Origin of the sequence: Lachnospira multipara ATCC 19207, from assembly GCF_000424105.1 — a bacterium.
Lineage (GTDB): Bacteria > Bacillota > Clostridia > Lachnospirales > Lachnospiraceae > Lachnospira > Lachnospira multipara.
Map to the genome: position 1 here is coordinate 461371 of NZ_AUJG01000001.1, position 57671 is coordinate 519041.

47 protein-coding genes (2 of these 47 only partly in view) are annotated in these 57671 nt (G+C 35.8%); 42 read left to right on the forward strand and 5 right to left on the reverse strand.

What is annotated here, in order from left to right:
• On the reverse strand, nucleotides 1-536 hold the beginning of the coding sequence (locus G600_RS0101995; RefSeq protein WP_027430436.1) for an Ldh family oxidoreductase. 571 nt of this gene lie to the left of the window's left edge; the window shows 536 of its 1107 coding nt (coding positions 1-536); the start codon lies at nucleotides 534-536; its stop codon lies off the left edge, out of view.
• Between the two features lie 140 nt (nucleotides 537-676).
• Between G600_RS0101995 and G600_RS15940 the strand changes: the two genes are divergently transcribed.
• The 13 genes from G600_RS15940 to trpD all read left to right on the forward strand — a co-directional run bounded on the left by G600_RS15940 (nucleotide 677) and on the right by trpD (nucleotide 16250).
• A complete protein-coding gene (locus tag G600_RS15940) occupies nucleotides 677-1906 on the forward strand; it encodes a hypothetical protein (protein WP_027430437.1) in 1230 nt (409 codons plus the stop codon).
• A 423-nt stretch (nucleotides 1907-2329) separates the two neighbouring features.
• Nucleotides 2330-4972 carry a valine--tRNA ligase gene (locus tag G600_RS0102005; RefSeq protein WP_027430438.1) on the forward strand — a complete coding sequence of 881 codons (2643 nt, stop codon included), beginning with the start codon at nucleotides 2330-2332 and terminating at the stop codon, nucleotides 4970-4972.
• 133 nt (nucleotides 4973-5105) lie between these two features.
• Nucleotides 5106-5462, forward strand: coding sequence for a PAS domain-containing protein (locus G600_RS0102010; protein WP_027430439.1), 357 nt, complete (start codon nucleotides 5106-5108; stop codon nucleotides 5460-5462).
• Between the two features lie 12 nt (nucleotides 5463-5474).
• The gene (locus tag G600_RS0102015; RefSeq protein WP_027430440.1) at nucleotides 5475-7442 is read left to right on the forward strand and encodes an NAD(+) synthase; all 1968 of its coding nucleotides are present in this window, start codon (nucleotides 5475-5477) and stop codon (nucleotides 7440-7442) included.
• 19 nt (nucleotides 7443-7461) lie between these two features.
• Nucleotides 7462-8448, forward strand: coding sequence for a hypothetical protein (locus G600_RS0102020; protein WP_027430441.1), 987 nt, complete (start codon nucleotides 7462-7464; stop codon nucleotides 8446-8448).
• Nucleotides 8449-8524: 76 nt separating this feature from the next.
• Nucleotides 8525-9172, forward strand: coding sequence for an HAD family hydrolase (locus G600_RS0102025; protein WP_027430442.1), 648 nt, complete (start codon nucleotides 8525-8527; stop codon nucleotides 9170-9172).
• A 150-nt stretch (nucleotides 9173-9322) separates the two neighbouring features.
• Nucleotides 9323-9745: a large conductance mechanosensitive channel protein MscL gene (gene mscL, locus G600_RS0102030; RefSeq protein WP_027430443.1), complete on the forward strand. Its 423-nt coding sequence runs from the start codon at nucleotides 9323-9325 to the stop codon at nucleotides 9743-9745.
• Between the two features lie 436 nt (nucleotides 9746-10181).
• Nucleotides 10182-11996, forward strand: a complete 1815-nt coding sequence (locus G600_RS0102035) for a bifunctional homocysteine S-methyltransferase/methylenetetrahydrofolate reductase (RefSeq protein ID WP_027430444.1) — start codon at nucleotides 10182-10184, stop codon at nucleotides 11994-11996.
• Between the two features lie 439 nt (nucleotides 11997-12435).
• Complete coding sequence (locus G600_RS0102040) at nucleotides 12436-12615, forward strand: TBP-associated factor 9 domain-containing protein (RefSeq protein WP_027430445.1); 180 nt, start codon at nucleotides 12436-12438, stop codon at nucleotides 12613-12615.
• A 63-nt stretch (nucleotides 12616-12678) separates the two neighbouring features.
• Entirely contained in the window at nucleotides 12679-13074 is a 396-nt protein-coding gene (locus G600_RS0102045; RefSeq protein WP_027430446.1) for a hypothetical protein, read from the forward strand.
• Nucleotides 13075-13157: 83 nt separating this feature from the next.
• Nucleotides 13158-13949: a glutamate racemase gene (gene murI, locus G600_RS0102050; RefSeq protein WP_027430447.1), complete on the forward strand. Its 792-nt coding sequence runs from the start codon at nucleotides 13158-13160 to the stop codon at nucleotides 13947-13949.
• A gap of 22 nt (nucleotides 13950-13971) precedes the next feature.
• Complete coding sequence (gene fliB, locus G600_RS0102055; RefSeq protein ID WP_027430448.1) at nucleotides 13972-15159, forward strand: flagellin lysine-N-methylase; 1188 nt, start codon at nucleotides 13972-13974, stop codon at nucleotides 15157-15159.
• An 83-nt stretch (nucleotides 15160-15242) separates the two neighbouring features.
• Nucleotides 15243-16250, forward strand: coding sequence for an anthranilate phosphoribosyltransferase (gene trpD / locus G600_RS0102060; protein WP_027430449.1), 1008 nt, complete (start codon nucleotides 15243-15245; stop codon nucleotides 16248-16250).
• Nucleotides 16251-16390: 140 nt separating this feature from the next.
• Here trpD and asnB read toward each other — a convergent pair whose 3' ends face one another.
• On the reverse strand, nucleotides 16391-18232 hold the full coding sequence (gene asnB, locus G600_RS0102065) for an asparagine synthase (glutamine-hydrolyzing) (RefSeq protein ID WP_027430450.1): 1842 nt from the start codon (nucleotides 18230-18232) through the stop codon (nucleotides 16391-16393).
• A 107-nt stretch (nucleotides 18233-18339) separates the two neighbouring features.
• Entirely contained in the window at nucleotides 18340-19335 is a 996-nt protein-coding gene (locus tag G600_RS0102070) for a LacI family DNA-binding transcriptional regulator (RefSeq protein ID WP_027430451.1), read from the reverse strand.
• A 339-nt stretch (nucleotides 19336-19674) separates the two neighbouring features.
• Here G600_RS0102070 and G600_RS13480 point away from each other — a divergent pair, with 339 nt between their 5' ends.
• The 15 genes from G600_RS13480 (at nucleotide 19675) to clpB (ending at nucleotide 41108) form a co-directional block, all read left to right on the forward strand.
• Nucleotides 19675-21066 (forward strand): PTS transporter subunit EIIC, encoded by a 1392-nt coding sequence (locus tag G600_RS13480; RefSeq protein WP_034245171.1) that lies wholly within the window; start codon nucleotides 19675-19677, stop codon nucleotides 21064-21066.
• A 91-nt stretch (nucleotides 21067-21157) separates the two neighbouring features.
• Complete coding sequence (locus tag G600_RS13485) at nucleotides 21158-22537, forward strand: glycoside hydrolase family 32 protein (RefSeq protein WP_051195315.1); 1380 nt, start codon at nucleotides 21158-21160, stop codon at nucleotides 22535-22537.
• 57 nt (nucleotides 22538-22594) lie between these two features.
• Nucleotides 22595-23572 (forward strand): carbohydrate kinase family protein, encoded by a 978-nt coding sequence (locus G600_RS0102085; protein WP_027430452.1) that lies wholly within the window; start codon nucleotides 22595-22597, stop codon nucleotides 23570-23572.
• 113 nt (nucleotides 23573-23685) lie between these two features.
• On the forward strand, nucleotides 23686-24897 hold the full coding sequence (locus G600_RS0102090; protein WP_027430453.1) for an NADP-dependent isocitrate dehydrogenase: 1212 nt from the start codon (nucleotides 23686-23688) through the stop codon (nucleotides 24895-24897).
• Between the two features lie 179 nt (nucleotides 24898-25076).
• Nucleotides 25077-25685 carry a putative ABC transporter permease gene (locus G600_RS0102095; protein WP_051195316.1) on the forward strand — a complete coding sequence of 203 codons (609 nt, stop codon included), beginning with the start codon at nucleotides 25077-25079 and terminating at the stop codon, nucleotides 25683-25685.
• A 9-nt stretch (nucleotides 25686-25694) separates the two neighbouring features.
• Nucleotides 25695-27503: a glycerophosphodiester phosphodiesterase family protein gene (locus tag G600_RS0102100; protein WP_027430455.1), complete on the forward strand. Its 1809-nt coding sequence runs from the start codon at nucleotides 25695-25697 to the stop codon at nucleotides 27501-27503.
• A gap of 78 nt (nucleotides 27504-27581) precedes the next feature.
• Nucleotides 27582-28823 (forward strand): GTPase HflX, encoded by a 1242-nt coding sequence (gene hflX / locus G600_RS0102105; RefSeq protein ID WP_027430456.1) that lies wholly within the window; start codon nucleotides 27582-27584, stop codon nucleotides 28821-28823.
• A 2-nt stretch (nucleotides 28824-28825) separates the two neighbouring features.
• Entirely contained in the window at nucleotides 28826-29314 is a 489-nt protein-coding gene (locus G600_RS0102110; protein WP_027430457.1) for a dihydrofolate reductase, read from the forward strand.
• Nucleotides 29315-29524: 210 nt separating this feature from the next.
• Nucleotides 29525-31510, forward strand: a complete 1986-nt coding sequence (locus tag G600_RS13490; RefSeq protein WP_034245174.1) for a zinc ribbon domain-containing protein — start codon at nucleotides 29525-29527, stop codon at nucleotides 31508-31510.
• Between the two features lie 408 nt (nucleotides 31511-31918).
• Nucleotides 31919-32752, forward strand: coding sequence for a BglG family transcription antiterminator LicT (gene licT / locus G600_RS0102120; protein ID WP_027430458.1), 834 nt, complete (start codon nucleotides 31919-31921; stop codon nucleotides 32750-32752).
• A gap of 278 nt (nucleotides 32753-33030) precedes the next feature.
• A complete protein-coding gene (locus G600_RS0102125) occupies nucleotides 33031-34908 on the forward strand; it encodes a beta-glucoside-specific PTS transporter subunit IIABC (protein ID WP_027430459.1) in 1878 nt (625 codons plus the stop codon).
• Between the two features lie 161 nt (nucleotides 34909-35069).
• Nucleotides 35070-36509 (forward strand): glycoside hydrolase family 1 protein, encoded by a 1440-nt coding sequence (locus G600_RS0102130; RefSeq protein ID WP_027430460.1) that lies wholly within the window; start codon nucleotides 35070-35072, stop codon nucleotides 36507-36509.
• 214 nt (nucleotides 36510-36723) lie between these two features.
• On the forward strand, nucleotides 36724-37404 hold the full coding sequence (locus G600_RS0102135; protein ID WP_027430461.1) for an FAD-dependent thymidylate synthase: 681 nt from the start codon (nucleotides 36724-36726) through the stop codon (nucleotides 37402-37404).
• Between the two features lie 20 nt (nucleotides 37405-37424).
• Nucleotides 37425-38252, forward strand: a complete 828-nt coding sequence (locus tag G600_RS0102140) for a Cof-type HAD-IIB family hydrolase (protein WP_027430462.1) — start codon at nucleotides 37425-37427, stop codon at nucleotides 38250-38252.
• A 267-nt stretch (nucleotides 38253-38519) separates the two neighbouring features.
• Nucleotides 38520-41108 (forward strand): ATP-dependent chaperone ClpB, encoded by a 2589-nt coding sequence (gene clpB / locus G600_RS0102145; protein WP_027430463.1) that lies wholly within the window; start codon nucleotides 38520-38522, stop codon nucleotides 41106-41108.
• A gap of 257 nt (nucleotides 41109-41365) precedes the next feature.
• Here clpB and G600_RS0102150 read toward each other — a convergent pair whose 3' ends face one another.
• Complete coding sequence (locus tag G600_RS0102150; protein ID WP_031555340.1) at nucleotides 41366-41545, reverse strand: DUF4250 domain-containing protein; 180 nt, start codon at nucleotides 41543-41545, stop codon at nucleotides 41366-41368.
• A gap of 292 nt (nucleotides 41546-41837) precedes the next feature.
• On the opposite strand from G600_RS0102150, the gene ppdK reads away from it, so the two are divergent.
• The 9 genes from ppdK (at nucleotide 41838) to G600_RS0102195 (ending at nucleotide 51531) form a co-directional block, all read left to right on the forward strand.
• Nucleotides 41838-44471 carry a pyruvate, phosphate dikinase gene (ppdK, locus tag G600_RS0102155; protein ID WP_027430465.1) on the forward strand — a complete coding sequence of 878 codons (2634 nt, stop codon included), beginning with the start codon at nucleotides 41838-41840 and terminating at the stop codon, nucleotides 44469-44471.
• A gap of 1004 nt (nucleotides 44472-45475) precedes the next feature.
• Nucleotides 45476-45712, forward strand: a complete 237-nt coding sequence (locus G600_RS0102165; protein ID WP_027430466.1) for a hypothetical protein — start codon at nucleotides 45476-45478, stop codon at nucleotides 45710-45712.
• 293 nt (nucleotides 45713-46005) lie between these two features.
• A complete protein-coding gene (locus tag G600_RS0102170) occupies nucleotides 46006-47289 on the forward strand; it encodes an AAA family ATPase (protein WP_027430467.1) in 1284 nt (427 codons plus the stop codon).
• Nucleotides 47282-47947, forward strand: coding sequence for an RloB domain-containing protein (locus tag G600_RS0102175; RefSeq protein WP_027430468.1), 666 nt, complete (start codon nucleotides 47282-47284; stop codon nucleotides 47945-47947). Before G600_RS0102170 ends, G600_RS0102175 begins: the two co-directional genes overlap by 8 nt.
• Nucleotides 47948-48382: 435 nt before the next feature.
• Entirely contained in the window at nucleotides 48383-49153 is a 771-nt protein-coding gene (locus G600_RS0102180; protein WP_027430469.1) for a nuclear transport factor 2 family protein, read from the forward strand.
• A 109-nt stretch (nucleotides 49154-49262) separates the two neighbouring features.
• Nucleotides 49263-49703, forward strand: a complete 441-nt coding sequence (locus G600_RS0102185) for an Rrf2 family transcriptional regulator (protein ID WP_027430470.1) — start codon at nucleotides 49263-49265, stop codon at nucleotides 49701-49703.
• A gap of 55 nt (nucleotides 49704-49758) precedes the next feature.
• Complete coding sequence (locus G600_RS16125) at nucleotides 49759-49833, forward strand: 4Fe-4S binding protein (protein ID WP_242839150.1); 75 nt, start codon at nucleotides 49759-49761, stop codon at nucleotides 49831-49833.
• A 5-nt stretch (nucleotides 49834-49838) separates the two neighbouring features.
• Nucleotides 49839-50642 carry a protein-ADP-ribose hydrolase gene (locus G600_RS0102190; protein ID WP_027430471.1) on the forward strand — a complete coding sequence of 268 codons (804 nt, stop codon included), beginning with the start codon at nucleotides 49839-49841 and terminating at the stop codon, nucleotides 50640-50642.
• Nucleotides 50596-51531: an SIR2 family NAD-dependent protein deacylase gene (locus tag G600_RS0102195; protein WP_034245177.1), complete on the forward strand. Its 936-nt coding sequence runs from the start codon at nucleotides 50596-50598 to the stop codon at nucleotides 51529-51531. Before G600_RS0102190 ends, G600_RS0102195 begins: the two co-directional genes overlap by 47 nt.
• 106 nt (nucleotides 51532-51637) lie before the next feature.
• Here G600_RS0102195 and G600_RS0102200 read toward each other — a convergent pair whose 3' ends face one another.
• Nucleotides 51638-52243, reverse strand: coding sequence for a TetR/AcrR family transcriptional regulator (locus G600_RS0102200; RefSeq protein WP_027430473.1), 606 nt, complete (start codon nucleotides 52241-52243; stop codon nucleotides 51638-51640).
• A 116-nt stretch (nucleotides 52244-52359) separates the two neighbouring features.
• Between G600_RS0102200 and G600_RS0102205 the strand changes: the two genes are divergently transcribed.
• From G600_RS0102205 to G600_RS13495, 5 genes are all read left to right on the forward strand, one after another.
• A complete protein-coding gene (locus G600_RS0102205; protein WP_027430474.1) occupies nucleotides 52360-53067 on the forward strand; it encodes a DsbA family oxidoreductase in 708 nt (235 codons plus the stop codon).
• Between the two features lie 4 nt (nucleotides 53068-53071).
• The gene (locus tag G600_RS0102210; protein ID WP_027430475.1) at nucleotides 53072-53698 is read left to right on the forward strand and encodes an MBL fold metallo-hydrolase; all 627 of its coding nucleotides are present in this window, start codon (nucleotides 53072-53074) and stop codon (nucleotides 53696-53698) included.
• A gap of 102 nt (nucleotides 53699-53800) precedes the next feature.
• Nucleotides 53801-54511, forward strand: coding sequence for an ATP-binding protein (locus G600_RS0102215; protein WP_027430476.1), 711 nt, complete (start codon nucleotides 53801-53803; stop codon nucleotides 54509-54511).
• A 455-nt stretch (nucleotides 54512-54966) separates the two neighbouring features.
• Entirely contained in the window at nucleotides 54967-56010 is a 1044-nt protein-coding gene (locus tag G600_RS0102220) for an exonuclease/endonuclease/phosphatase family protein (RefSeq protein ID WP_027430477.1), read from the forward strand.
• A 19-nt stretch (nucleotides 56011-56029) separates the two neighbouring features.
• Nucleotides 56030-57671 carry the 5' portion of a hypothetical protein gene (locus tag G600_RS13495; protein ID WP_034245179.1) on the forward strand. It continues 1073 nt past the right edge of the window, so 1642 of the gene's 2715 nt are visible here — the first part of the coding sequence; it begins with the start codon at nucleotides 56030-56032; its stop codon lies off the right edge, out of view.

Below are 57671 nucleotides of genomic sequence, written 5' to 3' on the forward strand. Positions count from 1 at the left end.
TCTAGAACAAATGGGAATTCCTCATTTGTTGGCATAGCAAAGGTAAGGGGATTAGTACCTAGCATATTTTCAACACCAAAGGTTGGTGCAATGGAAGGTCTTGCATTAGTACCGGTAATGCCAATCATATTTTCTTTAGAAGCCATCATAGCCCAGTAACCAGCGATACCGTAGTGGGTTGAGTTTCTAATAGCACCGGCGGCCATACCGTAAGTTTTAGCCTTTTCTATCAGGCTTTTCATCATTTTATAAGAAGCCACCATTCCCATACCATCGTGGGCATCAGCAACTAATGTGGTTGCCGTATCTTTAATAACTTCGTAATTAGTTACGGGATTTTGAATGCCTGCATTGATTCTGTCAATGTAAATTGGCTTAAAGCGGTTGCAACCATGACTTTCAATACCTCTGCGGTCACTTTCCATAAGGACGTCTGCGCAAATTTTAGCATCATCCTTTGGTACCCCAACTGCCACAAAGGCATCTCTCATGAAGTCGCCAATTAAATCCCAAGGAACATAAGGTCTTGTCTCCATATAAAAATCCTCCTCTATATATTTTAAATTTTAATTGTGAATTTAAGTTACTTTAAGTATAGCACAAAATCTGTAATTTAGATAATAAACTTGTTATTTTGCCAAGATTGTTTATAATGAAGGTAGAAAAGAGGTAGCTTATGTTAAAGAAATTAAAAGTGGTTTTTAGCATAGTCATGGTTGCAGTAGCGATTTTATCTATTGCAGCTTATGGCCTTATTAAACGAGCAAAGAATAATGACAATGACATAGAGAATGTATACGGCGCCGACGAAGAGGAAACTACAAGTATTGATTGGTCTTCAATTATTGAAAATGAATCTGAGACCGAGAGAGCTGTTAATCCTGATTTAACGGTCTATGACGGTTTGCTACGTGCAATAACTTTTTGGGGAGACTCAATGACGGAAGGTATCGGTGATGAGATTGGTGGAGTTGTAGAACTTGATGGTAATTACTATGACGTTACTGGTCTTGCATCTTCTGATACCGTGGGCTATTTAACTGGTCTTAAGGTGAATAACCTAGGTAGAATTGGTGAGACTTCCTATGAAATTGCCCTAAGAGAGGGCGGAATTTCCATGTATCTTGATAGAGACGTTATTGTAGGAGATGAACCTGTTAGAGTAAATATCGTTACAGAAGATGGTGGCCTAGTTTATATGAATGACTACAATGGCTATGGCTGTTCAAGTTATATGCATGAAAGTGATATCGTCTATATTGAAGGCCTAAGATTTAAGGTTTTATTAGACGATGTGGGTAACATTTATCTAGAGAAGTTTTATAGTCTAGATGATAGTTTTGCTTATCTTTATGCTTATGGAGATGAGATAAGTGCTAGCGTTTTAAGAGATTCAATACCTGTGAGCCTTGAGAAGGGTAGTGTTGTAAAAACTGCCGCAGCCGTAGAAACAGCTGGAGATATTTTAGTTATAGAGGTCGGAAGTAACGGCGGCTGGGAAGATTATGATGATTTAATAGCCCAGATAGATTCTATGATTGTTGCAAATAACTGTGATTACTACATTATTGTAGGGGACACTGATGACCCAGGGGATAGTATTGCTGAATGGTGGGAAACAGATGTGGATGCCCAGGGTAATCCAAGAGGACTTATGACTACAGAATGGGAGAATGCATTATCAAAAGCCTATGGGGATCACTTCCTTAATACAAGACTTTATTTAATTGAAAATGGCCTTAGCGATTGCGGTTTGGAAGAGACGGAAGAAGATTGCGAAGGCTATGAGTATGGAAAAATCTCAAGTCAGCTAAGATATGACTGGACACATTTTAATGCCTATGGCTATTATAGTCAGGCTCTAGCTATTTATAAAAAGGGCGTGGAGCTAGGATATTGGGATTAAGGCTAGTAACTAGCTTACTAGCTAATATTTAGGCTTGATTTTTTACTTATGGCATATTATTATTAGAAAGTACATATTTTGAACAAGTTTTTAGAATATGTTAATTCAATATTTATGCTATAAGAAAGAGGAGTAAGCTAACTAGTAGCCAACAGAGAGAAATATCCATATTGGCTGGAAGATATTTTTGGTAAAGATTAGTGGAAGGTAGCTTTCTTGCAGTAAGACCGAGAACCTTTTAGGCTATTTTGATTAAGAGATTCATTTTCAAAAGCAGACTAGATGACTTAAGTCTTACCGGGAATTCCCGTTACAGAATTTAATGAGTATAATCAAAGGTGGTACCGCGTTTAATACGCCCTTTGCGAGCAAATGCCCGCAGAGGGCGTTTTCTTATTATTTATTATTTTGAAGGAGTAAGATATGAGTAAAGAATTAGCAAAGACTTATAACCCTGCTGATATTGAAGATAGAACATATCAGAAGTGGTTAGATAAGAAGTATTTCCATGCAGAAGTTGATAGGAGTAAGAAACCATTTACAATTGTAATGCCACCTCCAAATATTACAGGTAAGTTACATATGGGTCATGCCCTTGATAACACAATGCAGGACATTTTAATTAGATTTAAGAGAATGCAGGGCTTTGAAGCTTTATGGGTGCCTGGTACTGATCATGCTTCAATTTCAACAGAAGTTAAGGTTACTAATGCCTTAAAGGATGAGGGTATTGATAAGCACGAGCTTGGTAGAGAAGGTTTCCTTAAAAGAACTTGGGAATGGAAGAAGGAATACGGAGGAACAATTACAAGCCAGTTAAAGAAAATTGGTTCTTCATGTGATTGGGACAGAGAAAGATTCACAATGGATGAGGGCTGTTCTAATGCCGTTCAGGAAGTTTTCATTAAGTTATATGAGAAAGGTCTTATTTACAAGGGTTCAAGAATCATTAACTGGTGTCCAGTATGTAATACATCTATTTCTGATGCTGAAGTTGAGCATGAGGAGCAGGCAGGACATTTCTGGCACATTAACTACCCAGTAGTTGGTGAAGACAGATGCGTTGAAATCGCAACAACAAGACCTGAAACATTACTTGGTGATAGCGCACTTGCAGTAAATCCTAAGGATGAGAGATATACAGACCTTGTTGGTAAGGAAGTTAAGCTTCCACTTACAGATAGAACAATTCCTATTATTGCTGATGAATACGTTGATATGGAATTTGGTACTGGTGTTGTTAAGATTACTCCAGCTCATGACCCTAACGATTTTGAAGTTGGTAAAAGACACAATTTATCAGAAATCAACATCCTTAATGATGATGCTACAATCAAGGTTGAAGGCAAATATAAGGGTATGGATAGATACGAAGCTAGAAAGGCTATGGTTGCTGATTTAGAGGCAGAAGGTCTTTTAGTTAGAGTTGAAGACCACGTTCATAATGTTGGTACACATGATAGATGTAAGACAACTGTTGAGCCTATGATTAAGCAGCAGTGGTTCGTTAAGATGGAAGATCTTATTAAGCCAGCAGTAGAAGGCGTTAAGAATGGTGACATTCAGTTAATTCCAGCTTCTATGGATAAGACTTTCTACAACTGGACAGATAATATTAAGGACTGGTGTATTTCAAGACAGTTATGGTGGGGTCATAGAATTCCAGCATATTACTGTGATGAGTGCGGTGAAATGGTAGTTTCAAAGGATGAGGTTTGTACTTGTCCTAAGTGTGGTGGTCACATGACTCAGGATCCTGATACACTTGATACTTGGTTCTCATCAGCTCTTTGGCCATTCTCAACACTTGGTTGGCCAGAAAAGACAGAAGAACTTGATTATTTCTACCCTACTAACGTATTAGTTACAGGTTACGATATTATCTTCTTCTGGGTAATCAGAATGATTTTCTCAGGTTATGAGCAGATGGGTAAGAAGCCATTTGATAAGGTATTATTCCACGGTCTTGTTCGTGATTCACAGGGTCGTAAGATGAGTAAGTCACTTGGTAACGGTGTTGATCCACTTGAAGTTATTGAAAAGTACGGTGCTGATGCTCTTCGTTACACACTTATTACAGGTAATGCTCCTGGTAATGATATGCGTTACTACGATGAGAGAGTTGAAGCTTCTAGAAACTTTGCTAATAAGGTTTGGAACGCATCAAGATTTATCATGATGAATGATCCAGATAATAAGGTTAAGGCAACAGATGAAATTCCAGCTAACTTAACATCAGCTGATAAGTGGATTTTATCTAAGCTTAACAACTTAGTAACAGAAGTTACAGACAACTTAGAGAAGTATGAAATGGGTATTGCTGTAGATAAGATTAACAACTTCTTATGGGAAGAGTTCTGTGACTGGTATATTGAAATGGTTAAGCCAAGACTTTATAACGACGAAGATACAACAAAGGTTGCAGCTATTTGGACTTTAAAGAAGGTATTAATTGATGCCTTAAAGTTACTTCACCCATATATGCCATTTATTACAGAGGAAATCTTCTGCAATATTCAGGATGAAGAAGAGTCTATTATGATTAGTAGCTGGCCTGTATATGATGAGAAGTTTAACTTCGCTGATGAAGAGAAGGCTATTGAGGCTATTAAGGTTGCAGTTAGAAATATCCGTAACTTAAGAGCTGAGATGAATGTAGCTCCAAGTAGAAAGGCAGCAGTTTATGTTGTATCTGAGGATGCTTGGGTTAGAGATACATTTGCAAATGCTAACGCTTTCTTTGCAACTCTTGCTTACGCTTCAGAAGTACATATTCAGGAAGATAAGACAGGAATCTCTGAAGATGCTGTTTCAACAGTTATTCCAGATGCAGTAATCTACATTCCATTTGCTGAATTAGTAGATATTGATAAGGAAATCGAGAGATTATCTAAGGAAGAGAAGAAGCTTAACGGCGAAATCGCTCGTTGTAACGGTATGTTAAATAATGAGAAGTTCGTATCTAAGGCTCCAGAAAGCAAGATCAACGAAGAGAAGGAAAAGCTTGCTAAGTATAGTGCTATGCTTGAGCAGGTTAAGGAGAGATTAGCTTCGCTTCAGAAGTAAATTTTTTCTAAAAATATTTGTAAAATATAATATTAGACTAGATAATATGCCTGATTTAGCTTATTATTTAGTTAAGTATAGTGATTGGCCACCTCGAATTTTCGGGGTGGCTATATAGAAAGGTAGGATTTTTATGGCAGATTCAATGATAGCAGTACCTTACGTATGTTTCTCAATTCTTATGAGAAGCGGTAGAATTCTTGATATCGATGAGAGATTTACAGAAGTTTTAGGTTACACAGAGGAAGATATTAAGGACGGAAAGATTAGTTTTAAGAACTTAGTACCTGATGTAGAATATGAGTCTTTAATTCAGGAATTTAGAGAACAGTTTATTGAAAAGAGATATGTTTGTTATCAGCATGAGTTAGTTTCAAAGGACAATCATATAACAAAGGTTGTATCTTTCTACAGACTTGAGAACAAATTACTTGACGGACATAGAGTTTTAAGAGTTTCTTGTGCAATGCCTGAAAATCTTAGTGAATAAGGAGTTTCTTTAATGAAAGATGGTTTTGTAAGAGTTGCAAGTATGACTCCTAAGGTAACAGTAGCGGATGTTAGAGCAAATCTTGAGGCAGTTAAGGTCTTAATGAAGGAAGCTTATGACAAGGGTGCAGCTATTGTTTCTTTTCCAGAGCTAGTTTTAACTGGCTATACTTGTAATGATTTATTTTTACAAAAAAAGCTATTAGATGAGGCTAAAAAGGCTTTAGTAGAGTTAAAGGAATATTCTAGTGAATTTCCTGGAACTCTTTTCTTTATTGGACTTCCATTACAGGTAAAGTCTAAGCTTTACAATGTTGTGGCAGCAGTAAAGGATGGAGAAATTTGCGGCTTTACAACAAAAAAGTATATTCCAAACTATGGGGAATTCTATGAGGCAAGATGGTTTAATCCGGGTCCTGTTAAAGGGGATTTTATAGAATTTGGTGAGGACTACATTCCGTTTTCAAATGAACTTTGCTATAAATTTTCAAATTTCGAGGACTTAATCGTAGGCGTTGAAATTTGCGAGGATTTATGGACAGTTAACCCACCAAGTACATCTATGGTTACAGTGCAGGGGGCATCTTTAATTGTCAATGCTTCGGCAAGTAACGAGCTTATTGGCAAGGCAAACTATAGAAAGAGCCTTGTATCAAGTACTTCAGCTAGACTTCTTTGCGCTTATGTTTACACAAGTGCAGGTGAGGGCGAATCCACTCAGGATATTGTCTTCTCAGGTCATAATATTATTGCTGAAAATGGTAGCGTGCTCGCAGAGTCTAAGCGTTTTAGCGGCGAGAGCATCTATGCTGATATTGATGTTGAAAAGTTAGTTGCCGAAAGACGCAGAATGTCTACCTTTAGAGCAAATGAGGATAGATCAGCAGATTTTGCAGCTATAATTAATCTTGATGAAATTAGAAAATTAGACTTAGAGCTTAATAGATTTTATGATAAGGCACCTTTCGTACCTTCTGATAAGGAGGAGAGAGATGCAAGATGTGAGGAAATCTTAAATATTCAGTCTTATGGCTTAAAGAAGAGATTAGAACATACTCATTCTAAGTCAGCGGTTATTGGTATTTCAGGTGGCCTTGATTCTACACTTGCATTACTTGTTACTGCAAGAGCCTTTGATTTATTAGGTTTAGATAGAAAGGGCATTACTTGTGTAACAATGCCTGGATTTGGTACAACTGATAGAACTTATTCTAATGCAGTTTTACTTACAAAGAAGCTAGGTTGTTCTTTAAGGGAGATTAGCATTGTAGATGCTGTTAGACAACATTTTCATGATATTAATCACGATGAGTCAGTGCATGATGTCACTTATGAGAACAGTCAGGCAAGAGAGCGTACACAGCTTTTAATGGATATTGCTAATCAAACAGCAGGTCTTGTAATAGGTACAGGGGATTTATCAGAGTTAGCTCTTGGTTGGGCTACATACAACGGCGATCACATGTCTATGTATGCTGTAAATGTATCTATACCTAAGACTTTGGTAAGACATTTGGTTAGATTTTATGCTGATACATGTAAGGAAGAGGAATTATCTAGAGTCTTACTTGATGTACTTGATACACCAGTATCTCCAGAGCTTTTACCACCAGATAAGGATGGCAAGATTGCTCAAAAAACTGAGGATTTAGTAGGCCCTTATGAGTTACATGATTTTTTCCTTTATCACATGTTAAGATTTGGCATGACACCAAAGAAATTATTTAGAATTGCAAAGCTAGCTTTTGCAGAGGAAATCAAAGAAAATACATATTCGGATGCTATAATCTACAAATGGCTTCGTACCTTTACTTGGAGATTCTTTGCTCAACAGTTTAAGCGTTCTTGTTTACCAGATGGACCTAAGGTTGGTTCTGTAGCAGTATCACCAAGGGGAGATTTAAGAATGCCAAGTGATGCAAGCTCACATATTTGGATGCTTGAACTTGACGAACTTAAAGAAGAGCTAGGTATAGAATAATTTATGGAGGTTTCAAAAAATGGGAAAGAAACAGGAAAGTAATGACAATACTGGAAAAGTCGTTACTAAGTATGACAAGAAGGTAGCTAAAAGAAAGGAAGAGGAACGTAAGGCAAAGCGTAATAAATTTATTGCAAAAATCGTTGCCTTATGCCTCGTGGCAATTATTGTAATTAGCGGTGTTGCTGCATTTTCTTTAAGATACTATAGAATTCATACACAGTTTATTAAGGTTAATAATGAAAATGTAAGCGAAATCGAATTTGATTTCTATTACGGCATGACTAAGTCCACATTATTTAATACTACACTTTATAGCGACATGACATATCTTGATTATTATGAGAATTACTTAGGCTATAGTTCTTCAAAGAAGGATAAGGCTCAGACATATTCTGATGATTACACATGGTATGATTATTTCGCATCACAGACAGTTGATACAATTAAGGAATATAAGGCATTATTACAGTTAGCTAGTGAAGCTGGTTACGAGTATACAACAGCTGATGATGACTACAATGAATTTGTTGAAAATATTACATCAACAGCAGAGTCTAATAGTATGTCCGTTAAGGAATATGTTAAGTCACTTTACGGCGACAATGCTAGCCTTTCAAATATCAAGTCATATATTCTTGAAGTTTTAGAGGCTCAGAGCTACCTTGAGCAGTTACAGGAAGAACTTGCTGCAACTGATGAAGAAGTAGCTGCTTATATTGCTGAAAACTACTCAAGCGATTCTACAGAATCAACTGATTCAACAGAATCTACAGATTCTACAGAGGATAGTTCTACTGATTATGATGAAGATGAGATTAGATCAACAATTCTAAGCCAGAAGTATAACGAGGTTATTAGCCCTGTTATGGAGGCTATGAGCTTTACTAATATTCATAACAGAATTAAGATGTACAGCTCATCTACAAGCTCAGATTCAGAGGATTCTGACACAAGCGAGGAATCAACAGAAGAATCACAAGAGTCAACTAGTCAGGCTGAATAATTAAAAGAAAGTTTAGTTAGGCGCCATTTTGGCGCCTTTTTTGACAATAGACTAGGCTTGAAAGGGAATTAGATTTATGAATTACGAAGATTTATATAAATATAAATATGCCATTTTTGATTTAGATGGAACTTTACTAGATTCTTCTGATGTTTGGACAAAGGTGGATGAGGAATTTTTAAGAAAAAGAAATATTCCTATGACAGAGGAATATGCCATTGAAATTAAAAAGCATAATTTTGAATCTGGCGCAGTTTATACAGTTGAGAGATACAATTTAGAGGAAGATCCAAAAGACATAGTAAATGAATGGTATGGCATGGCAATTAAGGCCTATAGAGAGGACATTATGCTAAAGCCTGGGGCCTTTGATTTACTTAAGAAGATGAAGGACTTAAATATTAAGCTTGCAGTGGCTACCTCTTCAGATGAGGTACTTTATAAGGATTGCTTAATTAGAAACGGCATTTATGACTTCTTTGATGTCTTTGTACAGACTAAGGAAGTTAATAGAGGAAAGGAATTTCCTGATGTCTATATAGAGGCGGCAAAGCGTATTGGAGCAGATATTAGTGATTGTCTTGTATTTGAAGATTTATATGTTGCTATAAATGCAGCAAAATCCGCAGGTTTTAAAACTATTGGCGTATTTGATAAGTCTAATTTAGATGATATTGATGCCATTAAGGATGCTTCTGATTATTACATAGAGCAATATTGCTAATCTAGGGCATTAGTAAGGGAGAATTGTTATAAGATTGATTTTTCTATTGCCAATTTTAATGAAATAAACTAAAATAAATTCTAGAAGTGTTTTAGAAAGCTTTCTAGAATAATATCAAGAATAAATCTATGAATTGGGGAGGATTATCATATGAAAAAATTCTTTAAAGAATTCAAGGAATTCGCGCTTAAGGGAAATGTAATGGATATGGCAGTCGGCGTTATCATTGGTGCTGCATTTGGTAGTATTGTAACAGCCCTTACAACTGATTTCATCAATCCATTAATCAACTCAATTGGTGGTGCTAGCTTTGGTGGTAAGATACATTTACCATGGTCTGGCACAGGTGAGAATGCTCAGTATCTTTTATGGGGTGATTTCTTAACACAGGTTGTAAACTTCATTATTATGGCTTTTTGTATCTTTGTTATGGTTAAGGCTATTAATAAGCTTACAAGTCTTGGTAAGAAGGAAGAAGTTAAGGACCCAACAGAGAAGGAGTGTCCATACTGTTTTAGTAAGATTTCAATTAAGGCAACACGTTGCCCACATTGTACATCTGAATTAAAGTAGGATAATAAGTAAAGCTTAGGAAAAGATTAGTGAATAAAAGGGATAGGTAAGTTGCTATCCCTTTTTTGATTTACTAGCAAAAATGCAATAAAAAAGAAGCCAGGCATCAATAGGTCTCCCTCCTATCATTACTAGCTTCTTTTTTATTTTACTTTTTGTTAATAAAAGGCCTCCCAACTTTTCATCAACGTAAACCTATATAATACTGTGTCACGATCTTAATTTATACACAGTCTTGTTTCTTTCTTACAAGAAAATATTAACATAGTATTAAAATTTCTTATTCACTCCAAAAGGGGGGTATTTCTATCAAAACGAATCGCTTTTGTACTTATTCCTATACATTAAATTTTTATTAACAAAAATTGAAAGTAATATGTTATACTCAACCACAGTGTTTATCCTTTAAAATCGGGGGTTATTAGGTAAGGAATTTATGAATTTAAAAGCTTTTTTAAAAGATAATCGATTAATGATAGATGGCGCTTTTGGTACATATTATAACAATCTTTTTGATACTAATGAATTACCAGAATTTGCCAATATAACTAATAAAGATAGGGTAATTAATATCCATAAAGAATATATAGAGGCTGGTGCTAAGCTTATTAGAACTAACACCTTTGCATGTAATAGCATAAGCCTTGATACAAGTATAGATAGGGTTAAGGACTATATAAGAGCTGCTATTTTTAATGCTAGAACAGCTATTAAATTAGCGAAGAAAGAAGCTAATAAGGAAGATGAGCTTGGCGATAGCGATACATTTTTAGCAGCATCCATAGGGCCTATCCCATTTAGTGACTTAATGGATAGAGAGATGCTTACAAAGGAGTATCTTGAGATAGTTTCTGCCTTTATTGAAGAAGGGGTTGAAATCTTTGATTTTGAGACATTTGATAGCCTAGATTACATAATGGAGGCTATTAAGCTTGCTAGTAAACATGGTGAGGTTTTAGTAAGTTTTTCCGTAAATCAGTATGGATATAGTAATGCTGGCCTTTCTGCAAGACATTTATTAGAGGATGCCAACAATTGCGAGGAAATCTTTGCAACAGGCTTTAATTGCGGGGTTGGACCTAGTCACATGGAGGCAATTATAAAGAAGCTTAGCTATATGATAACTAAGCCACTTATAACAGTTCCTAATGTGGGTTATCCTTCTAATGTCAGCGGTAGAATGGTTTTCCTTAATCAGAACGTGGATTATTTTAAAGAAAGAATTGATAACTTACTTGACTGTGGCGTTGATATTATTGGAGGCTGTTGTGGTACTAATCCAAAGCATATCAAGGCTATAGCTAAGGACTTCGATTTTAAGGGAAAAGTTCGTAATAATGACAATAAGGTAAAGGAGACAAGGAAAGAAGCAGTTACTGATGCAGCCTTTTATAATAAGCCTAATCAGGCTAGTGGTAAGCTAATTGCTGTTGAGCTTGCACCTCCTCTAAACGGAGATGATGAGAAGCTTATTTCTTCGGCTCTTTATTTAAAGAATAAGGGTGTGGATGTGCTTACTTTCCCTGATTCACCTTCGGGTAGAACAAGAGCAGATTCCATTCTTGTGGCTAATAAAGTAAATATCGAGACAGGAATGTGCGTTATGCCACACATTTGCTGCAGAGATAAGAACGCAATTGCTATTAGATCTCAGTTACTTGGAGCTTATGTTAATGACATTAAGAATTTCCTTGTAATTACAGGAGATCCCATTCCATCAATTGTTCGTTCAAGCGTAAAGTCAGTATTTAACTTTGATTCTGTGGGGCTTATGAATATCATTAAGGATATGAATTGCGACCAGTTTAATCAAAGTCAGATGGTCTTTGGTGGTGCTATTAATCAGGGCAGAAGTAATTTTAAGGTAGAGCTAAATCGCGTCCTTAAAAAGCTTGAGGCCGGCGCTACATTTTTCTTTACACAACCAATATTTAGTAAAGAGGATATTGATAGGCTAAGGACTATAAAAGAGGCTGTGGGAGATAGGGCAAAGATATTAGCGGGGATTATGCCTTTAGTAAGCCTTAAGAATGCTAGCTTTATGAAAAATGAAATGGCAGGAATTAACGTTACTGATGAAATTATTTCCATGTATCGAGAGGACATGACAAAGGAAGAGGGAGAAGAGGTTGGTATTAAGGTGGCAAAGTCTGTTATAAGTCAGACTAAGGACTTTATTGACGGCTATTATTTTTCATTTCCTTTTAATAGAGTTTATCTTTTGGATAGAATTGTTAGTGACGAACTTTAACTCAGTCGGAGTACAAGCTCCGACTGAGTTAAACGCTCCGCGAGGATGCGCACGGATTCGGACAGGAAATTGTCTGCTGAAGCAGACCCGAATCCGGCGCGCAAGACTCGCGAGCGAGTCTTGACTTTTTGATAAAAAGCGACGTAATTGACACATTTTCGGGACTTTATTTATATTTAAGAAAATGTAACAAAGCCAGTATTTACGGGGCTTTGCGCCCCTTGTGTAATTGACTATTAATAGTATATATGTTATAATTAGGCAAATGTGAATCGGATTGATATCTACATTACGATTTAGAATTCTTTCTCCCAAAAGAATTTTAAAAGACAGTTTTAATACCCGGTTAGAATTGTCTATATAAGATAAGAGAAACAATCTTTGTTTCTTACTTAGTTGCATTTATATAGCAAAGTAACAAGTCGGAGGTTTTAAGTATATGAGTATGAAAATGGATGAAACTCAGGTAAAACATTTTATTATTACTGAGAGAAGAAAGGGAACAACCATTGAAGAACTAGTATTTATCCTTCATGATAATGGGGTTCCAGACTATGAAATATCTAATTTTCTTGATTTATCAATTAGATATGTGGAAGATGTTTTGAGTGACGGTTAAAACTTATTTTAATATTTTTTATGGGAGGGGTAATATATTTAAGAAAGATAGAGAGGTATTTTGATGGAAGTTTTAAAAATATCTATTACTTCTGAAGAATCAAGAAGTTATCATAATATATTTGGACGATTAAAGGCACTTAATCTTGTAGACTGGTTAAAGGCTTATATTGTCTCAGTTATTTATGTTGTAATATTAGGAGTGGCTTTTTATGCCTTAGCTAGACAGACAGCACTTTATGTGTGGTTTGTAGTTCCTACAGCATTTAAGCTAGTAGCTTTTTTAATTCTTTTGTTTATAGCAGCTATGCAGCGTTCAGCCAATAAGCAGGTGGCTAATCTTCTTAATAAGTATTTTGTAAGTAACTTACAGGAAGAGATTTTAAGGGGAAAGATAAGACTTAAAAAAGTTAAAGTTGTAAAAGACAAGATACTAGTATATTATAGAAAAGATGAGTAAATCTCATAAATAAATATGACTATTTAAAGTGCGGCGCTTTTTGCCCGCACTTTTTGTACGAATAAGAATTACGAGGCATAAGTATGAAAGTTGGTTTTTTTGATTCTGGTATAGGCGGATTATCCACTCTACATCAAAGTATGAAGGTTTTACCAGAGGTGGACTACTATTTCTACGCGGACACAGATCATGTGCCTTACGGAGAAAAGTCCATTGAAGAGATAAGAAAATTAGTTGATCATGCAGTTGGATTTCTAGTTGATAAGGGTTGTGAAGTTATTGTCCTTGCTTGTAATACAGCTACAACAGCAGCTATAACACCTCTTCGTAATAAGTATAAGATTCCAGTAATTGGAATCGAACCTGCTGTTAAACCGGCAGTTGCCCACTGTAAGGATAAGAGAGTTATGGTTATGGCAACACCAGTTACAGCTAAAGAACCGAAATTAAAGAATCTTATTTTGAAGTATGATTTGGAGAATAAGGTTGATGTCGTTCCAATGCCAGGTCTTGTTAGACTAGCACAAAACGATGAATTTTCGGGAGATAGACTCCTTAATTATATTCACAAAGCATTAGCAGATTATAATTTAGCTGACTACTCACAATTAGTGCTTGGATGCACACATTTTAATTATTTCAAAGACACATTTGCAAAGGTATTCCCAAATGATATTGAAATGTTAGATGGAAATTTAGGTGTTTCAAATCATCTAAGGGAAACAATTATTAACACAGGTCTTGTAAAGGAAGAAGAACTAGTTGGAAGAGGCAGCGTGGAATACTATTATTCAGACCGTAAGATTGAAGATGGAGAAGAACTAGAACATATCAAGGCTCTTCACCAGAGATTAGAGAGAAATCTTAAGTTATAGATTAGATAAGGGTAAATAAATTATGAGATTAAGGGTTCCATTTTATTATAATGATTTTCATTGCATTACAGATAGATGTAATGATAACTGTTGTGTAGGTGGATGGGAGATAGATATTGACGAGGAAACTTATGACTATTACATGAGTCTTGAAGGGGAATTAGGTGAGACAATTCGTAATAGCATAGTAACAAGCGAAGATGGAGAGCATATGTTTAAGCTTAATAATGGACATTGCCCATTATTGCTTGACTCAGGACTTTGTAAGGTCCATGCAGAATTAGGTGAAGAACACTTAGGTGTTGTCTGTTCGCAATTTCCAAGATACAGCGAGTATTTTGGGGAGTATAAAGAATCAGGTATTGGTTTGGCCTGCGAAGAGGCAGCAAGAATTGTTTTATCAGCTAATGAGAAATTCAGCTTAGTTGAAAGCGAGCTAGATGAAGAAGTTGTAGAAGATAGTGAATTTGATAAAGAATATGCAGACATTATTTTTGCGGCACGTGATATCATTTTCAAGATCCTTGAGAAAAAGGAATTGCTTATACACGAGCGTTTAGCGTGCATATTAGAGCTTTCTGATAAGATGCAGGACTTAATTAACGAAGATGATTATGAGGGCCTAAATGCCTTAATTTCGAGCTATGATCAGTCAGATGTTGAGACCACTCTCATGTCTATTAATCGCGAATACGAGGATGGACGTTTTGATAGTCTATCTGAGACTGAAGGTATAAGAAGTATCATTTATGCTTACGAGGATATGGAAGTTTTAAATGAGGAATGGGAAAGGGATATTAAAGACGTGGTATTTAAGTTCCACGAGGCTTTAACTATCGAAGAGTATTATACCTATAATTCGAGATTTTTTGCCCTTATTCAGGAGCGTATGGATGAATATAAGAACCTTTTACAGTATTTTGTCTTTAGATATTTTGCTAAGGCAATTTATGACCATGACGTTTTAAGTAAAGCGAAGATGTTAGTTACTAATTTCTTTGTGATTAAAGAGATGGATATGGCTAAATGGATTGATAAGGGTTGGAATTTCACTCATGAAGATCAGTTAGATGTAATTCATGTTTTTTCAAGACAGGTTGAGTATTCAGAGGAGAATATGGAGGTCTTATATGAGGCCTTTATATTTGATGAAATCTTTGAAAAAGATAATCTAATGGGCTTACTTTGGATTGACAGTGTATCTATATAAATATAAAATAGTTCCATATAGTTGTCATACAACATTTGTATGTTGTATGATTACTATGTGGAATTTTTTTATAGGAGGAAGATATGATAAAGGAAGCTATTGCAAAGCTTGTTAAGGGCGAGGATATCCCTGAAGAGCTTATGACAGAAGTTATGGAAGAAATCATGACAGGTGAAGCTACTGATGCGCAGAAAGCCTCATTTTTAACAGCACTTTCAATTAAGGGCGAGACTATTGATGAGATCACAGCAGCAGCAAGAGTTTTAAGAGCTCATTGCGAGAAGTTCTTAAATGACATGGAAGTGCTTGAAATTGTTGGTACTGGCGGAGATGGTTCTAATACAATTAATATTTCTACACTTTCATCAATTGTTTCTGCAGCAGCAGGGATTGCAGTTGCAAAGCATGGTAATAGAGCAGCTTCAAGTAGGTGTGGTACAGCTGATGTACTTGAGGCACTTGGAGTTAAGATTGACTGTGCTCCAGCACGTTCAGCACAGATCTTACATGATATTAACCTTTGCTTCTTATTTGCACAGAAGTACCATCCAGCAATGCGTTTTGTTGGTGGCGTTAGAAAGGAAATGGGAATCAGAACTTTATTTAACTTACTTGGCCCTCTTGCTAATCCAGCAGGTGCTACAATGCAGTTATTTGGTGTATATAGCGAAGAGCTAGTTGAACCTCTTGCTCACGTATTACACAACTTAGGCGTTAAGAGAGCTTTAGTAGTTTATGGTATGGATTCCATCGATGAGATTTCTCTTTCAGCCCCTACAAAGGTTTGCGAATTTAAGGGTGATGAGTTTAAGAGCTATGAAATCGCACCAGAGCAGTTTGGTATGAAGCGTTGCAAGAAGGAAGAATTAGTTGGTGGTACACCAGAAGAGAATGCACAGTTCGCCCTTGAAATCTTAAAAGGTGCTAAGGGACCTAAAAGAGATGTTGTATTACTTAATGCAGGTGCAGCTATTTATCTTGCAAAGGATGATATTACAATGGAAGAGGCTATAGCTATTGCAGCAGATATGCTTGATAGTGGTAAGGCTCTTGAGAAGTTAAACCAGTTCATTGAAGAAAGCAATAAATGATTTGATGCTGATTATCAAAAATGCTACGATGGCATAAAGTTTAATCAGGATAATTTAGAAAAAAATTGACCTAAGACTTATGGTTTAATATAAGTCTTAGGTCTTTTTTATACAAAATTCAATTAGATATTAAGTTAGATTTAAGCTGCCATATCTGATACAAAGAAATCGTTGTACCATACAAGGAAGATGTAGATAGTCCAAATCTTTCTTGAGTTATCAGCCTTACCTTCCTTATGATCATCAAGATACTTAACAAGGTAGTCTGTGTTAAAGAATTCCTTAGCTGCATCGCTTGTGAAAGCTTCTTTAACGATGTTGTAATACTTTTCATCTCTTAACCAGATTCTAATTGGTACTGGGAAGCCAAGCTTCTTCTTTTCAGCAACCATATCTGGTAAGTGCTTGTTAGCTGCATGTCTAAAGGCAACCTTAGTATTCTCCTTAGTAACCTTAAGGTTAGTAGGAAGGTTCTTAGCCACATTCCAAACTTCCTTATCAAGGAATGGAACTCTAACTTCAAGAGAGTTAGCCATACTCATCTTATCTGCTTTAAGTAAGATATCACCAATTAACCAGAAGTTAACATCGATATACTGCATCTTAGTTACGTCATCTAAGTTCTTAACCTTTTCATAGTAAGGCTTAGTTAAATGAGTATGAGCATACTGGCCTGTTGGAGCCTTTAAAAGCTTATTACGTTCTTCTTCATTAAACATGAAAGCATTACCAATGAATCTCTCTTCAACAGTCTTGCTTGCACGCTGTAAGAAACTCTTTCCCTTAAACTTAAATGGAATAGCCTTAGCTACCTTAGCAAGAGCCTTTCTAACTGGAAGAGGAAGCTTCTGGAAAGCTGCTAAATCCATTGGTTCCTTGTAAATGTTATAACCACCAAAGAATTCATCAGCACCTTCACCTGACATAGCAACCTTAACATGTTCTGCAGCTGTCTTACTTACAAAGTAAAGAGCAATAGCAGCAGGATCAGCTAAAGGCTCGTCCATGTGATACTGAATCTTTGGAATAGCTGACCAATATTCTTCACTTGAAACAAGCTTAGAATAGTTGTCAATCTGTACCTTTTCTGAAAGAGACTTTGCATAATCGATTTCGTTATACTTGTTATAATCAAAACCTACTGTAAATGTCTTGTCTCCGTTAAATGTAGCAGCAACATAGCTTGAATCAACACCACTTGAAAGGAATGAACCAACTTCAACATCTGAAATCTTGTGGTATTCGATAGAATTTGCAACTACATCATCGATTTCCTTAATAGCCTCATCCATAGTCTTTGTAGAATCTGGAGTAAATTCAGGCTCCCAGTATCTTTCAATTTCCATTTTGCCTTCTTTAAATGTAAAGCAATGACCTGGCATTAACTTAAAGATGCCCTTAAAGAATGTCTCTTCAAGTACTGAGTACTGGAATGTTAAGTAGTTTTCAAGAGCAACAGGATTAACTTCCTTCTTAACATCAGGGTGCTTTAAGATGCTCTTAATTTCTGAACCGTAAACTAAATTGTTGTTAGCAATTGTATAGTAAAAAGGCTTAATACCAAAGTAATCTCTAGCGCCAAATAAAGTCTTATTCTTGCTATCCCAAATAACAAAGGCAAACATACCTCTTAACTTGTTAAGTAAGTCCTTGCCATATTCTTCGTAACCGTGAATTAAAACTTCAGTATCTGCCTTATTTGCAAATGTATGTCCCTTAGCAATTAATTCTTCTCTTAATTCTTTGAAATTATAGATTTCGCCATTGAAAGTGATAACCATTGTTTTATCTTCATTAAACATTGGCTGATCACCGTTATTTAAATCCTGGATTGAAAGACGTCTAAAACCTAGATGAATTGTGCCATCTTCATTGTATTCTCCTGAACTATCAGGACCTCTGTGAATAATAGTATCCATCATTTCTTTTAAAACTGCTTTTTCATTTTTGCACTTTCCAGTAAAACCAGCAATTCCGCACATAAAATGTACCTCCCGTTATTAGAATATAGTTTATACTTTTTTCTTTTGAAAATTGTTTATTTTGTGAACTTTCTAACTATAGCATTATGTAAAAAAGTTATCAATGTTTAGCTGAGTTTTTTTGTAGATTCTCTCTCTACTAAGTTATATTCAAGTTGAACGCTAAGATTAGGGCTAGTCTTTTCTTTCTTGTTTATCTTGTCTAAAACTAGGCTAGCTGCCTTGATTCCTGCATCTTCATAGAAAAAATGTACTGTGGTAATGGAAGGGTAGGATACAAGGGATAGCTTGCTATCACCAAAACCTGTCACTTCAATATCCTCTGGAACTTTAAGGTTGGTTTCCCTTAAATACTTAATGGCGCCTGCTGCAATTGTATCTGTGGCACACATAATTGCATCAATAGTCTTATCATTACTAATAAGTTCCTTACAAGCCTCATAAGCTGCATCAAAGCTAAAAGTTACTTCTTTAATGTTCTTTTTATGGATAGTCTTTCCATTTTCCTTAAAAGCATCTATAAAACCTTTACGTCTATTAAGGCCTACTGCCACATCTTCAGAAGTTACGGTAATCATTGCGGGATTAGTTGAAGTCTTTGAAAGCTTGCGGCCAAGGCTTAGGGCAGCATGATAATCATCAGAATATATGCAAGAATAGCCCTTAACATTTTGCCCTAAAATAACAATTGGCACCTGATAAGAAGCCAAAGTCTTAATGTGCTCTTTTGTAAAAATTGTACCTAGTAAAATGATTCCATCTACGTGATTCTCCTTAAAAAGGCGAAGATACTTTAACTCCTCACTGGCATTGTTGTTAGTTGAAGCAAGTAAAATCTGATAGTTCTTCTTTGAAAGAACACTAGTAATACCTGAAACCATGCGACCTATTGAATCAGAGTCAATCTTAGGAATAATTACACCGATGTAGTTAGTCTTTTTGCTTCTAAGAGTTTGGGCGTAGCTTGATGGAGTGTAACCAGTCTCTTCAATAATCTGCTTAATCTTGTCTCTCTTATCTTGACTAACATAACCATCATTAAGATATCTAGAAATAGTGGCGCGCGATACGCCAGCTAACTTTGCAATTTCATTTATTGTCATAATACCCTCCCCAAAAATTGGCTATTAATTGAGTTCTATAAATGTATAAGTTAATAGAAACAATAGATAAAGTATACCATAATCTGTTAAAATATTATTATTAGTTAGTCCGTTTTATTTAGAAGTTAATAATCTTGTTGAAAATGCACAAAGAAACCACAAATTAATTGTGAGAACTGTGCATTTACAACAAAAGCATCAGTAACTATAATATGCATTATAAGACATGAGAACGTTCTCACACAATGGGATGTAGTAAATGTAACGTTTTTATGTTTTAAAAAATGTAAAAACGTGAGAATGTTCTCACAATAATTTTTAGTGATATGGAGGTAAGCTATGGATTATTCAAAGGCAGCTAAACAGGTGCTTGACGGCGTTGGTGGAGCAAGTAACGTCGTATCTGCTGCACATTGTGCAACAAGACTTCGTCTAGTAATTGCTGATAACAGCAAGGTAGACAAGAAAAAGATTGAGGATGCTGAAGGAGTTAAGGGTTGTTTTGAGGCCCAGGGTCAGCTTCAGGTTATTTTTGGAACAGGTATTGTAAATGATGTTTACGATGAGTTCATTAAGTTATCAGGAACTAAGGCTAGTTCTAAGGAAGAGGTAAAAGAGGCCGCAGCTAAGAAACAGAACATTTTCCTAAGAGCTATTAAGACTTTAGGTGACATCTTCGTTCCTATTATTCCAGCAATCGTAGCAAGTGGTTTATTAAACGGTTTACTTGGAGGCCTATCAAGTGCTTTCCCAGAAATCGCTAACTCAGATTTCTATGCAATAATTAACCTCTTCGCAGGTGCAGCTCTTAGTATGTTACCAATTCTTATTGCAATTAGTGCAGCTAAGAAGTTTGGTTGTAATGAGTTCCTTGCAGCTGTTATTGGTTTTATTATGATTCATCCAAACTTAACAAATGCTTGGTCAGTAGCAAGTATTGAAGCTGCTGGCGGAACAGTTGATAAGTGGTCTGTTTGGTTTGGTCTTTACGATGTAAATCAGGTAGGTTATCAGGGCCATGTAATTCCTGTAATTATCGCAATTTTAATTATGTCTGTTATCGAGAAGAAGTTACACAAGATTGTACTAGCAATGCTTGATTTATTTGTAACTCCACTTGTAACAGTTTTAGTAACAGGTTATTTAACACTTACAATTATTGGACCTATCTTCTCAACAGTAGAGGGTTGGGTATTAACAGGTGCTCAGACACTTATCGGCCTTCCATTTGGTATAGGCGGAATCTTAATTGGTGGTCTTTATGCAATCACAGTAGTTGCAGGTCTTCATCATATGTACAACATGATTGAAGCTGAGATGTGTTCTTTAGCAACTCCTATGAATACATGGATGCCAATTGCTACAGCAGCTAACGTAGGCCAAGGTGCAGCAGCTCTTGCTGTAGGTATCAAGTCAAAGAATAAGAAGATTAAGTCAATGGCAATGCCAGCTTCCTTCTCAGCTTTCCTTGGTATTACTGAACCAGCTATCTTTGGTGTTAATATTAGATTTATGAAGCCATTTGTTGCAGGTTGTATCGGCGGTGCCGCAGGTGGATTTGTAGCAGCTATATCAGGAATTTATGCTAGTGCATACGGAATCACAGGTCTATTTGGTTTCCTTATTACAACTAAGTTTGTAGTAGGCTATGCCTTAGTAATGCTTGTTTCCTTTGTTGTATCCTTTATTTGTTCATGGATTCTTTATAAGGATCCAAAGGAAGAAGCTTAAACTTAACATATTCTAAAGAAATAGGGACTAATTATTTATAGTTAGTCCCTATATTAACTTTTATGAAGAATACATTGGAGGACAAGAAAATATGTATAAACACAAATATCATATAATGCCGCCAAAAGGCTGGTTAAACGACCCTAATGGCAGCTGCTATTATAAGGGCTTATATCACATTTTCTTTCAGTATAGTAAAGATGATGTTAATGGCGGTCTTAAAACTTGGGGCCACTACACTTCAAAGAACCTGGTGGATTTTGAATTTAAGGGAGAGGCAGTTTTCCCTGATTCAGAATGGGATAAGGACGGGGCTTATTCAGGCACAGCCTTTATAGATGGCAACACTTTAGAACTTTTTTATACTGGAAATGTAAAGCATCCTGGTAACTACGATTATATAAACGAGGGCAGAGGCCACAATGTCTTATTTTTACAATCAGAGGATGGAATGCATTTTAATAATAAGACCTGTCTTTTAACTAATGCTGACTATCCGGATAATATGAGTTGTCATGTTAGGGACCCTAAGATTTTTTATGAAAATGGACTCTACTATATGTTACTTGGTGCAAGAACGAGAGATAGTAAGGCCGCCTTTCTTTTATATGAATCTGAGGATAGAAAAAAATTGACATTAAATAAGTCCTATATCTCAGATAATGATTTTGGATATATGTGGGAATGTCCTGACTTTTTTGAATTAAATGGACATAAAGTATTATCCTTTTGTCCACAAGGTTTGGAGTCTAGTTTGGATAGATTTGCAAATGTATATCAGTCAGGATATATAATGAAAGATTTGAATAAATTAGACATCGTAAATAGAAATTGCGACGAACTTAAATCAGAAATAAAGTTAGAAGACTTTGTGGAATGGGATTTAGGTTTTGATTTTTATGCTCCTCAGACCTTTAAGGGAGAGGATGGAAACATTTACTTAATTGGCTGGGCAGGAGTACCAGATGCCCCTTATGGAAATGCAGCTTCAATAGCGGAAGGGTGGCAGCATTCCATGACTTTAGTTAGACGTTTAAGCCTTAAGAATAATAAGATTTATCAGGAGCCTGTAATTGGTGATATACAGGACAAGTTTGAAGATATAAAGGTAACTAAATTAGAAAATAATGAAAGCTTAGTAAAGACTAATCTTTATGCAAATATTGAGATAGAAGCGGATAAGGATTTATCTGTGGAATTTAACAAAGACCTTAAAATCTCTTATAATAGCGAGGCTAAGGAACTTCTTATGGAATATTTTAATGATACGGGAGATGGTAGAGATAAAAGAAAGGCTAAACTAGATAGCCTTGAGAATCTATCATTCTTTATGGATGGCTGCATCCTTGAAGTGTATGCAAATTCAGGGGAAGCGGTTATGACTACAAGATATTATCCTTTAAAGAAGGAAATCGATATTAAAATTATTAATGAAAAAAATGTATGTGCTAGAGCTTATAAAGAGAATTAATTTTTATAAGAATCTGGCAAGGATTAATTAAAAGAAAATGTGAAAGTGAGATTAAAAATGAAGAAATTACTTGCAATTGGTGAAGCCCTTATAGATTTTATTCCGGGAGATGTAGGAAAGGCTATTAGTGAAGTTAGCTCTTTTAACCCTAAGGTAGGTGGCGCACCTGCTAATGTGTGTGGCTGCTTTAAAAAGCTTGGTGGAGAATCAGCAATGATTACTCAGGTAGGCGCTGATGCCTTTGGTGATAAGATTGTAAATGAGCTTGCTAGCTTTGGTATTGATACAAGCACAATTAAGAGAACTAATAAAGCTACAACTTCACTAGCTTTCGTTGCCCTAAAGGAAGATGGCAATAGAGAGTTTGCCTTCTTTAGAAAGCCGGGAGCAGATATGCTCTATGAGGCAGACTATTTAGAAGAGGATGTTTTTAAGGATAATTTTGGCCTACATTTTTGTTCCGTAGATCTTGGAAATTTTCCAATGAAGGAAGCTCACAAAAAGGCTATAAAGCTTGCAAGAGACAATGGGGGCCTTATTAGCTTTGATCCTAATTTAAGATTTAACCTTTGGGATAGTAAGGAAGAACTATATAAGGCGGTTTGGGAGTTTATTCCTGAGGCGGATATTCTAAAAATTTCTGATGAAGAGATTGACTTTATTGCAGGTACACATAATATCGAAGAGGCTCTTCTAAAGCTTATGCAGGGGAATGTAAAACTTGTGATTTACACAACAGGTTCAAAGGGAGCTTACGCATTTTCAAAAGAACACAAGGCCTTTAGTAAGGCAACAAGCCACAAGGCAGCTGATACAACTGGGGCAGGAGATGGCTTTATTGGCGCCTTCCTTAATAGACTTGCTATGGATAATGTTAAAAGAGAGGGCTTAGAAAGTCTAGATTCTAGTCGCCTTCAGGCTTATCTTGATTTTGCAAATGTATGCTGCGGCCTTAGTGTTACAAGAAAGGGTGCAATTGCTTCATATCCAACTGAGACAGAAATTCTAGAAGAGATGAAAAACTACAAAAATTAAAGCAATCAACTCCTATCTTTTATTTACAAAAAAAGCTACATAATTTATAATAAACAAGAATTTTTATTGATTAAGAATTTGGGTCTGACAATAAAAGCTAGGAGGAAGAGTAAATGAGCAAGATTAAAATGACAACTCCATTAGTTGAAATGGATGGAGATGAGATGACAAGAGTTTTATGGAAGTTGATTAAGGATGAGTTACTTAACCCTTTCGTAGAGCTAAATACAGAATACTATGATTTAGGATTAGTTCATCGTAATGAAACTAACGATCAGGTTACAGTAGATTCAGCAGAGGCAACTAAGAGATTAGGTGTTGCTGTTAAATGTGCTACAATCACTCCTAACGCAGCCAGAGTTAAGGAATATGACCTTAAGGAGATGTATAAGAGTCCTAATGGTACAATTAGAGCTATGCTTGATGGTACTGTTTTTAGAGCTCCTATTATTGTAAAGGGCATTGAGCCATACGTTAAGAACTGGAAGAAGCCTATTACAATTGCTAGACATGCTTATGGTGATGTTTACAGAGCTTCAGAGATGAAGGTAGCTGGCCCTGGTAAGGCAGAGCTTGTATTTACTGATGAGCAGGGTAATGAGCAGAGAGAATTAATTCATAACTTTAAGAGCGCAGGAATCCTTCAGGGTATGCACAATATTGAAGACTCAATTGAAAGTTTTGCTAGAAGTTGCTTTAACTACGCACTTGATACAAAGCAGGATTTATGGTTTGCAACAAAGGATACAATTTCAAAGAAGTATGACCATACATTTAAGGATATTTTCCAGGATATTTATGATAAGGAATATGCTGATAAGTTCAAGGCAGCAGGAATCGAATATTTCTACACACTTATTGATGATGCTGTAGCAAGAGTTATTCGTTCTGAAGGCGGTTATATCTGGGCATGTAAAAACTACGATGGTGATGTTATGTCAGATATGGTTGCAACTGCATTTGGTTCATTATCAATGATGACAAGCGTACTTGCTTCACCTCATGGTTACTATGAATATGAAGCAGCACACGGAACAGTTCAGAGACACTATTATAAGCACCTTAAGGGTGAGGAAACATCCACAAATCCTATTGCAACAATCTTTGCTTGGAGCGGTGCTCTAAGAAAGAGAGGCGAGTTAGATAACTTAGCTGATCTTTGTGATTTCGCTGATAAGCTTGAGAAGGCTTGCATTAAGACAGTTGAAGATGGAAAGATGACAAAGGATTTAGCTTTAATTACAACTAATCCTAATCCAACAACACTTAATACACAGGACTTCATTTCTGCTGTAAGAGAGACACTTGAAGGTCTTTTAGCTTAAGATTATTTGCAGGGTATAGGAAAATGAATTGCTATACCCTGTTTTATTGCGATTCTAGGGCAAGTATTGTAATATTTATATAGAAGTAATATAATTTACTTTTGGTATAAAATACGAAGTTTTCATGATAAAATTCATATTATACATTAGATAAAAACGAGGGAAATTAAGGAGAGAGTATGATTCATTCAATTTTAAACTTTACATTTAGAGGCATGAACATTAATCAGTTAGTGATTTGGTTTTTTATTTACAGCTTCCTTGGCTGGTGCATGGAATGTGTAGTTATTAGACACCAATTAGGATATTGGGAGAATAGAGGTTTTGCAAAGTCTCCATTCTGTATTATCTATGGTTTCGGTTTATTCTTTGCATTTATTTTATTTAGACCAATTGAGCATAATTTCTTTGCACTCTATATTGCAGGAGCAATTTGTGCAACTGCCTTTGAGTTTTTAACAGCACAGGTTATGTTAAAGCTATTTGGCGAAGTTTGGTGGAATTATGATCATTTAAGATTTAACTATAAAGGTATTATTTGTCTACAATCAACTATTGGATGGGGCTTTGTAGCTGTATTTGTGTTTGGTGCAGTTAATAGACTTGTTCAGAATATTGTTTTCTCCATCAACCATAAAGTGGCAGTGGCAATATCAATTCTTTTAATTGTAGTTTACCTTGTAGATTTTACATATCATTTTTCAATGAGATTAATTCAAAATGAATCAATGAGAGAATTCAATTCAAAAGCACGAAACACAGTGAAAGAATTTTTTAGAATAGGTTAGTATTGAAATATGATTGAAAGCATAAAAGAAAATTGGGGATTATTAAAAAGAAGCGGTAGTAACATAATAAAATTTGAGCTAGCATACAAATTAGCTGCAATAGCCATTACAGTACCCTTGTTGGTTTTAATCTTAAATCTAGGAATGAAGATTGCTAATATCAGATATTTAACTAATGGCTATATAATTAAGGCGCTGACTAACCCTTTTGTTATTATGCTTATTATTTTTGCAATATGCTTAATAGTTACATATTGTATCTTTGAAATGTCGTATTTAGTAGTAGCATTTGAAACAAGTAGAAGAGGATATGAGGCTTCAGTTAAGGATTGTTTATACAATTCTTATAAGAGATTAAAGAACAACTTTAAGCTAAAGCACTTTCCTCTTTTCTTTGTTTATTTGTTAGCTATTAGTTTTGTCAATGTAGTAGTCTTTATCAATATGATTTTTACTGAGACTAATTCTACATTATTTAAGATTTATGTCATTAATAATAAGTGGTGGGTAAAGCTAATTATTGTCTTAGTTTTACTAGCAATTTATGCATTAATAATATCAGGTATCTTCACAGCTAATATCCATATATTAGAAGAAAAGAAGTTTTCAACTAGTTACAAATTAAGTTGCAAGATAGTAAGAAAGCATATTTTCAAGGTTTTGGCAAATGTATTGGTCTATAATCTTTTAGTAGCTCTTGCTTTGTTATTAATTTATATTGTAATTACATTTGTTCTAGTATTAGGCGTTAAGATATTAGATATGGCTTATCTTGGTAGTACTATGTATTTATCAGTACTAAGAACCATCAAGGTTATATTTAATGTTTTATGGATGCTAATTTCCATTCCAGCTTCCTTTACTATGATTTCTAACATGTATTATAGTTTTGTGGATTCTGATTATATTAATTTTGACTACGTGGATATTGAAGAAGGTTCTGACAGAAAGAATGAACTTATCTATCGAATTATTCTTGCAAGCTCTACAATACTTTGCATTCTCTATGTGGCATTGTCCTTTAATGATAATCCATTTGAGAGGGTGGCTATTTTCCATGAAACACAGGTTACTGCCCACAGAGGGGACTCTAATAAGGCGCCGGAGAATACACTATCCGCCTTTTCGGCAGCCATTGATGACTTGGCAGATTGTATCGAGCTAGATATTCAGATGACAAGTGACGGAGTCCTTGTGGTTATGCATGATAGTAGCCTATATAGGACAACTGGTCTTAATAAAAATGTTAGCGAGGTAACCTACGAAGAAATCCAACAGCTAGATGCTGGCTCCTGGTTTTCTGAGGAATTTGCAGGAGAGAAGGTACCAACTCTAGAAGAGGTATTACAGTTAGTTCAAGGAAAGATTGATCTTAATATTGAAATTAAGACTAATAATACAAGATATGAGATAGCGCAACAGTTAGTAGAATTACTTGAAAAATATAACATGGTCAATCGAAGTGTTGTAACTTCCTTTGATTACGCCTCTCTTCAGGCAGTTAAATCCTTTAATGAAGATGTTCAAGTAGGTTATATCCTTTCTATGGCCTATGGGGATTTTTACAATATGGATGATGTAGATTTCTTTAGTGTAAATGCATCTTTCCTTTCAAAGAGAACGGTGGATGCTATTCATAATTCAGGTAAGATGGTTTATGCTTGGACAGTTAATTCAAGCTCTTCGGTAGTTAACTTAACTAACAAGGGCGTTGACTGCATTATTACAGATGACCCTGTAATGGCTAAGGAAGCGGTATATTCAAGAGATACCTCGGATACCATTTTAAGTATGATAAAGTATGTATTTAATTCTTAGCAAAGTTTAGGATTTGATACATTTTCATAAAAATTAGTTTCCAAAGAGACTTAAATAATAATAGAATTGAGGTTTTGTATGGCTTTATATGATACAGACGAAGAAATTGAAAGAGTTATATTAGTTGGGGTTGAATTAAATCCTAAGGATGATGTAGAGATGTCCTTAAATGAGTTATCAGAACTTGCAAAGACTGCGGGGGCTGTGACAGTGGGAAAGATGATTCAGCCAAGAGATTATTTCCATCCAGCTACTTATATAGGTAAGGGAAAGCTTGATGAGCTTAGAGCTTACATTGCAGAGACAGATGCAACGGGCATTATTTGTGATGATGAGTTAAGTCCGGCCCAGCTTCGTAATCTAGAAGATGAGTTAAACACTAAGGTTATGGATAGAACTATGGTTATCTTAGATATATTTGCAAGCCGCGCCACAACTAGTGAAGGTAAGATTCAGGTGGAGATGGCACAGCTTAAGTATCGTTCAACTCGTCTTTCTGGACTTGGTACATCCCTATCAAGACTTGGTGGTGGTATTGGTACAAGAGGCCCTGGTGAGAAGAAGATTGAGACAGATAGACGACTTATTAGAGATAGAATTACTAAGTTATCAAGGGATTTAGATGAGATTAAGTCCCATAGAGAGGTGCAAAGAAGTAAGAGAGATAATACCTCAACTCCTGTGGCTGCTATTGTTGGCTACACAAACGCAGGTAAATCAACTCTTCTTAATAAGCTTACTAAGGCAAATGTATTGTCAGAGGATAAGCTTTTTGCAACCCTTGATCCAACAACAAGAGAACTTGAACTTCCAAATAAAGAGAAGGTTCTTCTTACAGATACAGTTGGATTTATTAGAAAGCTTCCACATCATTTAATAGAAGCTTTTAGAAGTACACTTGAAGAAGCAAAATATGCAGACATAATCGTGCATGTAGTGGACGCTTCTAATGAAGATTATGAAAGACATATGCAAACTGTTTATGAGACTCTAGAGGAATTAGAGGTTAAAGATAAGAAGATTATCACTCTTATTAATAAGGTGGATAAATTTGAAGAGGCCCCTGTTATTAAGGATGTTAAGGCTAATTATTGCATAAATTATTCTAATAAGGCTGGAATCGGTGAAGAAGAATTCCTAAAGGCCTTAGAAGAGATAATTATGGAATCTAGAGTTTATATCGAGAGAACATTTGCATATTCAGAAGCTGGCAAGATACAGCAAATTAGAGAGTTTGGACAGCTCCTTGAAGAAGAATATGTTCAAGACGGTATAAAGGTTAAGGCATATGTCCCAAGAGAAATTGAAGGGAGATTATAGATATGAACTTAATTGCAGCAGTAGATAATAACTGGGCTATTGGCAAGAATGGAAGATTGCTTGTTAGTATTCCAGAGGATATGAAACTTTTTAGAGAAGAGACTACAGGTAAGGTTGTGGTTATGGGTCGTAAAACTTTTGATAGTCTACCTAATAACTCAGCCCTTATTAATAGAACAAACATCGTTATTACAAGCGATAAGAACTTTAAGAATAAGGATTGCATCGTGGTGCATAGCCTTGAGGAACTTCTTGAAGAGCTTAAGAAATACGATAGTAAGGATGTCTATATTATTGGGGGTGGCATGCTTTATAAGGAGATGTTAGCTTACTGTGATACTGCACATATTACAAAAATCGACTATGAATATGAGGCAGATACACATTTTCCTAATTTAGACAAGGATCCTGAATGGAAAATCACAGCTAATAGCGAAGAACATACATTTTTTGACATTTGTTATGAATTTATACAATATCAAAGAGTATAGATAAACACTATAAGAGGCAATAAACGTGCGAAATCATATACGTTTACTGCCTCTTTTATATATAAAGTATGGTTGAAATGATATTAAAAATTTGATAATATAAACAACGTGATAAAGATTAGACAAAGTCGTATCACTAAAGAAAGGAAACTGTTTAATAATATACAAGTTTCCTATAAAGAAATTATATGTTTAAAAGGGAGAGATTTTATGTTTTGTACAAAATGCGGTTTTAACGCAGGCGACACAAAATTTTGTCCTAAATGTGGAGCTCCACTAGGTCAGAATAAGTCCGCAACAACAGAAAACACACCTGTTACAGAAGAAGTAACAAACACTCCAGTTTCGGAGAATGCAACTAACGTAGAGGCAAACACATTCAACGACGGTTTTAATCAGAATGCTAATACAAGCACTACAGAGGCTAACAACGGCTTTACACAGCCACAGGCTTTCGGTCAGCCACAGGCATTTGGTCAGCCACAGGCATTTGGTCAGCAGCCAAACGGCGGTTTTGATCAGGCTCAGTATGGTACTGTAAACCAGGCACCTAAGGCTAAGAAGAAGTGGCCTAAGGTAGTTGCTATTGTAGTTGCAGTAGTTGCAGCATTAGCAGTAATTGGTTATTTTGCATATCCATTTATTTATAGCTTAGTTTCACCTAAGGCAAAGGCTGAGACAGCTCTTAAGAACTTAGGTAAGAACGTTGATTCTTATGTTGATGAAGTACTTGAGAATGGTCTTACATCAACAGATACACAGGTAGCTAACGAAACATCAGTTACACTTAAAGCATTAGAGTTTAACGACGAAGACTATTTAGAATACCTTAACGCTAAGACAGTTAAGTGGGATATTCAGTCAGACGTTGAGAATGGCGAAATGTCAGGTGATATCGCAATTGTTGATGAAGATGGCGATGAAGTAGTTACTATTGAAATGTACTCAGATGGAAGCTATGTATACTTTAGCTGTCCAGAATTATTTGAAGAGTCATTTAAGATAGACGTTGATTCAGTTTACTCTTCATATTCATCATACTCAGCAATGCTTGGTTCACTTTCTTCATCAGGTTCACTTGATTTAGAGCAGGTTGAACAGTACTCAGATGAAATTAAGGCAGTAGTTGGAGATGTATTAAAGGGTTATAACGTATTTGTTGAAAACCTTGAATACAAGAAGGTAGATAATAAGACATTCAAGTCTGAAAATGGTAACATTAAGGTTACAGAATACGAAGTTACAGTAACTAAGGATGCTTTAGTTAAGGGCTTCAATGCTGCAGTAGATGCTTTATATAGTGATAAGGAAATTTCTTCTTATATGTCACTTTTAACAACATTCTCAGGTAGCTCAAAGGATTCTATTAAGTCAAGCTTTGAATCAGAACTTTCAAGCTTTAGCCCAGTATCCTTTAACATGTATGTAAACGATAAGAAGGAAATCGTAAGACTTTCAGTTACTGGTGAAGGTAATGACGGCGAAATCTTTGCTGAATTCATTGGTAAGAAGGATCCAACAGATTACATCCATGTAGGCTTTAACTATGAATCAGATGTAATTGATTTAGTAGTTAAGGAAGATGGTGACTCATACGATATCAACCTTAAGGCACAGGGAGAAGACCTTGATTTAACAATTGCTTCTAAGTTTACTAAGGACGGAGATAAGAAGGTAACACTTGATAACTTTAGCATCGTTGGTACAGCTGATGATGAGAGCTTTGATATTGAATTATCAGGCCAGTCAGAAATCAAGGATTACTCAGGTCTTAAGTATAAGAAGTCTGACTTCTCAGGCGCTTCTAATATTGAATACTTAACATCAAGTGAAGAACAGACACTTGCTCTTGAAGTATTAAGCAATATTGATGTATTAAAGAAGGTTGTTTCAGAAGACCTTATTGATGAATTATTTGGTTCAGCAATTTCAACATCAACTAATTCAAGCTATACAGGTACATATACAGCAGCTGATTATGGTATTTCACTTCAGATCAATGCTGATGGTACTGGTGTATTAACATCAGATGGATCATCAATTGATGTAGATGTTACAATTTCTGATGGCACAATCGTTGTTGCTAATGCATATGATTCAACAGATTACATTTCATATTCTGTTACATTTACAGATACAACAATGACATGGACTGATTCAACAGGTAGCTCAATTGTATTTACAAAGGGCGTTTAATCAGCGAGTCTTGACGATTAAATAAAAAAATAATTTTTGAAAAATATCATCGATTTTGATTGAAATTAAAAACAATCAAAATCGGTGATTATTTTTTATCTAGGCTTTTAGTCCTTTGCTAGAGGAAAGCTAGTATATAAGCTACTTTTGTAAGAAAAAGGCATGCTTTTTACAGATGTTATATTTTGATTGATATATGTATTTGAAAACCCAACCTTCATTTGTGAAAAATCAACGAACTACTTGACTAAAAAGGAAAAATAATGTACAATATAACTAAGATGTGAGGAACAGATTGTTACTTTTAGGAAGGCAAGACTGGATTGTACGTCGAGACTATTTTAGAATGTTGCTTATGAAAGTAACGAGGTAGTTTTTCGTGTATGATACTAGTCTTTTTTTGGTATTATGGTTATAGAGAAGGTTATTAACAACAATGTAGTAAGCTCCTTTGATAATGGTAGCGAAGTAATAGTAACGGGCAAGGGTGTCGGATTTGGCAAGAAACACGGCGAAGTTATTGATAAGGAAAAGATTGAAAAGATTTTCCACCTGCCGGCTGAGAACGCAAGCCAATATGAAAAATTAGTAAGTAAGATGCCTTATGAGCACGTTAGATTAGCTAACCAGATAATACATAATGCGAAGTTGCAATTAAACAGACATCTTAATCGTAATGTGTATATAACACTTACGGATCATCTCAATTTTGCAATTGAGAGAGGAAAGAAAGGTATTGTTTTCCAGAATGAACTTTTGTGGGAAATTAGTAAATTTTACAAAGCAGAGTTTGAAATAGGAAAGCAAGCGGTTAAGTTAGTAAAGGAGGCAACCGGAGTTGCCCTGCCGGAAGATGAGGCAGGCTTTATAGCACTTCATATTGTAAACGCAGAAACAGATGGAGATATGCGTACCACATCAGATTTACCCGCCATTATCAAAGACGTGGTTAATATCGTTACATATACTTTAGGTATAAATATTGATGATGATTCAATTAGTTATGAACGTTTCATTACCCACCTCAAGTTCTTAACACAAAGAGCTATCGCGGGAAAGGTTTATAGTGAAGATGATGAGTTATTCTTAGAAGGAATACAAAACCACTATAAGAAAGAGTATGGATGTGCTGGAAAGATAATTGAATACTTAAGTAAGAAGTTAAACTTCACAGCTTCTGAAGAAGAGAAGGTGTACTTAACTGTACACATTGCAAGAATTGTGAAGGAGTCAAAAACTTAATATCTATTTAGTTTGAGCGAATATGTGATAGGATTCGTAAAAACTGAATATTTTGTAATATTATAGTTATATGTAATTAATCTTTAGGGATTGTTACGAGTTATGTCGGCAAAACCCGGAAGGACCAGTAATATAGCGGAATGTTTTTCGCATGTACTATTGTGCCCTTTCGGGTTTTTTTAGTGGGGTAACCCATTTATATATAAGTCGAAAAATTATTATTATTTATTTAGGGAATGTTTAAAGGGGTTTTTACATTACCTAGAATGGAGGACCGTATGGCAAGTAAGTATGATGGCCTCGCTCGAATTATTATTCAGAACGTAGGCGGCAAAAGTAACATTGCAAATGTTACACATTGCGTAACAAGACTTAGATTTACATTAAAAGATGTATCTAAGGCAAACACAGACATTTTAAAGGACACAGATGGTATTGTTACAGTACTTAACAGTGGTGGCCAGTATCAGGTTGTAATTGGTAATCATGTACCTGATGTTTACAAGACAGTTGTTGAAGTAGGACACCTAGAAAGCCTTGCAACAGCAGAGGCAGAAGATGATCCAAATGCTCCAAAGGAGAAGGTAAATCCTTTTAACGCATTCATTGGTATTATCACAGGTTGTTTCACACCTTTACTTGGCGTTTTATGTGCTATGGGTATTATTAAGGGTGTATTAGCACTCCTTGCAGCTGTTGGTGTGTTAGCATCAGATGGAACAGATGCAACTTATAATATTCTTTATTCACTTGGTGATTCAGCATTCTATTTCTTACCACCAATCATTGGTTATACAGCAGCTAAGAAATTTAAGATGCCTGAAATCGAAGGTTTATTACTTGGTTGTGCAATTATTTATCCTTATCTTTCAACAACATCAGGATATGCAATTGACAATTTATTTGGTATTCCAGTAACAATGCCAAGCTCAGGTAACTACACAAGCTCAATTATTCCTATTATTTGTGCTGTTGCTTTTGCTGCTTGGATTAGAAAGTACATTGCTAAGATTATTCCAGATGTAATTAAGACATTCTTTGTTCCATTAATTACACTCTTTATCGCATTCGTTATGACAATCTATGTTATCGGACCTGTATCAGCACTTCTTGTTGATTGGATCGGTGCAGGATTTAACGCTATTGCAGGATTTAACAACATTGTTTATGGTTTATTTGTTGGTTTCTTCTGGCAGATACTCGTTATGTTTGGTTTACACTGGGCTTTAGTTCCAGTTGCTATGGTTGCTATTAACTCAGGTCAGCCTGATACAATCCTTGCAGCTATGTTTGCTACAACATTTGCTCAGACAGGTGCTTGTATCGGTATCTGGATTAAGACAAAGGATAAGAAGATTAAGGGACTTGCTCCTGCTGCTATTATCTCAGGTGTTTGTGGTGTTACAGAACCAGCTATTTATGGTTTAACATTACCTAAGAAAGCTCCTTTCTTTAGAACTTGTGCAATCGCTGGTATTGGTGGTGCAGTATTAATCGCTTCAGGCGTTAGAGCATACACAATGGCAGGTATGGGTGTATTTGGTTACACAGCATTTATTACACATTCAAATGCAACAAATGGTATGGTTACAGCAGTTATCGTATCTATCGCAGCTATTTGCCTTGGTGCTATTTCAGAATTAATCTTCTACAAGGATTCAGCTCCTAAGGCTCCTGCTAAGAAGGTTGAAACAGGCTCTGCTAAGGGCGAAGTAGTTGCAGCTCCTATTAAGGGTGAAATCAAGGATCTTTCAGAAGCTCCAGATGAAGCATTTGCTTCAGGCGCTTTAGGTAAGGGACTTGTAATTGTTCCAACAGAAGGCAAGTTATATGCTCCTGCTGATGGCGAAATCACAGTATTCTTCCCATCAGGACATGCTATTGGTATGAAGACAGCTAATGGTGCAGAAATCCTCATCCATGTAGGTATGGATACAGTTAAGTTAGACGGCAAGGGCTTTACAACAAAGGCTAAGCAGGGTGACAAGGTTAAGAAGGGCGACTTATTACTTGAATTCGATATTGCTACAATTCAGGAAGCAGGTTATAAAATCGATACACCAGTTATCATTTCTAACTCAGATGAATATGCAGATATCATCCCAACAGATGCTAAGAATTCAGAAGTTGGTGCTGATTTAATTACATTACTCTAAGATAAAGAATAATAATTATAATTAAAATGAGTTTAAACCGGCGAGGTTTATGCCCCGCCGGTTTATTATTAAAAGCATTAGATAAATATTTCACAATAGTTTGGCTAGACTAGAGGGGAATATTAAAGATGGATGAAATAGAAAGGAGATTAATATCTTATATGAAGAAGTTTAGAGACGATTTTTTATGGGGTGGCGCTACAGCTGCTAACCAGTTTGAAGGAGCTTGGGATTTAGATGGTAAGGGACCTTCTATTTCAGATATGTGTACTAATGGTTCTCATACTAATCCTAAGAGACTTACAACAACAATAGAACCAAATACTTTATATCCTAGTCATGAGGCAATAGATTTTTATCATCATTACAAAGAGGATATTGCCCTCTTTGCAGAAATGGGATTTAAGACATTTAGATTCTCAATTAACTGGACAAGAATTTATCCTACAGGTATGGAAGAAACACCTAATGAGAAGGGCTTAGAGTTTTACGATAACGTAATTAACGAATGTGTTAAGTATGGTATTGAACCACTTATTACAATTTCTCATTATGAAATTCCATATGCTTTAGTTGAAAAATATAATGGTTGGTATTCAAGAGAAGTAATTGATTGCTATGTAAGATATGCAAAAACTCTTCTTGACCGTTATTCAGATAGAGTTAAGTATTTCTTAACATTTAACGAAATCAACTCAGGTACAATGCCAATGGGTGCTGTACTTTCACTTGGTTGTGTTAAGGGCTTAAATGTAGCAATGAATGAAATTCCAGATGAACCTCAGATTCGTTATCAGGGTCTTCATCATCAGTTTATTGCTAGTGCACTTGCTGTTAAATATGCTCATGATAATTATCCAAAAGTCAAGATGGGTGATATGAACATTTTCGCAACAATGTATCCACTAACATGTAATCCTGATGATGTGGTTGGAACACAGAGAGCTATGCAGATGATGAACTGGTTCTGCTCTGATGTTCAGGTACGTGGTGAATATCCTTACTATGCAGATAGATTCTTTGAAGAGAAGGGTATCACAATTAAGAAGGAAGCAGGAGATGATGAAATCTTAAAGGAAGGTACTGTGGACTTCTATACATTTAGTTATTATATGTCAAACTGCTACTCAGCAGATCCAGAAAAGCAGGCTGGTAAGGGAAATATTATTATGGGTATTCCTAATCCATATCTTAAGGCTTCAGATTGGGGCTGGCAGATTGACCCTAAGGGTCTTAGATACTCTCTTAATGAAATCTATAGCCGTTATCAGATTCCTCTTATGGTTGTTGAAAATGGCCTTGGTGCAAAGGATGTACTTGAGGAAGACGGTTCAGTACACGATAGCTATAGAATTGACTACTTAAGACAGCACATCGAGCAGATGAGAGAAGCAGTTGCTGATGGCGTTGACTTAATGGGTTACACACCTTGGGGTTGTATCGATTTAGTTTCAGCTTCAACAGGTGAGATGGCTAAGAGATACGGTTTCATTTACGTAAAGAAGTACGATGATGGAACAGGCGATTTATCTAGATCTAAGAAGGATTCCTTCGATTGGTACAAGAAGGTAATCGCAACTAATGGCGAAGATTTAGACTAATTATTACTTATACTTTTTTCTTATATTTTATTGGGTCAGGCAACTGGCCCAATTTTTTAGAATTTGGAAAATGTATCGCAATCTAAAAATGAAAATATTTTTCTTTTTATTTAACAAAAATCTATTTATATACTATATAATTAAGAGAGTTTGATAAATTAGATTTTTATGTTAATATAAGCAAGCAGAAAAAAGAAATAGGAGAGAAATAGATATGGGTAAAATAATTATTCAAGAAATGACAGCTAAGAACCCTATTCAGCTTATGGGCATGGAAGCAGGTGTATGTTGGGGTGGCGATACAAGTGATGCCAAGAAGAACTACAAGAGAGGTTTATCTTGTATTAATTCAGGACATGGTAGAGTTTTAGAATATCCTCAAGTATATATGATAATCGATGGCTATTCAGCTAAGGTTATAAGAGAGTTTTATACACATATTGGAGGAAGTCCAACAAGACTTCAGGCTTCAACTAGATATATTGATTACACAGGTGCTAGCGATTTTGAATATGTTATGCCACCTAAGATTGCGGCTAATGAAGAAGCAAAAAAGATTTATATGGAAGCAATGAAGAATATTAATGATTCAGTTGCTAAGCTTAATTCTCTAGATATTGCAAAGGAAGATAGTTCTATGCTTTTACCACTTGGTATGACAACTAAGGTGGTATTTAGAACTAACCTTAGAATGCTTATTGATATGTCTCACCAGAGATTATGTACAAGAGCATTTTGGGAATATAGAGGGCTTATGAATGATATAAAGAAGGCACTTGCAGACTACTCTGAGGAGTGGAAGGAAGTTACAGACAACTACTTCAAGGCAAAGTGTGAAGTATCTGGTTATTGTGAGGAGGCAAAGTCTTGCGGAAGATTTCCTAAGAAGCAGTAACTAATAGGAAAGGAAATACAATGGAGAAGAAGGTAATATTTTTAGACATAGACGGAACACTTAGAGGCTTTGATGGTGTTATCCCTGAATCTACAAAAGAGGCAATTAGACTTGCTAGAGCTAATGGCCATGAGACAGTAGTGTGTTCTGGTAGAAGCCTTTATCAGATAGATAAGTCAATACTTGACCTTGGCTTTGATGGCATAATTGGTGGAGCAGGAGCTTTTGTGATTCATAAGGGCGAGGAGCTTTATCATCACTACATGACCAAGGAGCAAAAGGAAAAGCTCTTTGGCTATTTAGATGATAACGACATTATTTACACAGTGCAAACAGATAAGGAATCCGTTGTGCCAGCGGCTATTGAAGAGGATATGATAAACTACTATAAGGAGCTTGAAAGCATTGGTATTCCTCTTAAAAATGTAGCAGGTAAATTAAAGATTGAAAAGGATATCGTGGCTAATCCTAAGGTGGAGAAGCTAGTTTTCCATAGATCTAGAAAGTCGCTTAAGGAAATCGGAGATTACCTTGGAGACGAATTTACTTTAGTTGGTCTATCCTTTACTCCAGATGGTGTAAATGTAGGCGTTGCCGGAGAAATTGGAATCGGTGGCATTACAAAGGCTAGCGGTATTGAGGCCTATTTAAAAGCAGCCGGTGTAACAAGACAGAATTCTATTGCCTTTGGTGATGGCTATAATGACTTAGAGATGATTGAGTATGTTAACTGCGGAGTTTGCATGGGAAATGGCGTGTTACAGTTAAAGGAAATTGCAGACATGGTAACAGATGATATCGATAAGGATGGCTTATATAAGGGCTTTAAGGAGCTTGGATTAATCTAGCTTGGATTATCTTACTTGGACTTGTCGATTTAATCTGGCTTGAAGGCTAGAGAGCTAGTAGCCTTAACTAAATATTGACTTTTAAATGCAGTTTGGGACGCGTAAAGTGGCGGCCTAGACTGCATTTTCTTATTAATTATAAAAAAATAATAAATTAGCACTCATCACTTGACAGTGCTAACAACGAATGATATAACACAATTAGTAGGAATCAAGACACAATTTATGGTTTTACTGATTATGAAATTATGAAAAGGAGGAGCGCGTATGAATATAAATAAGTTTACTCAAAAGTCAATTGAAAGTATTAATAATTGCGAGAAGTTAGCTTACGAATATTCCAATCAGGAAATTGATCAGGAACATTTACTTTACTGCTTAATGACAGTAGAGGATAGCCTTATTAGTAACCTGATTGAGAAGATGGGAATAGATAAGGCTGGATTTTTATCGGCCGTTGAAGATTTGCTTAAAGGAAAGACTAAGGTATCAGGAAATGTTCAGTTATACATGAGTGGTGACCTTAATAAAGCACTTATAAATGCAGAGGATGAAGCCAAGAAGATGGGGGATTCTTATGTATCTGTAGAGCATATATTTTTATCATTAATTAAACATGCTAATAAGGGATTAAAGGCGCTTTTTAAGACATATGGAATTACTAGAGATACTTTCCTTTCAGTCCTTGCAAGTGTGCGCGGAAATCAAAGCGTTACAACAGATAATCCAGAGGCAACTTACGATACACTTTCTAAGTATGCAAGGGATTTAGTTCAGGCAGCAGCTGATGGAAAGCTTGATCCAGTTATTGGTAGAGATAATGAAATACGAAATGTAATTAGAATTCTTAGTAGAAAAACTAAGAATAATCCAGTTCTTATTGGAGAGCCTGGTGTTGGTAAGACAGCTGTTGTTGAAGGACTTGCCCAGAGAATTGTGGCAGGAGATGTGCCAGAGGCTCTAAAGAATAAGAAAATATTTGCTCTTGATATGGGAGCACTTGTTGCAGGTGCTAAGTATAGAGGTGAATTTGAAGAGAGATTAAAGGCTGTACTTGATGAGGTTAAGAACTCAGACGGTGAGATAGTTCTTTTCATTGATGAGATTCACACAATTGTTGGCGCTGGTAAGACTGAAGGTTCAATGGATGCAGGTAATATGTTAAAGCCAATGCTTGCTAGAGGCGAGTTGCATTGCATTGGTGCCACAACACTTGATGAACACAGAGAATACATTGAAAAAGATCCTGCTCTAGAGCGTAGATTCCAACCTGTAATGGTTGATGAACCAACAGTAGAAGATACAATTTCAATACTACGTGGACTTAAGGACAGATATGAAGTATTCCACGGAGTTAAGATTACAGATGGTGCTCTAGTATCTGCAGCGGTACTTTCTAATAGATATATTAGCGAAAGATTTTTACCAGATAAAGCAATTGACCTTGTGGATGAGGCCTGCGCTATGATAAAGACTGAGCTTGATTCAATGCCAGCAGAACTTGATGAACTTAAGCGTAAGGTTATGCAGCTTGAAATTGAAGAAGCTGCGCTTAAGAAGGAAACAGATAGACTTAGTATGGATAGATTAGCTAGTCTTCAGGAGGAGCTTGCAAGTCTTCGTGATGAATTTAATGCTAAGAAGGCTAAATGGGATGCTGAAAAAGTTTCTGTAGATTCCGTAAGCAAGATTAAGGAAGAGTTAGAAGAGGTTAATAAGGAATTACAGGCAGCACAGCGTGATTACGACTTAGAGAGAGCTGCTAAATTACAATATGGTAAATTACCAGAGGTTAAGGCAAGACTTGAAGAAGCCGAAAAGAAGCTATCTGAAAGAGATTTAAGCCTTGTACATGAGTCAGTAACTGAGGAAGAAATTGCTAAGATTATTTCTCGTTGGACAGGAATTCCAGTAGCTAAGTTATCTGAAACAGAAAGAAATAAGACTCTTAATCTTGATAGAGAACTTCATAAGAGAGTTATTGGTCAAGATGAAGGTGTAACTAAGGTAACAGAGGCTATTATTAGATCTAAGGCAGGAATTAAGGATCCATCAAAGCCTATTGGTTCTTTCCTTTTCCTAGGACCTACAGGTGTTGGTAAGACAGAACTTGCTAAAGCTCTAGCAGAAAGTCTTTTTGATGATGAGAGCAATATTGTAAGACTTGATATGTCTGAGTATATGGAGAAGTATTCAGTGTCTAGACTTATTGGTGCGCCTCCAGGATATGTTGGATATGAAGAAGGTGGCCAGCTAACAGAGGCAGTAAGAAGAAAGCCTTATTCAGTTGTATTATTTGATGAAGTTGAGAAGGCACATCCAGATGTATTTAACGTACTTTTACAGGTACTTGATGATGGCCGTGTAACAGATTCTCTTGGTAGAACAGTAGATTTTAAGAATACAATTATTATTATGACAAGTAATATAGGTTCAGAATATCTACTTGAGGGAATTGATGAAAATGGACAGATAAAGGATGAGGCAAGACAGCTTGCAACAAATGATCTTCATGCACACTTTAGACCTGAGTTTATTAATAGACTTGATGAGATAATTATGTTTAAGCCTTTAACTAAGGATAATATTTCAGGTATTGTTAATCTCTTAATTGATGACCTTAATAAGCGACTTGCAGATAAGGAGCTAAAGATAGAATTAAGAGAGGATGCTAAGGACTTTATTGTAGATAATGGATATGATCCTGCGTTTGGTGCAAGACCATTAAAGAGATATGTTCAAAAGACAGTAGAGACTTTAGTTGCTAAGTTAATTCTTGCAGGAGACTTAAACACAGGAGATACTATTGTTATTGAATGTGATGGAAGTGGTCTTGTAGCCAAAAGAAAAATTTAGTGCTTATTTCCTAGATAAATAGCACTCTACAATAAAGATATAAAAACCGATAATATAGTTACAAGGGAATGTTTTGCGTATGAAACCTCTTGAATACCTGTACTTAAACCTGGTGGATTTGAGAGGGTGTATCGAAATATTCTAGGGCATTGCCTAGAAAAGCTGAGGCTGACCATGAGTTTGGTAAGTAATTACCTGTACAAAATGGTTAACCTCAGCTTTTTGTATTAATAAGAATAATAGTCTTTAGATTAGATTTATACGAATTGGTTTGACTTAATGTCATATTCGTAGTCAATAAGCATAAGCTTATATTTTAAATCTGATTCTTTAATATCAAAGGCCTTGCAGAAATCATCAAGGCTTTTATAATTATCTCTTAATTGTGTATTTACGTAACTAAGTAACATTACTGGATCCTTTGGCATCTCTAACATATTCACCACCTTTTTAATTCTTATTTACTTATATCAAAAATGTGTGACTTTGGCAAATGTTTACATAGGGAAAAATAACTTATGAAAAATAGTAGACTCATTTTTTCTAAAAAGATGCATATTATTGCTGAAAGATATTGAATTTAAGCATATTTTTTGTTAAACTAATGAAAGATAATTAATTGACAATTGAATAACTATATTTGAAATGAACCCAGATGAGACTATAAAGATTGGGGAATAGTCGAATTTAGGGGATTTCTTTAATGACTTTTTACAATGGAGGTAAAAAATGAAGAAATGGGTTTATTTATTCACTGAAGGTAGAGCCGACATGAGAAACCTTCTTGGTGGTAAGGGTGCAAATCTTGCTGAAATGACTAATATTGGTCTCCCAGTACCACAGGGCTTTACAATTACTACTGAGGCTTGCACTCAGTACTATGAAGATGGAAGAGAAATCAATGATGAGATTAAGGGCCAGATTGAAGAGTATATCTTAAAGATGGAAGAGATAACTGGCAAGAAGTTTGGAGACAAGGAAAATCCGCTTCTTGTTTCTGTTCGTTCTGGTGCTAGAGCTTCAATGCCAGGAATGATGGATACAATACTTAATCTTGGACTTAACGAGGAGGTAGTCGAGGTAATTGCTCGTAAGTCTAACAATCCAAGATGGGCTTGGGACTGTTATAGAAGATTTATTCAAATGTATTCAGATGTTGTAATGGAAGTTGGTAAGAAATATTTCGAAGAGCTTATTGACAAGATGAAGGAAAAGAGAGGGGTTAAGCAGGATGTTGATTTAACAGCCGATGACTTAAAGGAACTTGCTTGTCAATTTAAATCAGAATATAAATCAAAAATAGGTAAGGACTTCCCAGATGATCCAAAGGAACAGTTATTTGGCGCAATTAAGGCTGTGTTTAGATCTTGGGATAATCCTAGAGCAAATGTATATAGAAGGGACAATGATATTCCTTACTCATGGGGTACTGCTGTAAATGTACAGTCCATGGCATTTGGTAATATGGGCGATGACTGTGGTACAGGTGTTGCATTTACAAGAGATCCAGCAACTGGTAATAAGGGACTCTTTGGTGAGTTCTTAACTAATGCACAGGGTGAGGATGTAGTTGCCGGTGTTCGTACACCAATGCATATTAGTGAGATGGAAGAAAAATTCCCAGAGGCCTTTAAGCAATTTAAGGAAGTGTGCGAAATCCTTGAAAATCATTACAAGGACATGCAGGATATGGAATTTACGGTAGAGGCTGGTAAGCTTTATATGTTACAGACAAGAAATGGTAAAAGAACTGCACAGGCTGCTCTAAAGATAGCTTGTGATTTAGTAGATGAGGGCATGAGAACTGAGGAAGAAGCTGTTGCTATGATTGATCCTAGAAACCTAGATACACTTCTTCATCCACAATTTGATAAGGATGCTCTTAAAAATGCAACGCCAATTGGCAAGGGACTTGGAGCTTCTCCAGGCGCTGCTTGTGGTAAGATTGTATTTAATGCTGAAACAGCAATTGAATGGGCAGCTAAGGGAGAAAAAGTAGTGCTTGTAAGACTTGAGACAAGTCCTGAAGATATTACTGGAATGAAGGCAGCAGAAGGAATCCTTACTGTTCGTGGCGGTATGACAAGCCATGCAGCTGTTGTAGCTCGTGGAATGGGCGAGTGCTGCGTTTCAGGATGTGGCGATATAACAATGGATGAAGAAAATAAGCGCTTTACCCTTGCAGGAAAGGAATTTACTGAAGGAGATTATATCTCAATTGATGGTAGTACAGGTAATATCTATGATGGTGTTATAAAGACAGTTGATGCCAAGATTGCTGGAGAATTTGGCAGAATTATGAATTGGGCTGATAAATACAGAAGACTTAAGGTTCGTACAAATGCAGATACACCAGCAGATGCAAAGAAAGCTCGTGAACTTGGAGCTGAGGGTATTGGACTTTGTAGAACAGAGCATATGTTTTTTGAAGAGGATAGAATTGCAGCCTTTAGAGAGATGATTGTATCCGATTCAGTTGAGGAAAGAGAAGAGGCACTTGAAAAGATTTTGCCATATCAGCAGCAAGATTTTGAAGGCTTATTTGAGGCATTAGAGGGTAATCCAGTTACAATTAGATTCCTAGACCCACCTCTTCATGAATTTGTTCCAACAGAGGAAGCAGATATTGAAAAATTAGCTAAGGCTAAGGGAAAGACAGTTGCTGAAATCAAGGCTATGATTGACTCATTACACGAATTTAACCCAATGATGGGTCACAGAGGCTGTAGACTTTCAGTTACATATCCTGAAATCGCTAAGATGCAGACTAAGGCAGTAATTCGTGCAGCAATTAATGTTTCAAAGAAACATCCTGAGTGGAAAATTGTTCCTGAAATTATGATTCCACTTGTTAGTGATATTAAAGAATTTAAGTTCGTAAAGAAGATTGTAGTGAAGGTGGCAGATGAGGAGATTAAGGCAGCAGGCATTGACCTTAATTACGAGGTTGGTACTATGATCGAGATTCCACGTGCTGCTCTTACAGCTGATGAGATAGCTAAGGAAGCTGACTTCTTCTGCTTTGGTACTAATGACTTAACTCAGATGACATATGGCTTTTCTAGAGATGACGCAGGTAAGTTCTTATCTGCTTATTATGACACTAAGATTTTGGAAAATGATCCTTTTGCTAGACTTGATAGAGATGGCGTTGGTAAGTTGATGGAAATGACACTTAAACTTGGCCGCCCAGTTAATCCTAAACTTCATGTAGGAATTTGTGGCGAGCATGGTGGAGATCCATCATCAGTAGAGTTCTGTAATGAAATCGGCTTAGACTATGTCAGCTGTTCGCCATTTAGAGTACCAATTGCGAGACTTGCAGCAGCACAGGCAGCTATCAGCGACAACAAAAAAATCTAAGTGAAATCAAATTTACAAAAGAAGCCGAAGAAAAAGCTATACAATTAGCTGCATTTAATATATTTGTTCAATTATATAAAAATGATAGAATTACGTTAGAAGAGTTAAGGTGTGTTGCAGACAAGCATAATATAGAATTTAATATGTCAATTTTAAATTATACTTGATTGCTATTTTGGGTTAGAAAAAATTAAAACATAAGAAAGCCCCGGTGCGCCATACAGATAAAAAATCTGAAGATAGACGCATGGGGGCTTGTTTTGGTATTAGTAAATATGCTAGTAGGACTCTTTTGGGGGAAGGTTGGGATTAATGTAATTTTTATGGAAAGGAAAAATTACATATAGTAGGATATAAAGATAAAAATTTTATTGGGCATATAAATTTGGGCTATTGTCTATATGAAGAAAAATTTCCCATGTAGGGCAATGAATCTTAAGATTTCTTCTGTGCTTTTCATCTTTTTCACCATTATTTTACTTATATGGGCAATTTTAATTTTTCAAAACCATGAAAAGGCAAGAATTTGTTGCCTTTTTGACAGCATTTTGTGTGATTTGGATTAGTTGTAAATTTATTGAAGTTTTCCAAAATCGGAAATTTAATCTTTTTCCAGACTTTTCTCTTGATTTAGGCAATCCAGCCAGCAATTCCATCAGCGAAGCCGATTACAATCCGGCCAGTAACTTAGAGGTTCAGAAAATGAACCTGAGCAATCTGGCCTGTAGCTTAGAGGTTCAGGAAATGAATTATGCATTTTAATTCGTATTGAACAAAAATGCGGAATCCGCAAAAATGTCCATTAACACTTTGTTTTTGTAACCTTGTGAATTATAATTAGGTTACGAAAGTAAAGTGAGATGAAGCACATGAGTAAATATGAATTAATTGAAGAGTTGTTTTATTTTTGAGGGGGTTTTTAAAAATGATAAAATTTATAGGTATAATAAACGATGATTATTGTATGGAATATGAACAACTTCCGAAAGATGCGATTTTAATTGATGAAAAAAATAGATAAATTCGGATTTGCTGCTGGAGTAGTGGGAGTGTTTTTTGGCTTTCTTGTATTGCTGTGGAAACAATATATTTGTAATGAAGGTTTATTTCCATTAAAAAGAAATATGATTATTATTGGATGTATTATTGGAGTGATAATGTTAGGAATACATGAGATTCTACATTTATTACCATATCCTAAAGCTGCAAATAGATGTATTGCAATAAATCAAGGAAAATGAAAATAATAAGTGGTAAAGAAGGATTCTATTATTATAAATAGAAAGAAGGATTAGCCTTTTTCTTATAGATTTAACGGAGCTATTATTATCATAGACAAGTGAGAGGTAAACAAAAGCCACTCACTTGTTTTTTTGTAGAAGAATAGGAAGCAGATTTAAACGCCTTGACTACAACAAAACGAAACCACCTCGGTGTGTCAAAACAAAAAAATGTTTTGACAATTTGCTACGATGGTGTATACTAATAGTGCGGAGTTTGATAAACCAAAAAAATGTTTTAGGAGGCTTGTGACATGTTGTTGAGTTATAAGTTTAAAAATTTCTTGTCGTTTAAAGATGATGCGGAATTTACAATGCTTGCCCCAAGTAATAAAGTTAAGAATCGATTTCCAGATAATTACGTAAAATTAAATAGTGGATATGATGTTTTAAAAAATGCAGTTATAGTTGGAGAAAATGCAGGTGGAAAGTCTAATTTTGTAATGAGTTTTTATTATTTTAGAGATTTGTTTATAACCAATGCATTTGTACATTCATATAAAAATTTAATTAATGCAAATAATAATATAGAGAAGTGTCCGCTGGAGAATGAAACAAATCAAATGTTTGAAATAGAGATGTCTGGAGAGAATGACATTATTTTTCATTATTATGTTGAGTTTGATTGTGTTTGCATTGTAAAAGAGTATTTGGAATATAAGAATAAAAAAGAATCTAAATATAAGAATATATTCTGTATAGAACGTATGAGTAGTAAATTAGAATGTGATCATAATGCGAATAATTGTGATATTGAAGAATGTAAAAGAACAGGGAAAATAGCTTATTCGATAAATACCAATGATATTGATCCGTCGATAGAAAAAATAGTATCTCAATCTAATACAGATGGTTCTTTGTCAAATAATTTATATGGATTATTTGTATCTAAGTTTGCTCTGCTTGGAGAAGAGCGTGCATTGGAATTTATTAATCTTATACAAACAGCAATTTGTCCTGTTTTATCATCCAGAGACTTTAAGACAGATTTTGAAGATCCTAAGAATAAAGATGAGTATTTAAGAATCTTAAATACTGAGGAATATTTAGAAATATTTAGATTAGTGGATTACAGTATAAAACGTATTGAGATAGACGAGAGTAATCCATTTAGAGATACGATGATATATAGAAAATCTAAAACAGGTAAAGAGTTTGGAAGAAAGATTGGAATGGATTCAAGTGGTGTTTATGAGTTTTTCTTGTGGGCAATTCATATATATGAGGTTGTTTATTTGAATAAAATAATAATTGCTGATGAAATGGATAAGGTGCTAAATCCGGTTCTTTCTGATCGTGTTATGGCTTTCCTAAATGCTAAGAATCATGCTGGGCAGTTTATTTTTACATCTCATAATGTTTTGCATTTAGATTTAAAGAACTATATGAAAGAACAAATATTTTTTGTTACTAAAGATTCAGAAACATTGGAATCAGAACTCTATTCGTTAGCTAATTTTCCAGAAGTTCGTTATGAAACAACAAAAGTGTATGAGTTTTATATGAAGGGAATACTGGGAGGTACAGCAATTGAGTAGAAAAGAACGTAGTATCAAAAAGGTATTTAAAGTATTTTGCGAAGGAGATACAGAATATAATTACTTTGATAATATACGAACAACAAAAAATATAAGTTTGGCGATTCGACCTGTAAATATGGGAGGCGGAGGATATGCTAATTTTATTAGTAAATTAAAATGTGATTCATATTCTAACTGTATTGCTAAATTTATTGTGGTAGATGGAGATAAAGCACATGCGGATAGTTCAGAACAGAAAAGACTGGATGAATTAATACAGTATTGTAGGATGCAAAATAATAGTAAGAGAATACCACATATATTGATTGTCAACTTTCCGGATTTTGAATATGTCGCATGTTTGCATTTTGAAAATTATAATGGGAAAAATAGTGAACAATTTATAACGGGTGAATTGAAATACAAAAGTATATCCGATTTTAAGTCGGACAAGAAGGTTCTTATTAACATTGAAAATAAAGGAGGGTCTTTTAATAGCTTACTTAAGGCAATTAATAGGAATAATGTGATTGTTAACAATAAAATATCTGTCAAGAAGAAAATATATGAAATAACTGTTGACAAAACCGAGTACTATTCACAAAATATTGGGAAAAAAGGAACTAACATTAATGATTTCTTTGATGTTTTAGATAAGCTTGGAATCCTGATATGATTTAATCAAACAAGAAGCGCCAAGATTGATTGGCGTTTCTTGTTATGTAGTGCTTGCTTTTGATAATGATTATAGCTTGACAGATAAAGGCAATCTATTTACTATATAAACATAAGACTAGGTCAGGAAGCGTACGACGCCCTGGCCATTTTTTTTGGAGAAAATATGAAAGAATACAAAACTTTTAATCTTAGTAGCGTCTAATCATTATGGTTAGGCGTTTTTTTATTTGGAAAGGGAGGCTGATGCTTTAAATCCAGGTGTTTATCTACACCTGGAAATTTTTTTGAAAAATTTTAGATGTAACCATTGACATTACATCAAAACAATGTTATATTAACATTGTCAGATGAAACCACCATGGTTACATCGATGAACTTTTTAACATTCGAGGATAATTACCTCGCAGGGCAGGGCCCAGAAAGGAACATAATTATGACAAATAAGGAAAAAGCATTAGCACTCATCGGAACATTCGTATCAGGAGATACAGCAAAGGCAAAGGAACTTCTTGCAACAGGTTATATTCAGCATAACCTCGCATTTGGTACAGGAGCAGATGCATTTGTAGCAGCAGTTGAAGGACTTGCACAGGCACCTGTAAAAACAACTGTTAATAATATTCGTGCATTTGAGGATGGAGATAAGGTTTTCCTTCAGACAGTATATAATTTTGCAGGAGCAGGAGAGCAGGTCGGATTCGATGTTTTCAGATTCGATGAAGACGGTAAGATCGCAGAACACTGGGATAATTTAGCAGACAAGGCAGCTCCTAATCCATCAGGACATACTCAGATTGATGGAACTCTTGAGAAGAAAATTGTAGATAAGGAAGAGACACGTATGGTTGTAGCTGGATTTGTAGGCGATGTACTTCGTGGGGAGAATCCTGACAAGCTCACTTCTTACTACGATGGAGATAAATATATTCAGCATAATACTTCAATTGCAGATGGTCTTTCAGGTCTTGGAGCTGCACTTGAAGCTATGGCTAAGCAGGGAATCTCAATGGTTTATAACAAGACTCATATGGTTCTTGTAGATGGAGATTATGCACTTGCTTGCTCAGAAGGAAGCTTTGGCGGTGTAGCTACAACATACTATGATCTTTTCCGTGTTGAGAACGGATTTATCGCAGAGCACTGGGATGTGATGGAGACATTAGCTGATAAGTCTACATGGGCTAATGAGAATGGAAAGTTCTAATGTAACCGTTGCAATTACATTTGCCATGAAGTAAAATGATGACAGGAGGGCGTAAACGTTCGTTGTACGATTGTTTCGCGCCTTCCGAAATGGAATGGAGAGATTAAAAATGCAGATATCAAGTAGATTTACGGTTGCACTTCACATTTTTACATGTGTGGATACATTTAAAGATGAACACAAGGTAACGAGCGATTTTCTCGCAGCCAGTATAAATACGAATCCTGTCATCATTAGAAAGATACTTACTCAGCTTAAAAACGCAGGGTTAATAAATGTTATCAGAGGAACAGGCGGAATAGAGCTTACAAGAGATCTTAAAGACATAACTTTTTATGATGTGTATCAGGCAATAGAGCCTTTGGAGGATGGAAATCTATTCAGATTTCATGAAGCACCCAATCCAGAGTGCCCTGTTGGTAGGAATATCCATTCACTTTTGGATGATAAGTTGAAAAGCATCCAGGAAGCGATGGAATCAGAGATGAAAAAATACACTCTTAATGATTTAAGATCCGGAATGCAGGAACTGTTGGCAAAAGAAGCTTAATAAGAAGCTTAATAATGAGACTCTGAGGTGTTTACTTCAGAGTCTTTTTTATGTCATAGAGCAGGAACATTGTCTGCACTGTGGTAATTGTTTGAATACCTGTCCTGCCGGGGCAGTAGTTAGGAGATGATAGCTATGCAAAAGAATAGAACACAGGACGAACGTCTTGATTATCTTGTAGAAGAGTTCAAGGCAGATTCAGATGAATATAAGGAATTACAGACTCCAAATAGTAGAGAAGATAAAAGACGAATCTTAAGGTCGCTTATGAACATCCGTATGCCAAGAGAATTGCCCTCTGAGGTAATGAAAGTACAGGATGAATATCTGACAGAGAGAGCGGCTGAAAAAGGTATGGTGAATCTATCAGACATTCCAGTTATCAGGGATGGACTTTCAATCTGGCAAGGAGATATCACAAGACTTGCGGTGGATGCTATTGTTAATGCCGCTAATTCGCAGATGCTCGGTTGTTTTGTCCCGATGCATACTTGCATAGATAACTGTATCCATACTTTTGCAGGAGTGCAGCTTAGAGCCGAGTGTAACAGGCAGATGAATGAACTACGAATCAGATTCGGAAGAGACTATGAACAGCCCACCGCAGTTCCAATGCTCACTGATGCGTATAATCTTCCGGCAAATAAAGTTATTCATATAGTAGGTCCAATCGTACAGTACGGCCTTACTCCTGAATTGGAAAAGGATTTGGAGAACTGCTATAGAAACACTTTGGATATGTGTGCTGAAAATGATTTGAAGAGTGTTGCTTTTTGCTGTATTTCCACAGGGGTATTTCATTTTCCAAATAAAAAAGCTGCCGAGATTGCGGTTAAGACTGTATCAGAGTGGCTTTGTGATAATCCTGGCAAGGTAGAAAGGGTGATATTCAATGTTTTTAAAGACGAAGATAAGACCATTTATGAAAAACTTATGTAAGGGAAGCAAAGAAGAACAAGAAAGCCGACTAAAAAAAGAAATCAAGGAAGCAGACGCCATTGTCATTGGTGCAGGTGCAGGATTATCAACATCAGCAGGGTTTACTTATAGTGGAGAACGTTTTCAAAAATATTTTTTCGACTTTGAAGAGAAGTATGGATTTCATGATATGTATTCGGGCGGCTTTTATGTGATGCGGTTAGAACCTGAGATTTCATGGGCGTACTGGGCGAGAAATATTTATATCAACCGCTATATGAAAGCCCCAAAGCCTGTATATGAAATGTTGTTGGAGTTGGTTAAAGAAAAAGATTATTTTGTCATCACAACAAATGTAGATCACCAGTTTCAAAGAGCAGGTTTTGACAAGAAGAGACTATTCTATACGCAGGGTGATTATGGTTTATTTCAGAGCGTGAATCCTGCTATTCAGAAAACTTTTGATAATGAAGAGTGGGTAATGAAAGCTATGGAAGCACAAGGCTTCATTCAGGATGAAGCCGGCGTATTTCAATTGCCAGAGGATGGAAAAATCAATATGGAAATTCCTTCTGAAATGATTCCAAAGTGCCCTGATGACGGCTCTGATATGACTATGAATTTGAGAGCGGATGATTCTTTTGTTGAAGATGAAGGATGGCATAGGGCATCTGCAGCATATTCTGATTTTATTCGCAGACATGAGAATCTCCATGTTCTTTATCTCGAATTGGGAGTAGGAGCTAATACGCCCGTAATAATAAAGTATCCCTTCTGGCAGATGACTTTGGCAAATGAAAAGTCTGTATATGCCTGCGTGAATTTCGGCGAAAGCTACTGCCCAGAGGAAATTGCAGATAGAAGTATATGCATTGATGGCGATATTGCAAGCATATTACAAGAATTGTAAACTTGCATATTGCAACCATATTACAAGAGTTATAAACTTACGTATTGTGAGCATATTACAAGAGTTGTAAGCTTACATATTGCAAGCATATTGCAAGAGTCATAAACTACATATATTGCAAGAAATAAGAGTGGATTATACGATCTATGGATTTTTCAATATCACTTTTTCCATCTGATAAGCACCACTCAAAAATACAGCCTTTTACAATAGTGCAGATGTCTACACTCATAGTGTGTACGTCTGCATTATTTTTTATATATCCACCTTCTTTTAAGATTCCTAGTTCATCTTCACATCTTGCCATAACAGTGCCATCAAGGAACTTTCCATCTACCTCACTCATATAGGAACTGAGTGATGAGTTAGAGCTAGAATAAAAGCTCTTCATGAAATCTAAGCCCAAATCCAAGTATCTGTTCACAAGCTTCATATATAGTTCAATGATCCTGTCAGCTGGATGGGATAAGTTATTTTTTAGTTCACATTCTTTAAAAGGTATCTCCTGGATAAAATACATGAGAAGATCATCTTTATCTCTAAAGTAATGATAAAAAGTTCCTATTGATGAATCCGCTTCTGTACAAACATTTCTTACAGTTACAGAGTCTGCACCGCTTTTTTTGATAAGACGTATGGTTGCATCTATTATTTTTTGTTTTGAATCCTGCTTATTTGTATTTTTTGCAGGTCTACCGCATTTTCTTGGCATATTTAAATCCTCCTTTATAAATTTCTCAAAATTGACCTATTGACATTATAGAACATGTTCTATATAATTGCAATCACAAACAAATAAAACACGTTCTATTTAAGGAGGTAAAAATTATGAAGATTACATATTGGTCAGATTATGCATGTCCTTATTGCTATATTGGAGAGACAAGACTTAAGAATGTTATTAAAGACATGCCAGAGTTTAAGGATGAAGAAGTTGAATTTGAAATGAAGGCATTTCAGCTTGATCCATATGCCGGAGTACATGCGATTAGTGATACACAGACAAGATTTGCCAAGAAGTATGGCATCTCTATGGAAGAGGCAGGAGATACAATTGAACATATTTCCAAGCTTGGAAGGGATGAGGGCATTGACTTCAAATACGCAACAACTCTTTTTACCAATACCATGGATGCACACAGACTTACTAAATTTGCTATGGAAAAGGGCGATAAAGAGCAGACAGAAAAACTAATTGAAAAATTATATGCAGCATATTTTACAGATAATAAGGAACTTGCCAACAAGGATTTATTGTTATCTATTGCTGTGGATTGTGGATTTGATGCAGATGAAGTAAAGGCTGTGTTAGACTCAGATAAATATCACGATGAGGTTGTGCTTGATGAAAGAGAAGCAGCTAGATATGGAATCCATGCAGTGCCATGTTTTATCATCGGTGATTATGCTTTGCAAGGAGCACAGCCTGCTGAGTATATGAGGTCAGCACTAGTAAAAGCGTTGGAAAAAGAAAGCCGTAAAGTAGAAGAGTCACAGGGAATGACCTGCGGTCCAGATGGCTGCAGAATAGGATAAAGATATGATTTTTGAAGTTCCTGTAAAAGGCTATTTTTATGAAAATTGTTATTTCTATATTGATGATGAAACAAAGCACGGGTTTTTGATTGATCCAGGCGCAGAAGCTAAAAAGCTTTTAAAACTTATATCTGATAAGGGCTGGAATATTGAAAAAATATTGCTTACCCACGGTCATTTTGATCATACCGGGGCTGTAAATGAGATTAGAGATGCTCTTGGAATCCCGGTAATTGCTCATACAAATTCAGATCAGTATCTGCTTGATGACTATATGAATCTTTCTGCGCAATGCGGCTCCTCTATAACCATAGAGGGCGTACAGTATACAAAAGATGGTGATATTCTGGCACTTGAAGCAAATCCAGATTTCAAGCTAAAGGTTATATACACTCCGGGACACACGACGGATTCGATTATCTTTTATTCAGAAAAAGATCTGGTTGCCTTTGTAGGAGATACAATCTTTAAAGGATGCATCGGCAACTATAAATATCCAGGTGGCAATCTTAAGAGTCTTCAGGATAGCATAATTGACAAGATATTTACCTTGCCTGATGAGACTATGCTGTTATCAGGGCACTCGGATAAAACGAGCGTTGGGATTGAAAGACAGAGGTATGGTCTGTAAAAAGAAGGGATAACTTTATTTTTGAAAATGTGGTTATAACAACATAATTATTTCTCTAATCATACTATACTTGCACCATAAACTGAAAGGAATGGTGCAGCGATGATAAGACAGATCATTCATATTGATGAAGAAAAATGTAACGGATGTGGTATATGTGCTAAAGCCTGCCATGAAGGTGCAATTGATATTGTAGACGGTAAGGCGAAACTAGTTAGGGAAAATTTCTGTGATGGTTTTGGTGACTGCCTTCCGGGGTGTCCTACAGGAGCAATCACTTTTGAAGAAAGAGAAGCACCGGCTTATGATGAAGAGGCTGTAAAGAAAAGTCAGGAAATAAAGGCAAAGCATCATGAAGGTGGATGCTTTGGTTTACGAGCAATGTCTTTGGGAGGAGCAGGTGTTGAAAATGAATTGCCGGAGTCAGTATCTGCTTATAGTAAGCCTGTATCAAGGCTTATGCAATGGCCTTGCCAGATAAAGCTTCTTCCTACAAAGGCTGATTTTTACGATGGTGCGAAGCTTCTTATTGCAGCAGATTGTACAGCCTATGCTTATGCAAATATGCATGAAGATTTTATGAAAGGGAAAGTAACCCTGATTGGATGCCCGAAGCTGGATGATATAGACTATACAGATAAGCTTACACAGATAATTGAAGGAAATGATATAAATAGTGTCACTATTGTACGAATGGAGGTTCCGTGCTGTGGTGGGCTCCAGAGGGCAGCAGAGAATGCTCTAAGAAACAGTGGAAAGTTTATTCCGTGGCAGGTTGTGACTATATCACGTAATGGAGAAATATTGGGTTGATGGAGATTTAACGGTGCTATTATTATCATAGACAAGTGAGAGGTAAATAAAAGCCTCCCACTTGTTTTTTCTTTTGCAGAGGAAGTTGGTAGCAACCATCCGAAGCCATGAGATCAGTGCATCCTGCAGCTTCGAGGTGTACGCCAATTTTTGTCGGGCAAATATGATGTCACTTAGCATTCACTTTATAAAGAGACTGGCGAGTATGATGAGAGAAATAAGTTGGAAATACAACGTTTTTTGCATCAGACGCTAAAAGTTAGAGTTGGAGAGGCTTTTGATGTTGTAAAACTATAGAAAAAATCCCCTCTTCTCCTTGAATATTTGGTATAATGATAGGTATGAAGAAAAATGAGAAGAGGGAATTTCATCTTTTGGAGTACATATTTTGATACAGCTAATAGGTTAGTATTAGTACAACTAAAATAGTTTATAAATAAAAGATGGAGGTTTTTATGGCATCGGATTATAAAATTGGTTCATTTAATATTCAAAAGCTTGGAAGGAATTCCATGTTGAAAAAAGATATCAAAAACATAGCCGAAATAATCACAGGAAATAAGATGGATGTAGTGGCTTTGCAGGAGATATCTGGTAAAGAACCATTAAAAGAAATAATGAAGGCATTGGATGGAGCAATCATTTCTGAAGTGAGAAGTCCTTCCAATAATGCGCGAGACTCTTATTTTTATGAGACTAGAAATTGGGCGAGCTGTTGGGCAAAACCAATTTCTCAAATTGGAGGGAAAAGTGCAGAAGAGGGATATGCTTTTATTTGGAACAAGCGACGACTTGAATTACCGGTAAATAAGAGGGGTGATGTAAGTTATCCGGACATCTATTTGAATGGTGGAAAGGTAATCCGTCCTCCGTTTTATGGAAGATTCTTAATTAAGAGTTGTAATACTGAAATACGTTTGATTAATACACATATTGTTTTTCGTAAGACTCCGGTGGAGGATGATGAATTGGAAGATAATCGTTCTACTGCAAGTGATTACGAGGAGCGAATTAAGGAATACAAGGTCTTGGCAAATGAAATATATCAGCGTATTTACGTAGATAGTATTGGAACAAGACAAGTGTTGACGTTTATTCTTGGTGATTATAACATGTGCCTGGAAGGTTCTAATTCATCTGATTTGAAAGCAATTATGCCAAAAGATATTCAGCGGTTAGAATATGGAAAGCATGTAATAAAGACTATTCAAAATCAGAAGACAACCATTAGAAGTAGGTCAAAAAGTAATCCAAATGGTGTGTACATAGGTGAGGAAAATCTTGCGAATAATTATGATTATTTTTCTTACGAGGAGAAGTTAGAGGACAGTATTGATATCGAGGGACATAGAATTGATGCTGAAGGAACCTATCATGATAAGTTCCAACAGGTGGTGGATAATGATGGTAATCCAGTAAAGAATGAGTTTGAAGCATATAGGATGCTCGTATCAGATCATTTACATATTATGATGACAGTAGCTATATCGAAAGGATAAAGAGGGAGGTCTAATTAATATGGGATTCTTCTATAGAAAGCAGATAATAGATTTTTTAGAAAAAACTCAATATAACCTAGAGCAAACACAGATGAATTTGGCTCAAATTCAAAATACACTTGTACCAGCAGCTGTTACGTCGGTAGAAGTTGCTGACAATAATGAATCATCAGAGAATCAGATGGAACTTGATGCTGAGACTCGTGCTATCATGGCTGCTTATGCTTTGAATTTATGCACTGTTTCAGTAACACAGATTATAGATTATCAAGATTTGAATATCATGGAACAGGAGTATGACATGATATTGAATAATCTTAATCTGCAGAACATGCCTAATGATGATGCTCTTCTAGACATTTTAAAGCAGATACTCAATACGGTAACTTTCTTTAGAATAGATCAAAAAGAGAGAGAATTCGTAGAGCGTGACTATCAGCAGAAGATGAAAAATGCTGTATGGTCAGCTGTGCCAAATGTGGGGGCATTAATTGCAACCGGATTAAGTCAAGGCCCAGCAATGATGGCGGTGAGTTTGGCGGCAACGGTTGGTACGGTATATATGAATTATAGAAAGCAGAAGGCTGATAATTCTTTAGCATTTGATAGAGAAATGTGGCAGTTAGAAAGATCTGCAATAGAGCAGTTGGATGGCTTAAAGAGAGAACTTTTTGATACAGCCTGGAGATTATCTAAACACTATGGTTTCGAAGATAAATTACGACTATCTGAAAGACAAATCCATCAATATAATCAAATATTAATGGATACAGATGATGAGCGCAGATATGATCGTTTAGAAGCTATTGCGGATAACTTTAGAGCGTATCCTCCATTTTGGTATCAGTATGGTCACACAGCTACTTTGATTGCATTAGGTCTTCAGCACCGTATTTTAGATAATCGATTAGCTATTAAGGATCTGAAGAAAAATCATAAATCGGATAAAAACTTTAATGAAACGCTTGAAACCGCAAAAATAGAACTTGTATCATTAGAAGAGGCTGAGAAAAAGTATAGGGCAAAGGCAAAGGAACATTTTGAGTATTTCCAAAAGCTGAATAGATATGGATTACTTAGAGAAGACAAGATGGTTTCTATGTGTAATTTGGAATACGTCGATTTGCTATTGCAAGATGAAAATTATAATAAGGAATATATTTTAAATCTTATTCAACATGCAATCGATAAGGCTGGAAGCGAACTTGAAATAGTCCAGTTATGCGTGTTTGCTTATATGAAATTAGGTGAAGCAGCTAAAGCTGAGAAGTACCTTAAAATGTTAGTTAATGAACATTACAATCAAATAATGAATGCGCAGATTTTAAGTAGCTTATATGTATATGACTTCTTTAGCAATGAAGGACAGGGGGAATCGCTTGCAAATTACAATGTTCTCTGCAAGCGTGTTCCAAAACAGTATCTGTTTCCGATGCCGAAGAAACCAAATGCAAGAAAATCATTATTGGAAAAACAGTTTATATATGTTCAAAAAACAGCGCTGCTTAAAAAGTATGAGTATGTTTTAAACAATCTGACCAGAACATATGCTAATAGATTTAATAGATGTCTGCCATTACCAGAAGGATTAAACTTGGATGATGAGTTATTTAACGATTCGTATGAAAGCCGATTGGCTCTTTGGAATCGAATTTCTGGCA

What these genes read in the sequence shown, in the direction of transcription:
- G600_RS0102020 (WP_027430441.1), top strand. Translation starts at nt 7,462, where the DNA reads ATGGGAAAGAAACAGGAAAGTAATGACAATACTGGAAAAGTCGTTACT.
- G600_RS0102090 (WP_027430453.1), top strand. Translation starts at nt 23,686, where the DNA reads ATGAGCAAGATTAAAATGACAACTCCATTAGTTGAAATGGATGGAGAT.
- G600_RS0102035 (WP_027430444.1), top strand. Translation starts at nt 10,182, where the DNA reads ATGAATTTAAAAGCTTTTTTAAAAGATAATCGATTAATGATAGATGGC.
- G600_RS0102185 (WP_027430470.1), top strand. Translation starts at nt 49,263, where the DNA reads ATGCAGATATCAAGTAGATTTACGGTTGCACTTCACATTTTTACATGT.
- G600_RS0102015 (WP_027430440.1), top strand. Translation starts at nt 5,475, where the DNA reads ATGAAAGATGGTTTTGTAAGAGTTGCAAGTATGACTCCTAAGGTAACA.
- asnB (WP_027430450.1), bottom strand. Translation starts at nt 18,232, where the DNA reads ATGTGCGGAATTGCTGGTTTTACTGGAAAGTGCAAAAATGAAAAAGCA.
- G600_RS0102180 (WP_027430469.1), top strand. Translation starts at nt 48,383, where the DNA reads ATGACAAATAAGGAAAAAGCATTAGCACTCATCGGAACATTCGTATCA.
- G600_RS13485 (WP_051195315.1), top strand. Translation starts at nt 21,158, where the DNA reads ATGTATAAACACAAATATCATATAATGCCGCCAAAAGGCTGGTTAAAC.
- G600_RS0102095 (WP_051195316.1), top strand. Translation starts at nt 25,077, where the DNA reads ATGATTCATTCAATTTTAAACTTTACATTTAGAGGCATGAACATTAAT.
- mscL (WP_027430443.1), top strand. Translation starts at nt 9,323, where the DNA reads ATGAAAAAATTCTTTAAAGAATTCAAGGAATTCGCGCTTAAGGGAAAT.
- G600_RS0102125 (WP_027430459.1), top strand. Translation starts at nt 33,031, where the DNA reads ATGGCAAGTAAGTATGATGGCCTCGCTCGAATTATTATTCAGAACGTA.
- G600_RS0102165 (WP_027430466.1), top strand. Translation starts at nt 45,476, where the DNA reads ATGAAAAAAATAGATAAATTCGGATTTGCTGCTGGAGTAGTGGGAGTG.
- G600_RS0102070 (WP_027430451.1), bottom strand. Translation starts at nt 19,335, where the DNA reads ATGACAATAAATGAAATTGCAAAGTTAGCTGGCGTATCGCGCGCCACT.
- G600_RS0102045 (WP_027430446.1), top strand. Translation starts at nt 12,679, where the DNA reads ATGGAAGTTTTAAAAATATCTATTACTTCTGAAGAATCAAGAAGTTAT.
- G600_RS0102210 (WP_027430475.1), top strand. Translation starts at nt 53,072, where the DNA reads ATGATTTTTGAAGTTCCTGTAAAAGGCTATTTTTATGAAAATTGTTAT.
- G600_RS0102100 (WP_027430455.1), top strand. Translation starts at nt 25,695, where the DNA reads ATGATTGAAAGCATAAAAGAAAATTGGGGATTATTAAAAAGAAGCGGT.
- G600_RS13490 (WP_034245174.1), top strand. Translation starts at nt 29,525, where the DNA reads ATGTTTTGTACAAAATGCGGTTTTAACGCAGGCGACACAAAATTTTGT.
- G600_RS0102220 (WP_027430477.1), top strand. Translation starts at nt 54,967, where the DNA reads ATGGCATCGGATTATAAAATTGGTTCATTTAATATTCAAAAGCTTGGA.
- hflX (WP_027430456.1), top strand. Translation starts at nt 27,582, where the DNA reads ATGGCTTTATATGATACAGACGAAGAAATTGAAAGAGTTATATTAGTT.
- G600_RS0102170 (WP_027430467.1), top strand. Translation starts at nt 46,006, where the DNA reads ATGTTGTTGAGTTATAAGTTTAAAAATTTCTTGTCGTTTAAAGATGAT.
- fliB (WP_027430448.1), top strand. Translation starts at nt 13,972, where the DNA reads ATGAGATTAAGGGTTCCATTTTATTATAATGATTTTCATTGCATTACA.
- G600_RS0102135 (WP_027430461.1), top strand. Translation starts at nt 36,724, where the DNA reads ATGGGTAAAATAATTATTCAAGAAATGACAGCTAAGAACCCTATTCAG.
- G600_RS0102040 (WP_027430445.1), top strand. Translation starts at nt 12,436, where the DNA reads ATGAGTATGAAAATGGATGAAACTCAGGTAAAACATTTTATTATTACT.
- G600_RS0102190 (WP_027430471.1), top strand. Translation starts at nt 49,839, where the DNA reads ATGCAAAAGAATAGAACACAGGACGAACGTCTTGATTATCTTGTAGAA.
- G600_RS0102085 (WP_027430452.1), top strand. Translation starts at nt 22,595, where the DNA reads ATGAAGAAATTACTTGCAATTGGTGAAGCCCTTATAGATTTTATTCCG.
- G600_RS0102200 (WP_027430473.1), bottom strand. Translation starts at nt 52,243, where the DNA reads ATGCCAAGAAAATGCGGTAGACCTGCAAAAAATACAAATAAGCAGGAT.
- murI (WP_027430447.1), top strand. Translation starts at nt 13,158, where the DNA reads ATGAAAGTTGGTTTTTTTGATTCTGGTATAGGCGGATTATCCACTCTA.
- G600_RS0102010 (WP_027430439.1), top strand. Translation starts at nt 5,106, where the DNA reads ATGGCAGATTCAATGATAGCAGTACCTTACGTATGTTTCTCAATTCTT.
- G600_RS15940 (WP_027430437.1), top strand. Translation starts at nt 677, where the DNA reads ATGTTAAAGAAATTAAAAGTGGTTTTTAGCATAGTCATGGTTGCAGTA.
- clpB (WP_027430463.1), top strand. Translation starts at nt 38,520, where the DNA reads ATGAATATAAATAAGTTTACTCAAAAGTCAATTGAAAGTATTAATAAT.
- G600_RS13480 (WP_034245171.1), top strand. Translation starts at nt 19,675, where the DNA reads ATGGATTATTCAAAGGCAGCTAAACAGGTGCTTGACGGCGTTGGTGGA.
- G600_RS0102205 (WP_027430474.1), top strand. Translation starts at nt 52,360, where the DNA reads ATGAAGATTACATATTGGTCAGATTATGCATGTCCTTATTGCTATATT.
- G600_RS0102110 (WP_027430457.1), top strand. Translation starts at nt 28,826, where the DNA reads ATGAACTTAATTGCAGCAGTAGATAATAACTGGGCTATTGGCAAGAAT.
- G600_RS0102215 (WP_027430476.1), top strand. Translation starts at nt 53,801, where the DNA reads ATGATAAGACAGATCATTCATATTGATGAAGAAAAATGTAACGGATGT.
- G600_RS0102140 (WP_027430462.1), top strand. Translation starts at nt 37,425, where the DNA reads ATGGAGAAGAAGGTAATATTTTTAGACATAGACGGAACACTTAGAGGC.
- G600_RS0102150 (WP_031555340.1), bottom strand. Translation starts at nt 41,545, where the DNA reads ATGTTAGAGATGCCAAAGGATCCAGTAATGTTACTTAGTTACGTAAAT.
- G600_RS0102005 (WP_027430438.1), top strand. Translation starts at nt 2,330, where the DNA reads ATGAGTAAAGAATTAGCAAAGACTTATAACCCTGCTGATATTGAAGAT.
- licT (WP_027430458.1), top strand. Translation starts at nt 31,919, where the DNA reads ATGGTTATAGAGAAGGTTATTAACAACAATGTAGTAAGCTCCTTTGAT.
- ppdK (WP_027430465.1), top strand. Translation starts at nt 41,838, where the DNA reads ATGAAGAAATGGGTTTATTTATTCACTGAAGGTAGAGCCGACATGAGA.
- trpD (WP_027430449.1), top strand. Translation starts at nt 15,243, where the DNA reads ATGATAAAGGAAGCTATTGCAAAGCTTGTTAAGGGCGAGGATATCCCT.
- G600_RS0102130 (WP_027430460.1), top strand. Translation starts at nt 35,070, where the DNA reads ATGAAGAAGTTTAGAGACGATTTTTTATGGGGTGGCGCTACAGCTGCT.
- G600_RS0102195 (WP_034245177.1), top strand. Translation starts at nt 50,596, where the DNA reads ATGTTTTTAAAGACGAAGATAAGACCATTTATGAAAAACTTATGTAAG.
- G600_RS0102025 (WP_027430442.1), top strand. Translation starts at nt 8,525, where the DNA reads ATGAATTACGAAGATTTATATAAATATAAATATGCCATTTTTGATTTA.